The sequence below is a fragment of the Hydrotalea flava genome, assembly GCF_001623405.1.
GTDB classification, from domain to species: domain Bacteria; phylum Bacteroidota; class Bacteroidia; order Chitinophagales; family Chitinophagaceae; genus Hydrotalea; species Hydrotalea flava.
On record NZ_LUHG01000072.1, the window covers coordinates 1 to 57,671 of the forward strand.

Below are 57,671 nucleotides of genomic sequence, written 5' to 3' on the forward strand. Positions count from 1 at the left end.
GTGTATATGGTGCGTGCAGGGTTATTCAATGGGGTAGATGTGGTATTGCACTGGCATCCCGGCGCAGAAAATGGTGTAACCATGACCAGTGCATTAGCCAATATCTCTGCTAAATTCAGGTTTCATGGTATTGCTGCACACGCTGCAGCATCGCCCGAAAAAGGCCGCTCTGCTTTAGATGCCGTTGAGGCTATGGATTATATGGCCAATATGATGCGGGAACACGTGCCTCAGGAAACCCGTATTCACTACATTATTACCAATGGCGGCAAGGCGCCCAATGTGGTACCCGATTTTGCTGAGGTGTATTATTATGTGCGCCACCCCAATAAAGAGCAGGTAAAATCTATTTTCGACAGGTTGGTAAAGGCCGGGCAGGGTGCAGCATTGGGCACCGGCACAACCATGGATTATGAAATTATTGGCGGCACACACGATTTGTTGTTGAATAAAACCCTGGCTACAGTTATGCAAGCCGATTTAGAACAAGTGGGCGGTGTTACTTATACGCCTGATGAAGTAGCATTCGGTAAAAAATTACAGGCCACTTTTAATTTTACCGTACCACCCATTGAGTCGGCTGCTACCATTAAACCATTGAAAGAACAGGAAGATGCTGGCGGCGGCTCAACTGATGTAGGCGATGTAAGCTATGCAGTGCCCACCGTTGGCCTAAGGGCTGCTACCTGGATTCCAGGCACTCCTGCGCATAGCTGGCAGGCCACTGCCTGTGGCGGAACTGAAATTGGCACCAAAGGCATGATGGTAGCCGCTAAAACATTGGCATTAACAGCCATTGATTTATACCAAAGCCCGGCTTTGATTGATGCAGCTAAAAAAGAATTTGTGCAAGCCAAAGGCAACTACCAGTACAAAGCATTATTGGGCAATAGAAAGCCTGCTTTACATTACCGCGATTAATTGTGTAATATTTTGATATTAAATCAACCGCTTTCTGGTAAAGGAAGCGGTTTTTTATTGCTTTGATGCTATGTTTGCAAATATTTTAGCGGTTCATGATAAGCCGGCAAGTCAAAAAGCTTATCCTGCCAATGCGCTAAAAGATTCGTGATTTTTAATAGCAACGCTACCATACACCTAAACAAATGAAAGTAACTGAACACATTCAACAGGCCAAAAGCACCTTACTATCTTTTGAAGTATTACCACCCTTGAAAGGAAAAACCATTACTTCGTTATATGATCATTTAGATCCGCTCATGGAGTTTAAGCCTTCTTGGATCAATGTTACCTACCACCGTAGCGAAAGTATGTTTAAGAAAAAAGCCGATGGCTCGTTTGAAAAAGTAGAAGTACGCAAAAGACCCGGTACCGTGGGCATTTGCGCTGCCATTATGAACCATTATAAAATAGATACAGTGCCACATTTAATTTGTGGCGGCTTTACCAAACGCGAAAGTGAAGATGCTTTAATTGATTTGAATTTTCTGGGTATTGATAATGTGTTGGTATTACGGGGCGATGCAGCTAAAAATGAAACCAGTTTTGAGCCGGAGCCAGATGGACATGCACATGCCATTGATTTACAAAAGCAGGTGGTGAACTTAAACCACGGTATATACATTGATGAAGATATTCGCGATGGTGGTAAAACTAATTTTTGCATTGGCACCGCAGGCTATCCTGAAAAACATTTTGAAGCACCCAACTTAGATACCGATTTGCAGTTTTTAAAAGAAAAAGTTGAAGCTGGCGCCGATTATATTATGACCCAAATGTTCTTCGATAACCAAAAGTTTTTTGCTTTTGTAAAAGCCTGCAGGGCAATGGGTATTCAGGTGCCCATTATTCCGGGATTAAAACCCATTACTTCTAAAAAACAATTAACCGTATTGCCCAGAATTTTTCATGTAGATATTCCCACTGATTTATCAAATACTATTTTAAATTGTAAAACAGATGCCGAGGTAGAAACAATTGGCACTACCTGGTTAATTCAACAATCAAAAGAACTGAAAGCTGCCGGTGTGCCGGTATTGCATTACTATACTTTGGGTAAACCTAAAGTAATACGCAATGTGGTGAAAGAGGTGTTTTAGGTATCCAAATGCAAAATATCAATGCAGATATCTTCTTGCAATTCAAAACAATAAACTATGATAATCAAATAACTTCATTTCGTTTACGAAACAAAATAGCAATTATGCTATAATAATTCCTCAATTTCTGAAAGTTTATTTTTTAAAATCTGACTAATAATCCTCCTCCCCATTGATACCTTGAATCATACCCACCCGATAGTGAAATATACTTACTTAAAAGATACTGTAGGTCAAGGTGATATTCCTTATCTGTATTGATACGCCAATTAAAAAAAACATGTGGCAGCAGCCATTCATCACTTTCTAATTGAAGTCGAACCCTGCCTGCAGAATTTATTCGAAGGTCAGATTCGATAAAGAAAGGGAGGGTATATCTTATGCCTACTACGGGCAAATCAAATTCTTGTTGAAAAATTTCTTTCCCACTAAAAACATTATAATATTTTTGTCTTACAGTGGCAACGCCTATATAAGGTCTAAACCAATTTGTAATATATCTTTCATAACTTAGGTTTATTTCGTATTGGCCATTATAGTTGGTATTGGCTTCTGTTCTAATTGCATTTGACATATTAATATAATTGGCATTAAATTCTGTCATCATGCTTTTTGCTGCTAAACTGCCATAAAAAAACCATTGTTTATCTTCATTTAATATTTTTTTCAGCGGATAGTTAGCCAGGGCAGTATCTCTTTCACTACCTTCATAATGTATGTAACGTGCCATTCCACTTGCCAAATGATACAAGATATGGCAATGAAAAAACCAGTCTTTATCTTCATTTGCGGCAAATTCTATTACCACCGTTGTCATTGGGGGCACATCTACGGTGTGTTTTAATGGAGAGTAATCGCCATTTTTGTTAAGAACACGGAAATAGTGACCATGAAGGTGCATAGGATGGTTCATCATGGTTTTATTAACAAGTATCAGCCTTACATTTTCTCCTTTCTTTACCGCAATTGAGTCTTGTTGTGAAATTGTTTTGTTATTTATTGACCATACATACCTGTACATATTTCCGGTTAGGTTCAGTGTAATTTCCCTGGTTGGTTTTCCCTGTGGTAAGTTTGTTGGTGTAAAAGATTTGAGCATATCATAATTAAACATTATGAATTTACCAGTTGTATCTGACTTAACTGCACTCATTGCCGGCATATCCATGTTTTGATTCACCTTTTTTTCCACGGAAGTTTTTTGCATAGGGTTATCCTGTTGAACCATTTCTTTTTTACTGCTTCCCATCATCTGTTTGTCCATTGGCATATTACCCATATGTCCTCGTTTTTTCAAGCGCATATTCATATTGCCCATATTCATTCTGCCTGGCATATTTACAGTTAAATGATGAATGGTTTCACTCATTTTCCATACATTAGGTTTTGGAATATCAGGAGCCATTATTTTATTACCCTGCCCTATAAATACAGAAGCATGGCCAGTAACATCAATAGCTGTTGAACGAAATTCGTAAGCACCATTTGTAGGAACCGTTATAATGAAATCATAGGTTTCAGCAACCCCCATCAACAAGCGGTCAATGAAAACGGGTTGAACATCTACCCCATCGGCAGCAATCAATTCCATTTTACCGCCTGCATACTGCAAATAAAAATAGGAGGATGCTGATCCATTAATAACCCTTAATCTTATTTTTTGTCCGGGTTTATATTTTGAGAAGTCTGATTCAGTATTTCCATTAATGAAAAATCTGTTATAATAAACATCAGAAATATCCATCGGAGGCATTCTGTTATAAGCTGCTTTTAGCCTTTCGCCCCACGCATGGTGTTTTAATAATTTATCAAGGCTCTGGGGATAGCCTTTTTCTAATGCATAATATTCATTAGCAGCATCTCTTCTTTTCAAGGTTGTTAAAACAGAAGCAGGCTTTTCATTTGTCCAGTCAGATAGTACCAGAACCAATTCCCCATCTACCTGATATCTTTTTTTTATAGGTTGAATAACTATCGATCCATATAAGCCACTTTGTTCCTGCAGCATTGTATGCGAGTGATACCAATAAGTTCCAGATTGTATAAGCGGAAAACGGAAGGTGAAAGTTTTTCCCGGTTCAATAGGTGGTGTGGTTAAATAAGGAACACCATCCATGAGGTTAGGTAACAATATTCCATGCCAGTGTACTGAAGTTGATACATTCATTTCATTATGCACATGTATTACTGCGGTATCACCTTCAGTGAAATACAGTGTAGGAGCTGGAATAGAGCCATTTACAGCAATTGCTTTTACCCTCTTGCCAGTATAATTAACTGTAGTATCAGCAATATTAAGTGTGTATTCAACAGTTTTAGGTTTATTTACTTGAGCATGCAGCATGCAAGAAGTAAACAAAAAAAGAATTATAAGTAGTTTTTTCATAAGCTTATTGTATATTTTGTTGGAATATCGTTTTGTGTTTTGTTGTGAAGATAAACAAAAAGATAAAACAAAATATAGCAGTCCGTTTTGATAAGGCTTCATTATCAGTAAATGCTAAAACAGCCAAAATATTTATGGAAAGTATATTAGCATATATTTATTACCAATGCAATTGTTTAGTTTATTTTTTTAATTTAATAAAATTATGAAAAAATAGTATAAATTATTGATTAATTATAATAGTATAAATGATTGATTTATATGCGATATAATTAAATTATAAATTTTTGTATATAAATATACATTTGGAGCGCTTAAACTTTTTCAAATAGCAGGCCTAAGATAGCTCCAAATGCCCAGTTGGCTATAAAAAAATATACAATACCGGCTGTTGAAATACTGTTTATACCAGCAATGCCCTGTCCTAAAAGTGGCAGTACAATAAAAGCATTTATAGACCATGGGATTAGAGAAAAAATACTCCCCTTTACAAGACCTTTGCCGGGTAGAAACTTTTTATTTATGAGGACATAAAATAATACCATAGCCATGCCGGTAGCATAATGAAATATAATGAAAAAAATAAAACTTTTTAAATATAATAATAAACCCGGATTTAAAAATGTCCGGGTTTTCAAAATAAATAATTTCAGCAATCCGCCACTTTCAGCTTCTATATGTAGCAGGGGAGCAGCTTTTAATATTATAGTATTAATTGTTATTGCAATAAATCCAATAACGAATATTTTGGCTATTTGAAATTTTTTTTTAAACATGTCATTATTTTTTAATTAAAATAAGCATTTATATTACTCCCATCCCCATTTTTTAAAAACGTTATGGCCTTCTTCTGATAAAAGAAATTGTATAAAATGTGCTGCATTTTGCTTTTGTTTAGTGATAGAAGTGATAGCAATGGGAGTACCCCGGTAAACAGTTTGTGAGGGTGGTATTGTAACAAGCGATGCTACATCTTTTAATCTGTAGTACCAGGACGAGAAAATTATTATGGCATCAAATCTATCATCTTTCTTCCACATATCAATGGCTAATGCTGTATTTGCTGCAGCGCCTTTAATATTTTTTTGAATGTCTCCAATAATATTTTGTTTCCCGGCTAAATCTTCCCACATACCCAATTGTCCGGCGCCAATTACTTCAAGTATCTTTACTCCAGGCAAAGTCAGGTCTTTAAGGGAATGTATTTTTTGGGGATTGCCAGGACGAACCAATATACCGGCAGCCCGTTTATATAGTTCGGTTCGTGTAGCATTGTTGATTAACCCGGGATGATTCTTATCAAATTGAGTCAGCATGTATTCTGCACCACCAAATATTATATCCGCGTTTTTATAAGCATCATTTATCCATTTTCCTTCAGGGCCAGCTATAATTTTTATTGGTGTTGAATATTTCTGTGTGTATAAGCCGGCACATTCTTTCATGGCAGCGGCCGGCCCACCCGGACCATAAATCATTAAGGTATCATTAGTTTGTGCCCATATAAGCATTGGTGCAAACAAACAATAAACTGATATTATTATAAATTTTGCTTTCATTTGCTTACTTATTTTGTAGTAAATCCATATTTTCTATAAATTGTTTTTGCAGTTGGGCTGGTTAAAAAAGTCATGAAATCTTTTGCGGCCTGTTTATGGGGTGCATTTTTCATTAGCCCTGCCATATAAGTTGCAGTAATGTTTTCATTATCAGGAATTGTTACCATTTCAATTGGATGATTTATCATTTGTTGATAATAAGCTTCAGAATACCAAACAGGACCGGCATCGCTCTGAGCGTATAATATGCGCATAGGTGTTTGGCGGTGATGAATTTGTGTTAAATAGGTGGTTTGGTTCTTTACTTTTACATCCATAATTTCATTTTTTAAAGCAACTCCGCCTGCTTTAACATATGCCTCCTCAATGCGTCTACCTATACCTTCCCATTCAGGATTAGGCATACTTACTTTTATGTCTTTTCTTCCCAAATCTTTCAGTCCATGGATATTTTTAGGATTCCCCTTTGGTATCATTATTGCTAATTTGTTATATGCGTAGGCGGTTGTATCAACAAAATAGTTTACCATTTTATCTATTCGGGTTTTACCTGCAGTGTAAACATCCGGTTGCAGGGTAATGCGCATATTACCAATTGTAATCGAACCCCCTTCAATTTGTTTTGCTAAAATACCAGGAGGCAAAGTTTCTGCAAATATCCGTTGGTATTGTGGATATTGTTTTTTGAATGCGGCAATCAAATCGTCGAGACACATAAACTGATTTCCTGCAAAAAAAACTACGAGTTGTGGATTGTTGATATCTCCAAATAAATCGGGTACATTGTCTACACCCGGAATAGTAAACATTACTTTACTTTTAGGTGGTGTATTCCAAGGAGGATCAAAACGATGATCTTGGGTAAATCCTTCATTCATTATAAAAGCGAAAACTGCGATAAATATTAATATTTTTTTCATTGTAAGTTGTTTAATTTTTAGAATATTTGTTTTACTAAAAGAAAAATTATGTTTTATGGTTTTACAATTGACCAACCTTCCGCCTGTCGGATAATTAGTTCACCATTACCACTGGGTACAATCCCTATAAAATCATACAACTGATCGCGGCTTATTTTTCTTTCTTTTAACGTATTATTACACTGGGCTACAATAACCCCTTTCTCAACCATATTTTTTAAATCGTTTTCATATGGGCTCCCTTTCAGATAGGCATCTGTACCGCCGCCAAAAGCAATCAATTCAATTTGTATTTTTCCCAAAAGCCTTGGGTCATTTAATGCATTATTAATATTTCTGAATGCCTTTTGAATAATTTTAGGATCATTATTATCCAGCTGATAAATAGCATTGTAATGTTTCAGGGTAGCTTTAGCGCCGGTAAAAGCTCTGTTTTTTTCCAGAGCATTATTCTTCTCGTTTGTCTGCGCAAAGGCGGTTGTAATGAGTAATACAAAGCCCAGTAAAAATGTTGATAATTGTTTCATGATAGGTGTTTTTATGATGAATAAATAAAAAATAATGAAATAGTACTTGTCTTTTAAAAATTTTTAAAATAAACTTGATAAAATATATATAATAATTTTAATGCAAAAACTATAAATTAGTAATGCTATAACTTTTTATTCAGTTATTGTGTTGCTGCAGTTAATCTTGCTGCTTTAATTGGTTGGAATGGACCAAATTTGTGTTGTTTTTCACTAAATGTATCAGAATAAGGACCAAAGGGAAAGTCAATGGGTTTTTTATTAATATTTTTCCAATCCATACTTTGATCTTTATGAGGCCTTGATTGGCTATTAACAAAAGCAGCTACATCCCATGCTTCCTCATTGGTTAATTTTGGATGATGATAGTCAGTTCCAAATGGCATATTGTTTTTAACAAATGAGGCAAAGCTGCTGATTCTGTATAAACCAGCACCATCATTGTAGCTATGTTTACCCCAAAGTGGAGGATAAGTATAACCAGTGCCTTCAATATTTGGTTGACCTTCTCCATTGTGCCCATGGCAGCTTTGGCAATTAGCCATATATACTTTCATCCCCTGTTCGGGACTGGCGGCCCTGTCAAGATATTTTAATTTCATTAAACTGGTTCCTCCTCTTTTTACACCTTTAGGTATACCTTTACCCAGCCATTTCATATAAGCATAGATAGCATGCATTTCGAGAGTACTTGAATCCATTGACTTACCATTTAAACTTCTTTCAAAACAATCGTTTACTCTATCATAAATGGTTTGCATACCGTTGTTGCGTGCCCTAAATTGTGGATAAGTAGCATAAACTTTACCAAAGTTATTTCCATAAGGCACTGTTCCCCCTGCTAAATGACAATTCTGACAATTCATCCCGTTGGTAGTTTGTGCTATAATACCTTTCGGACCCAAATAATAAGCAGTATTGGAAATGAGTTCGTATCCATACCAAATTAATTTTCCGCTATCACTATCTATAGGAATCTGGTATTTATTCCAACCTCTCCAAACTGTATCTATAGGTTCTGAATTTAGAAGTGCTGCTATTTTATTTTCTTCCTCCTTTTTCGCCTCTAATCCATTAATTACTTTATTGATAAGCACAAATGCTATAATAATCACTAATACCAGAGGAAACCAATTTTTTTTCATAACAAAGAATTTACTAACTTATATTGATGTTTTATATTGTTTCTACTGGTATATGTAACTCTAAAGCAAAGTCACATATAACAGGTTCAATATCTTTTTTTATCCAACGCTTCCAGGTATACTTGACTATACAAAAATGTAATAAGCCACTTATAAAAAAATAAAACATAAGAGGTGTAATATATAATAATAGAGTATGATTAATAAACATAAATGGCCAAGGCATAAAAATTGCAATGAAAACTCTAAGAATACTCTCGCCAAATCCTACATTCAATGTTATGTCGTTTGATTGCTTCTTTTTATTAAAATCAAACTCATCATTCACTTGGATATCAGTTATTTTATTTTCGTTGGCAGAAAGAAAAATTTTCTTTGGTACTGCCGTTGTGATTTTTTTCATTTTCATAAATTTTATAATACAAATTTCGGTAGAAAAAAAACACAAATGAAATCACTAATTCAGATAGTCAATAACTTTTAGTAATAAGGATGATGCGGTTCTTTTTGAATAGAAATTTAAATTTAACAGGTAAGTCAATTTAACAATATTATGTATTGCATTTATGCTTTAAAACAAAATCCCGGTTTGTAGTAAACCGGGGTTTCGAGTTGATTAATAATATTGAAGACAACTATTTTTTTATATACCCAAATAATCCATCTTTTTCATAATTTGGCCCTGCCTCAAAATAAAGACGAGTAGGGTCAATTGTAGTTGCTGTTACGGGTGGGAATGAAAGTGCCCACAAACCATCAATTACCAATGGTTGTCCTTTTGACTGTAATTGCCCTAAATACGTACCATCATTTTTATACGCATTAATATGTCCATCGCCAAAATTTCCTACTAAAATAGTATTGGCATAACTAGTAGAGTCTGCACCAAAGAAACTGCCGGGTGCTTTTGCAATCCCCCAAGGCGAATTCAATTGTCCTCCATTTGAAACCAAGCGTTTTACAAATGTTCCATCGGGGTTGAATATATCAACAATGCCTAAACCACTGGCGTGCACTTCGTTTCCATCAGGACCAACTTTTGCATATAAGACATACAATTGATTGTCGATTGTTTGAACATTAAATGGCGAATACTGCGCAGGCAAATTAGGATCTGTAAAATTTATATTAACACTATTCCAATTATTATCAAAAACATCGATAGTACCTTTTTTAAAATTTGCAGCATACAAATAGTTACTACCCATATTAGTGGCTAACGCAAGGCCAAAGTAGGAGGCGGTTACAGAATTGTTTATTTTGGTAATAGCATGTGTCAGGTTGCCTTTGTTCCAACCGGAAATAATTCCATCCTGGCTTGCAAAAATAAATATGGCAGGAGAGCCATTGGGCAGCATAAAGTTAGAACTACCGGCAAAAACCTGTCCTGTTATATGCCCGCCAGTAGCACTATTGGGTGAAGGAATAGCTACAGGTGATAATAATTGATTGCCCTCCTTGTCGTACACAGGGGCATATCCGGTAACATTGGCACTTAACCAGATATTACCTGCAGGACTAAATGAAATACCCCATGCATCCTGCAGAATGGTGTCTACTCGCAATGCATTATAGGCAGTGGTATTGGCCACAAGGTTAACCTGATTAAAATTCTGTAACCCTGTTACAGGAAGTTGTGGCGTACCATAACCTTGTGAACTTTTTTTGCAGCCGGTAATAATTAATCCAATAGCAAGAAGCGTAATACCTCCTTTTAAAATTAAAGTGAAGGATTTTGATTTGATTGTTTTCATTTTCATTTGAGTTTGATTGTTTAAAAAAATTTCTAAATAATAATTTATTAATTTAAGCTAACATTGTAACAGCCCAGAGTGCAGCTACAGAAATAATTGCCCATAGCACAATTCCCTGGATAAGCGGCTTAAAACCTACTGACACCAATACTTTTCTCGATAAGCCACATCCAATTAAAAATAAAGTGAGAGTTAAGCCTGATTTAGCAATATATACAATGTATCTACTAAAATAGGTGCCCAAGGGCAGGTATGTATTTGCAATCATTGCAAGAACAAACAGGCCAATAAACCATGGGATTTTGATGCTTCCTGATTTTGAGTTAAATGCAAATGCAGATAAAAATGCAACTGGTATAATCCAAAGCGCTCTTGCTAATTTTACGGTTGTAGCTACTTCTAATGCATTCGATCCATATTTATTTGCCGCTCCAACAACAGAGCTTGTATCATGTATTGCAATAGCACACCACATACCAAATTGAGTTTGAGACAAATTCAGGGCATGGCCAATAATAGGGAAGAGAAATAATGCAATAGAATTTAAAATAAAAATAGTGCCAAGTGCAACAGATATTTGTTTCTCTTGTGCTTTAATAACGGGGGAAATAGCAGCGATTGCACTGCCTCCACAAACAGCAGTACCAGTAGAAATGAGATAAGAGGTTTTCTTCTCTATTTTTAAAAATTTACCCATTAAAAAACCAATGATTAAAGTTCCTGTTATTGATACAATAGTAAATAAAACACCCTCTTTTCCAGCCTTTAAGGCACTACTTACATTCATTCCAAAACCTAAACCCACTACTGAAATTTGTAATAATATATGTGTTGCTTTATGATTGAGGTGTAAATATGGATGCCCAATAAACTGAGCAATTACTAAACCCATTAATAATGCAATTGGTGGAGAAATAAAAGGTGATAAACAAAATACAACCGCTAATAAAAAAATAACTTCTCTTGTAGTGATACTTCGGTCTAATATACCCTTAACCTTTTTTGGTGTTGTGGCTGCTTGTGCTGTTTCTTTCATATTGATTTCTTTGTTTTTAAGAATACAAAGCTTATCTTTAAATGAATTGTAATTAAATTGAAAAAAATGATGGTCAATAACTTCAGGTAATGTATAAATTTGTATCATAAAAAATTCATATCATTAAACAAATTGCTTTTTCTTAATGTAAAATTGTTTATACTTATTGAATATATTTTGCATAAAAAAATATATTATTATTTAAATACATAAAATTGATATATTGAAACTATATGATTGAGATTAACTTCTCCTGCTTTTTTGTCAGATATTTTTTACTCATTCAGTTTGAATATATTTTTTTGTATTTTTTGCATTATTGCTGTTGAAGAACCGCAAAATGTTTAGCAGAAATAATTATATAAACATTTTCAACATGTTTTTTTAAAAAGTATTTTTTAACTTTTACATTTAATACAATCAACTGTTTGCTAAACATCGAAAAAACATTAGATAAGGTTGCCTCTCTAAAAAATTTTAGTAATGCCTATATTTTAATTTTTCTTTAATACAGGCAGGGAGTTCAATTATTTTATTTTAAGTTCATTAGGAAAAGTATATCATCCTTTCAAAAAAAATTTAGCTTTAATGGTTTGAAATGTGTTAGATGCTTTTAGAAAGATAGTTTGCTCCTTTTATTGTGGAAATTAAAATGCAAGAATGGGGCAACTAAATGTTATATTTTTGCGATTATGTACATAAAGCATTAATACTTGCTTACAAAGGAAGATTTAATAGAATGCCTTGATGGATGTAAAAAGAACGATAGGAGAAGTCAGGAAAAATTATATGCTTCTTACTACGGTCTTGCCATGTCTATATGTTATAAATACGTAAATAATCATGAAGAGGCTGTAGAAGCAGTACATGATGGCTTTTTAAAAATTTTTAAAGAACTGTACCATTTCAGTACCGATTCTCAAATTGTGATTCCGACATTCACAGCCTGGCTTAAAAAGATTATGATTTTCACAGCCATTGACTATTACAGAAAACAAAAGAAAGAAGCAGTTTTTACTGAATTGGATGTACAATATGAAGAAGTTACTCATGTAATTGAAACTGGTCTGGATAAAATGTCTCATGATGAGATTGTGAAAGCAATAAAAACCCTTCCGCCAGGTTACAGGCTTGTATTCAATCTTTATGTGGTAGACGGATTGAGTCATAAAGAGGTGGCAGCATATCTGAATATTTCTGAAGGAACTTCTAAGTCTAATTTATCGAAGGCCAGAGCATTTCTTCAAAAGGTATTATTGCCTCATTTAACATAAAAAACAAGCTATGTGGATTGAAGACTTTGATGATAAAATTAAAAAGGCCATGCAAAACAATGTACCATTGTTTGAGGAAAACGAATGGAAAAAGATGGAGGCATTGCTAGATAAGGAATTACCGCAAAATAAACGGCGGATACTCCCTTTATTTTTTTGGATACCCCTTTTTCTGGTTGGACTATCTTCCATTTTTTTTATTTATAACCACTATCATGCTATTTTAATTCAAAGTAAATTTCAAAATAAAGAAGCATCTGTAATTGAACAACAGTATCAAAAGAACAAACCAAATTCGTTTCTTAAACCAACTACTGAACCTGGGCAAATGAATGGCAAATTAAAATTAAATGAAGCGCAATATGGTACAAGCAATACACCTGCAATACATAAAATTGTACCAGAAACAATGAAACGAATAAACCGGAAGGGCATCTATAATATCCCAATAACAAATTCTTCCCACAAACTAAACAATACTCAGGTATTCACCCAACAGAAAAATTTCATTAAAAGTGATGAGGTATTGAATAATACAGGCAACAGTTCAACTACTGCAATTGTAACAATCAATGCAGCACCAAAAATTAATAATCATCTTAAAGTAGTTGATGAGGAACGAAAATCTGGGTTTGTTTCAAAGAATAATAAGATTGGTACTGATACAATGAAACCAGAACCTATTGTTGAAATTTCAGAATTCAAGAAGCAAAATAAGAATGTAGAAAGTAAAGACAAACAAAATGCTAACAGTTTTACTGAAAACAAATTATCAAAATCAGTAAGTAAAATAAGTAAAAACAATGAACTTTCCCTAATGGCTATATCCGGAATGCAGACCAATGGTACCAGGCTTGCTGCACTTGGAACAATAGAACCAGTTTATGGTATTGGGCTGCAATATACTTTGGGGAAAAAATGGGCTGTGCGCGGAAGTATAATGCAGCAGCAAAAGAATTATGCAGCACGGAATGAAGATTATCATGCCCCTACAGGCAGCTGGGCATCAGGTGTTGTCTTTAAAAATATTAAGGCTGATTGCAGTGTCATCGAAATTCCATTAAGTGTTGCTTTCAAAGTTAAGACTTTTAAAACAGGGAGCTTATTTGTATCCGTTGGATCTTCCACATACTTTATGAAGCGGGAACAATATCAGTTTTATTTTAAAGGACCATCTGGTAACGATACCACCCGAACTGCTAGTTTTGTAAATAATAGCCAGCATTATTTTTCTTCCATAAATTTGTCGGCAATAGCAGAAAAAAATATTTCATCCCGTTTTTCAATTCAGGCCGAGCCATTCTTTCAATTGCCGATTAATGGTATTGGGGTAGGAAAAATAAAATTGTATAATATGGGAGTGTTGTTAACAGCCAGGTTAAAGATTAAATAGTAAGTCAGACTATTTAAATCTTCAAATAGAACTGACACTATCTGACCGAATGAAAATTAGCGAATTTCACAAACAGTTCGGCTAGTTTTTCAGCAGGACCCTGCTGTTGTATAAAATAAAAAAAACGTTCAATGCTTAATCCTTTTATATCTATAATACAGCAATCTTTGTTTTGCAATTCCTTTAAAACCGAATGAATAGAAAGAAATGCCATGCAGTTACTATGCATTAAATAAAGCTTCATGCTTTCTGTACTGCCTAATTGCATTTCACTTTTTAATTGTGAAATTTTAATACCTAATGGCTTTAGGGCATGTGCAATTACTTCGAGCGTACCTGAACCCGGTTCTCTTAATAGTAAAGGAATTTTTTTTAATTCCTCAGGTTGAATGGTTAGTTTTTTTGCCAATGGGTTGTTGATATGGGATACCAGTACAATTTCATCTTTAACAAACTCAGTATATTTTATATAAGATTTCTTTTTTTGACCTTCAATAATTCCTATATCAATCACCTTTTCTTGTAAAGCCAATTCAATTTGCTCGGTATTATTGGTCAGTAAGGTAATTGTGATCTCAGGAAATTTTTTATGAAATGCGGCTAATACTGGTGGTAAAACATATTGTGCAACGGTAGTACTAGCCCCTAAACGTAATTTCCCGGTATGGCTTTGCGATAGTGTGTTCATTTCAAATTCTAGAGTACGGTAAATGGCAAACAGTTGTTCAGTATGTTGTAATAAGGTTTCTCCTGCAGGCGTTAACTTTATTTTTGTTCCATTTCTGTCAAAAAGTTTTATTTTAAAGTAGTGTTCTATTTCGTGAATATGTTTGGTAACTGCCGGCTGTGTAATAAACAATTCATCTGCTGCCTTTGTAAAGTTGAGGCGCTTGGCAACAGCATGAAAAACCTGAAGTCTGAAATCAAACATAATAATTGATTTAAATTTTTATACTGTAAACTGTTAAATTAAAAATAGTATAATAATTGATGTAATTGATGTAATAAATTTGGAATTAATAATATTATTATACTAATCAAACTGCTAAACAAATTTAAGCAATATTTATAGTATTAGTAATAAAGTATCAAATATACAATTGGGTTTAAAATTTTTTTTAACTTAGTAAAAAAGTAATTATGAAACATTTATTTCAAAATAAATTGTTTAGGATAACACTATTTATAATTATATTTATTTTTTTAGCTATCCAGTTTATCAAACCAAAATTAGAAATTTCAAGCCAAAGCAATGATCTTTCATTGAACCCTGCCTTGAAGCAAATTTTTAAAAAGGCCTGTTACGATTGTCATTCAAATGAAACCAATCTTTCGTGGTTTGATAAAATTCAACCTGCTTACTGGTTGGTTGCTCAACATGTTAAAACAGGCAGGCAATATTTAAATTTTTCTCGGTGGGACAGTATTCCTAAGACAGTACAAAAAGGTGTGTTATTCGAATCTCTCAACCAAATTCAATTTGGTACAATGCCATTAGGTTCTTATGAAAAAATTCATCCGGGCTCAAAAGTAAGTTCAAGCGAAGTATCTGAAATTGAAAAATATCTTTCTACTCTTATAACAAACAATCCCTCCGATTCTTCAGTTATAAATAGTGCAAATAGGCAATATAATAACTGGTTGCAACATCAGGCTTTGAATTTTGCAACAGCACCTTCGCCAAATGGTATAGAATTTATCCCTGCATACAAAAACTGGAAAGCTATTAGTTCAACCGATAGGTTAGATAATGGAACGATGCGGATTATTTTTGGGAATGACATTGCTGTAAAAGCAATTTCAAATAAAAATATTAATCCATGGCCTGATGGAACTATTTTTGCTAAAGCTGCCTGGGCACAGGTTAGAGACTCTTTAGGTAATGTACATGCCGGACAATTTATACAAGTTGAATTTATGATTAAAGATGCTCGAAAGTATGCATCAACGCATGGTTGGGGTTTTGCAAGATGGAAGGGTGTTTCTTTGTTGCCTTATGGGAAGAACAAATTATTCACAACTGAATGTATGGGTTGTCACCAGCCTATGAAAAATAATGACTTTGTGTTTACCATGCCTTTAACTTTTAAATAAAAAATATGAAAAAAGCATATAGTGTATATTTAATTTTTTTATTGCTACTAAGTTGCGGTCGTACTGAAAATAAAGTGGATACTCTAATCAATATTTCTGCTTCCCGGATTGATTCAATTTCATTCAATCCACTTAAATGGAAAGTAGTAACCTCATCAACCAATCATGCTAAGAATACCCAATCAATATTGTACGGAAATGATATAGCCGTTGATTATGCAAGGTCAAATGCAGCAAAGCAATATCCGCCCGGTTCAAAATTGTGTTTTGTAACCTGGAGCCAACAAAACGATAAACACTGGTTTGGTGCAAAAATACCTTACGAAATCATCTCAATAGAATTGATAACATTTAAAAACATGAGCAATGGCAGCTTTTTAAGAAGTTATGAAAAATATATTGGGAAACCGTTGCAAAGGTTGAACGAACTCGATTCAACTTTTACGGCTCAACGCATCAATTATATAATTTCTCAAGATGCTTCTGTACTTCCATAATGTTGATATTTCTTATGTTTTGTTTGTTATATGAACTGATGATAATTTTTTGTAGAAATGATTGCTTTGAGGTACGTTGTAGTTGGTATTGTTCATGTGTATTACAAAATTATAATATACAAATTAATTTAATTATTTTAACTTGCAGAAGCATACACAATTTACGTTGAAGAAGTATCAAAGTAAAATTAAAGTTCTGTAGATTGTTTCAAGGAAAATCAATTTTCACCAGTTACCCTATAAAAGAAACAATCTTAAAAGTTAGAAGCAGTATCAAAATTTTGTTAACCAATTCATAGCGGTTGCAAAATTTTGTTAAAAAATCTTCACTTAAACAAATAAGGGGGTTCCCCCAATTTTTTAATCAACTCCTAATCTGTTATTCATACAACAACTTTGCTTTTATCGTTTCTTTATGTTGTTAATTTTAAATACAATAAGCATTTTATAATTTCATATTTAATTTAATTCATCTTTTATGAAACATATTTCAATAATGCTCTTTTTAATGGCAATAACAATTGCAGCCAACTGCCAGATAACCGATTCTTTAACCAACGAAAAATTACTCCGCGAAAAAATACTCAATGATATTCAGCAAAATTTAGAAAAGAAAAATCAGGTGTTTGATTCTACTATTCTGCACATTAATGAAAGAGTAGATAATTTAGATAGTGCTATTAAAGTAACCACCAGTGTAAAAGTAAAAGCCGATAAGCTGGTAGAGCGGGTTCAGGCATTGGAAGATAAACAAAAGGCGCAAGACCTGAATGAAATGAATATTTACCAGGCCAATTACCAAAGTGCTATTGTAAACTTAGTTTCCATGCAAAGAGAAATTAAGCCATTGATATTATTTAATACCACTCGTGAATTTTTTACGCAATTAACTGATGCCGGCAACCCCATGAATTATGCCGGTTATACCAAGTGGTTTAATCAATTTAAAGATTTTGTAAAAGCCAATAAGCAAAAAGAATCGATGCTTACGGTCAGTAATAACTTATTAAATTTTTCAGGGTTGGCTGCACAGGCCGTTCCGGTGGTGGGTCCAATTTCTTCCGTATTGTTTTCCGGCATGTCAACCTATGTTAATTCATTAGGTAAAAAAGAAAAAGAGCTTAGAACAGAAAGTGAAAAAATGATTACACTTACTGCCAAAGTTGGTCAGTTTGATTATGATAAAAGTGAAGTGGAACATGAATGGAAATTAATTACCGATGAGCTGAATAATCTGCAAAAACTATACAGTAAATCGCTCGAAAAAAACCTGAATATGTTACAGGTAGATGCCGACGATTTTAATCAAAATTTTTCTCAGGAAAGTGATGCAGAAAAAAGATACCAGTATTTAACCGCATTACGCCAAAAAGCCAGCGATTATGTGGCAGAACAAAAAAGCAAAACACCTAAAGATTGGAAGGAAAATGTGTACAATGAAATGATGGCGATTCAATCATTGAAAATGCGTTTCGGGCAACTTACTTTTCGCATCAATGAGAATATTGCTAAATATGCTGATGTATTCAACAAGTATAAGGACGATCCTGACATTGGCGGAAAAATGACAGCACTTCAAAACAAATTGAATGAATTAGAAGACACATTCGATAAAGCTTTCGATCCACTCGATTATATTAATTCGGCCTCTAAAATGTACAAAGTAATGTAACCCAAAAACAATGTGTTGATGCACAGGTATTCGTTTTGTGTTTACCCATCTTTTTTATCTATTCATCCTGCCTTGAGTTTAGTATATTTTGGCAGTAAAGCACAAATAAACCGCTTAATAATAATGCGGCTTTTCAGTGGCTTATCAGTAGTGGCTCATGAGCGGCTTATCTATGGCTTATCTGCCTGTTTAGTACTTGCAAAACACATTTCAAAGCCCAACCATCATTTGGTTGTTTTGACATTTTACCGCTAACTTTAAGCCAAAGCCGGTTCATTGTTTTATGGTCGGGTTTATTTAATTTGGCTTGTTGCTTACCACCACTTAAAATTTTAATATGTATAAAACCATCCTAATTGGGATAGCTTTTTTTTGTTGCTTGTCGGCTTCGGCACAATCGGCAGCAACCTATCAACCTTCTCCCCAAAACCTCAAAGCCCGGCAATGGTTTCAGGATGCCAAATTTGGTTTGTTTATTCATTGGGGGCCATTTAGTATTCCGGGCGCCGGAGAATGGGTGATGAATAACCGCAACATTACCGTAAAAAATTATACCCGTTTAATGGATTTCTTTAACCCTATTGATTTTGATGCCAATGCTTGGGTGAAGATGGCAAAAGAGGCAGGTATGCAATACATTACCCTTATTACCCGCCACCACGATGGGTTTAGCATGTGGAATACCCGGCAGTCGGATTTTAATATTATGAATACACCCTACCACAAGGATATTGTGAAAATGATAGCAGACGCCTGCCATGCACAGGGTATGCCCTTATTTTTTTATTACTCCTTATTAGACTGGAGAAGAGAAGATTATTCGTGGACTACCGGCCGAACCGGGAAGGGTACTGGAAGAACCAAACAAGGAGATTGGAACCATTATATTCAATTCATGAAAAACCAGTTAACCGAATTATTAACCCAATATGGCCCGGTGGCCGGTATTTGGTTTGACGGGTATTGGGATCAGTTAAAAAATGATACAGATAAAAACAAACGGCCTGCCATTGACTGGCATTTGAATGAAATTTACAGCTTGATACACAGCTTGCAACCCGCCTGTTTAATTGGTAATAACCACCACATGCAACCCCAGCCCGGCGAGGATTTTCAAATGTTTGAAAAAGATTTACCCGGCGGCAATACCAGTGGTTTTGGTGGTGCGTCTGTATCGCATTTGCCATTAGAAACCTGCGAAACCATTAATGATTCATGGGGCTTTAATTTGGCCGATACCAATTATAAATCAACCGCTCAGTTAGTGCATTATTTGGTACGGGCAGCAGGTTTGGGGGCTAATTTTTTATTGAATATTGGCCCTATGCCTAATGGAGCAGTACAACTTGAATTTCAGGAGCGGTTGGCCTATATGGGCCAATGGCTGCAAACATACGGCAGTAGTATTTATGGTACACAGGGAGGGTATTTGCGTCCGCAAAACTGGGGTGCCATTACCAAAACTAACGGTAAGGTGTTTGTGCATGTGCTATCAGATAGTGTGTCTGAAATACGCTTGCCGCAATTTCCGTTTACCCATATCAGCCGAATTTATTGGCTAAAAAATCAGCAACCGGTTACCGTGCAGTTGCAAAACAATGTGCTGTTATTGTCAGGTATTCAAAAAAAGGAGGACGAACCCGATGCCGTAATTGTTGTGGAAGGAGAGTAGGTGTGAACAATAATATGGGTTATTTAGAACCAATAAAAACAGTACAGAAAAGAATAAACTGCTTTGAAAGCAATACAGTTATATGCAAACATTACAACAAACGTGTAACGAAAAAGCGAACAAGCATTGACTCCTGTCTGTGTTTGAATATTTTTGCCACAGCAAAAATATTTTGGCACTTTTCTAACCAAGTACATTAAACAATGCTATAAACAAAATCCAATGAACTTTTGATTTGAGCGTAAGAAACCCAAACAAAAAAGAAGAAGCAGCCTTACGACAGCCACAAGTCATTTTAAGTGAAATGCGAATTGGACAGAGAGGCAGAAGAAGTATTAGAAAGCATTGCAAACCTCATTGTCTGAATCACGGATTAAACTGATTAAAGGATTTCACGGATTATGATTGGAGAATTAAAATACAAGGACATTACTGAAAAGATAATCGGGGCTTCGTTTGAAGTGCATAAGTTTTTAGGTAATGGTTTTCAGGAAGTGATTTACCAACGTGCTCTGGCTTATGAAATGAAAAAAGCGGGTTTGGAATTTGCTCGGGAAATAGAACAGGATATTTTTTACAAAGACCTTGAAAAACCTATTGGTACACGCAGGGCAGATTTTGTGGTGGAAGGAAAAGTCTTGGTAGAGTTGAAAGCCATTATTCAATTAGATGATGTACACATGGCACAGGCTCTCAACTACCTGAAGGCGTACAAATTAGAAGTTGGTTTGCTTATCAACTTTGGTAGCAAGAGTTTAACTTTTAAAAGATTAGTATTATGAAAAGAATAAATAATTCAAGTTTCCTATTTTAAACGATTGCTTTTACTTGAAAAGCAGGACTATCTCATAAACTGTGTAAGTAAAAAATAATTAGGGTTTGACTTTTATTTTAAAGGACACTATCCTATAAAGTGTGTAAGTAAAAAATAATTAGGGTTTGACTTTTATTTTAAAGTTGCACCCTTTTTCAACCAAACGCTTACTTCATTTCTATCCATACATTTCCCTTTACTTTTGCAAGGATGTTTGATGTTCTATTGGCGCATATTCAGGAAAAAGTAACTCTTTCGGCAACTGATGTTGCGGTATTAAAATCTTTTTTCATTCCTAAAAAACTGCGTAAACGGCAGTATGTATTACAGGAAGGGGATGTATGTAAATACCTGTTGTTTGTAGAGAAGGGATTATTGCGGATGTACCATGTAGATGAAAAAGGTACGGAACACATGATACAATTTGCATGGGAAGGCTGGTGGATGGCAGATACATACAGCTTTTTATCGGGAGATGTTTCTGAATACAATATTGATGCCATTGAAGATGCTGAATTATTGATGATTACGCTCGATAATTTTGAAGCATTGTTATTGCAAGTACCGGTAATGGAACGCTATTTCCGCATACTTTTTCAAAACAACATTATCTCTAAAGAAAAAAGATTGGTCAATACCATCAGCTATTCTGCCGAAGAAAAATATACCAGGCTGGCAGCCACGAACCCGCAGTTGCTGCAACGCATTCCACAAAACCTGATCGCATCTTATCTGGGTATTACACCCGAAACGCTGAGCCGTATCCGTAAAAAATTAATGAAATCTAAATAAACGGCTTGATCTACATCAAGTGTTTTTCTTGTTCTGGCGCAAGTGCCTCCATAAAACAATGCTGTAGCTTTGCAGCATGAAAACGAAGGGCTATAACAATACCGTAGCCGTTATTGGTGCAAATAGCAAAGCGGGTACAATGATTGCAAAATCAATTTGCAAACAATACAGGTTATTATTAATGGATAATGACCAACTGCAAACAGCAACATTATTCCATGAAATTCAGGAAATCAATCAACAGTTGCATACTGCAGAAATACTTACCTGTAGTAAGGAGGCATCTTGGGAGGCCGATGTAATAATTATTACCGTGCCTTTGGCCGAACAGGAATATGTTGCCCAAAAAATTGCCGAAGTATCTACCTGTAAAACCGTGCTGCAAATAAAAAACGGCGAGGGACAAAATGCGCCCATACAATCGTTGCTGCCACATTCAAAAGTAGTATCAGTAAGTATTGTTGCAGCAACAGCCATCATTGATGGGCAAGATGAGGCAGCTATACAATTGGCAAGCCATTTAATGGCATTAACCGGACTGCATGTTGTGGTACAATCTGCAGCAGATGAAGCATAGCAGTTAATACCCATACATTTTTATATAACACAATATCAATCATTCAACAAACAAAAAGTAAACCATTTAACAATGAAACAAGACATTTTATTTACACCGTACAATTTAGCAGGACTTACTTTAAACAACAGAATGGTAATGGCACCAATGACGCGGAGCAGAGCCGATAATGCCGAAAATGCACCCACCGCATTAATTGCCGAGTATTATGCACAAAGGGCAAGCGCCGGTTTACTGATTACTGAAGGGGCACCCGTTAATAAAAAGGGTGTGGGTTATATCAATGTACCCGGTATGTATAGTGCAGCGCAGGTGGAGGGTTGGAAACTGGTAACCAAAGCAGTACACGAAAAAGGCGGAAAAATATTTGTGCAGCTTTGGCATGTGGGCCGTATATCGCACCCGGATTTTCATAATGGCGAGTTGCCACATGCACCTTCTGCCATTAATCCCAATGAGAAATCATATACCGTTAACGGATTTGTAGATACTGTTGTTCCAAAAGAAATGACTTTGGCAGACATTCAGCAAACCATTCAGGATTTTAAACAAGCCGCTGCTAATGCAGTAGCAGCAGGTTTTGATGGAGTGGAAATTCATGGTGCCAATGGTTATTTGTTGCACCAGTTTTTTAATGGCACTGCTAACCATCGTACCGATGCTTATGGCGGCAGCATTGAAAACCATGCCCGTATTTTGTTTGATATACTGGAAGCTATGAAAGAGGTAATTGATATACAACGTGTAGGTATCAGACTAAGCCCTTCCTTAAACGGATTGTTTGGAATTACCATGGATGAAAATACCATCCCCACTTTTGAATACATTGTAAAAAAATTAAACAATTATGAACTGGCTTATCTGCATTTAACCGAGCCGTTTGTGCCGGTTGATCATTTGCCTTATGCCGTAACACAGGTAGCCAAACATTTCAGACCTTTGTATCAAGGCACATTGATGATTAATAAAGGATTTAATAAGGCAAGTGCGAATGCGGTATTGGATGCAGGCGATGCCGATTTAGTATCATTTGGTGTACCTTTCCTGGCTAATCCTGATTTGGTAGAAAGGTTTCAACAAGATGCACCTTTGAATGCACCCGATCAAAGCACTTTTTATACACCCGGCGCAAAAGGATATACCGATTATCCGTTTTTGCAAACATCTGAATTATTATCATAATATTGGTTTATAAGTATTATCATCATTTAAATTTATTTAGACTATGGAATCTTTAAAAGGGAAAACAGCACTGATAACCGGTGCAGGTAAAGGCATCGGCAAGGCACTAGCGTTAGCCTTGGCACAAGAGGGTGTGCATGTTGGCCTGATGGCCAGAACAGAAAAAGACATACAACAAGTAGCCGATGAATTAAAAGCATTGGGTGTAAATACCGCTATCGCCACTGCCGATGTAAGTAACCGCGTTGCGGTGGAAAATGCTGTAGCGCAAATACATACGGCATTAGGGCCTATTGATATTTTAATTAACAATGCAGGTACCGGAAAATTCAGCAAGTTTTTAGAACTGGTACCTGAGGAATGGGAGCAACAAATAAAAGTAAATTTATTTGGGGTATATTATGTAACCCGTGCCGTTTTGCCTGAAATGATAGAACGCCAAACAGGCGATATTGTAAATGTATCTTCCACCGCCGGTTTAAAAGGATCGGCGCTTACCAGTGCCTATAGCGCTTCTAAATTTGGGGTAATGGGGTTAACCGAATCGTTGATGCAGGAAGTTCGCAAACACAATATTCGCGTTACGGCAATGGCACCCAGTACGGTGGTTACAGAACTGGCTATAAAATCCAACCTCATTAATAACAATGAAGAAAAACTGATGCATCCGGAAGATTTTGCTGAATTGGTTATTGCACAATTAAAATTAAACAGAAGGGTGTTTGTAAAAGATGCTTCCATCTGGTCAACCAACCCATAAAGCTAAAACAGAAAGCCATGCAAGTAGAAATTTGGAGTGATGTGGTTTGCCCGTTTTGTTATATCGGCAAACGAAAATTTGAAAAAGCATTCGCATCATTTGATAGGAAAGATACAGTTGAAATCATCTGGCGCAGTTTTCAGTTAGATGCCGATTTTAAACCTACAGCAGGTACTTCGGTTCATGAATATTTGGCTAACAGAAAGGGTGTGCCGTTAGAAAAAGGCAAGGAGATGAATAATTATATGCAAAACCTGGCCAAAGCCGTTGGATTGGATTTTCAATTCGATAAAGCGATTGTAAATAATACATTCAATGCGCATCGCCTGTTGCATTTAGCAAAGGAGTATGGTGTGCAGAGCAAGGTAAAAGAATTATTGCTGGCTGCTTATTTTACGGAGGGAAAGGATATAGGCAATGCAATTGTTCTGGCCGATATTGGTGAAAAAGCAGGGATAACAAAAGCAACCGTACTGGCCATGTTACAATCAGATGCACTGGTAGATGCTGTTAGGGCCGATCAGTATGCAGCACAGCAAATCGGTGTGCAGGGTGTGCCCTTTTTTGTGTTCAATCAAAAGTATGCCGTATCTGGTGCGCAGGAACCGGCCACTTTTCTGGAAGTATTTAAAAAAGTTCAGGAAGAAGAGCAGCCTGTTGCAACAAATGAAACCACCGGCGGATTTTGTACTACCGATGGGGTTTGTTTATAAATGCATCACTACATACAACAACAATTTATTCACACATACAATGAAAAAATAATGGAAAAAGTTTGGTTGATTACCGGTTGTTCTACCGGCTTTGGTCGCTCATTGGCACAGGAAGTACTGGCAAAAGGTTACCGGGCAGTGATTACTGCACGTAAAACAGCCGATATTGAAGATTTGGTAAGTAAGTATCCGGAAACGGCCATTGCATTGCCATTGGATGTAACGAAACAGGAAGAGATTATGCGTGCAGTTACAACAGCCATCCATCAATTCGGACAAATAGATGTATTGGTGAACAATGCCGGCATTGGTTATTTTGCTGCGGTAGAAGAAAGCGAGGAAGCTGAAGTAAGAAAGATGTTTGAAATTAACGTATTTGGATTGGCGAAGGTAATGCAGGCTGTATTGCCGTATATGCGGAAACGCCGTAGTGGGCATATTTTAAATATTGCCTCTATTGGCGGTTTACGTTCTTTTCCTGGTGTTGGTTTTTATAATGCTACCAAATATGCCGTAGATGGTTTAAGTGAAGCATTGTATAAAGAAGTGGCGCCATTGGGCATACATGTTACCATTATTGCGCCGAGTGGTTTTAGAACCGATTGGGCAGGGCGGTCAGCCAAAAACACATCTATTCAAATAGAAGATTATGCAACCACTGCCTGGAAGAATATGGGCGATATCAGGGGTTATAGTGGCAGCCAGCCCGGCGATCCGGTACGTGCAGCCAAAGCCATGATACAGATTACAGAAACCGAACACCCACCTTTGCGGCTGTTATTAGGTGCTGCAGCGTTGCGAGGAGCCAGAGTCAAGTTAGCTGAGTTACAACATGATTTTGATACTTGGGCATCGGTAACCGAAGGAGCCGATTTCCCTAAAGAAGTATAGTGGCTGTTGAAAACGAAAACGGTGCAATGTGAAAATGTTGCACCGTTTTTTGGGCTAGTGTATGCATTTAATCTATTCCCACCTTACTACTTCTTCTTTCTAGCAGCAGGGTATCTTTCCATTGGTTGCCCAGCTTTCCAATTTTTTCCTGACTTGTCTGCCCATATTTTTGCTAATTTATAAGTTACTGAAAATGTGATATTTATTTTAATTTTTTTGATAATTTGCTGACCTAATGGGTCAAGATGTACAAAATCAGGCAAATAAAGTACGCTGCAAACTCAGTTTCGATTCAAGTTTATAAGATAGAAAACAGGAAAAGAATAATTGTAAGGCATATTGGAACTGCACATAACGAGCAGGAGCAATCCGATTTGCTGTTTATTGCCAAAGATTTTATTGAAAAAATGTCACAACAATTGACTTTGTTTGAAGCCAACCAATCGACTAGCATATTATACCTGAATCAAACCGAATGTATAGGTGTTCACTATAGCTTTTGTATGAGTTGATTTCAAAACTCATTATTACAATAGGGTTTGACAAAGTAAAGAAGAACCTGCTTTTGGACCTGGTTATTCTGCGAATGATAGAACCGGCATCCAAGCTACGTTCTATCGAAATGTTAGACGAATACTTTGGCATAAAACATCGTAGGCAAAGTTATTACGAGTCAGCACCACAATGGCTTACATTAAAAACAAAAGCAGAAAATATTGCCCTTGGTTTTGCCCGAAAACATTATGCTTTCAATTTTGATTTATTGTTTTATGATGTAACGACTTTATACTTTGAAACCTTTGACGAAGATGAGTTGCGTAAAAATGGATTTTCTAAAGACAACAAATTCCAGCAACCACAGATTTTAGTTGCACTGATGGTTACAAAAGAAGGCTTTCCGATAGCTTATGAAGTGTTTGCAGGCAACACTTTCGAGGGTCATACGATTATTCCGGTGGTGAAAAATTTTATCAGAAAAAACAACGTAAAAGCATTTACGGTAGTTACCGATGCAGCAATGATTAGCACGGAAAATGAAATCAATTACATTGTAGGTGCGAGATTGGGCAATTTGTCAAATGAACTGATGAAACAAATTGACAAATGCATCACTCGTGAAGATGGTAAAAGTATTAGAATAAAAACAGATAATGGATACCTGATTTGCAGCTACTCTTCGATTCGATACCGCAAGGATAAGTATGAAATGGAAAAGCAAATTGAAAAAGCAAAACATAGTATCGACAATCCCTCTAAAAACAAAAAACTAAAGTTTACAAAATCAAGTGGGCAAAATATTGAACTCAATCAAAAGCTAATAGACAGAACCCAAACGCTACTTGGTATTAAAGGTTATTATACCAATCTGGAAGAAAGCATAGTAGACAATCAAACAATCATAGAGCAATATCACGAACTCTACAAAATAGAACAAGCCTTCAGAATATCGAAAAGCGATTTACAAACACGACCAATATTCCACTATAAAGAAGAACCAATAAAACTACATGTGTTGATTTGCTTTATGGCACTAGTTGTATCAAAGCACATTGAGCTTCAAACGAAAACCTCAATCAGAAAACTTATTCACGAATGCAAAAAAATAACGGACGCCAGATTAAAAAATAAAATTACAGGTAAAGAAATTAAGATTAGAGCAAAACTGAACAGGGCAACTATCGAAATTTTACAAAAATTAAACCTGCTGACCTAATTTGGACAAGTCAGGAGCGGATCCTAAAGCCGTGCTGATAATCTCACTGTCACTTACTTTACCCTCCTTGTGTTCGACATGATGGATACCTTTGAGTATATCATCCACTAAACAGTAAATACCAATAACTTTGTCCTGAAGCATTTGAATAGAAATTTTGTTTTCGCAACTCAAAATTATTCTGTTTCAAATGCTTCTATTTTAGGAAACTTGGGTTAATTAGGATCCCCTCCTGCTTTGCCGGACTTTATTTGTTGTTGGCAACCTGCCTTACAACAGCGCAAATTAACCTTAGTAAACTTGCGGTTACCGCTATTTTTTGAAACAAATGGCACCGGTATTGCTTTCGATTCCCGAAAAAAACAGCAGGTAACAGGCATTCGGGTGCCCCTTTCGCTGCTATTTGATTAATTTTGGGGTTGAAGCAATAAATCATTCGTTATGATAAAAACAGGCAACACCATTGTAAGTATTTATACAGAAATGACGCCCAATCCGGAAACAATGAAGTTTGTGGCCAATAAGCTACTGTATCCCGGAAAAAGTATTGACTTTCAGGATGAACGCAGTGCAGGGCCTTCTCCATTGGCAAAAGAATTGTTTAGTTTTCCGTTCATTAAAAGTGTATTTATTGCCAGCAATTTTGTAACCTTAACCAAAACACCGGATACCGGCGACTGGCAGGATGTGATTCCTACCATCAAACAATTTCTGAAAGATTATTTAGAAAATGGCGGGCCGGTAATTAATGAAGAAGAAGTTGCCCAATTAAAACAGGAATCTGGTAATACTGTTGCTGCAGATGATGACGATGTGGTAAAACGCATTAAAGAATTATTGGAGAATTATGTAAAGCCTGCGGTAGAAATGGATGGCGGCGCTATTCAATTTCGCAGTTATAAAGAAGGAATTGTGAATTTAATGTTACAGGGAAGTTGCAGTGGTTGTCCATCTTCCATGATTACTTTAAAAGCAGGTATTGAAGGCATGATGAAGCGCATGATTCCCGAAGTGAAAGAAGTAGTTGCAGAAGCAGAATAGTTTTTCATTTTTTATAGTTTTCCCTTCTCTGAAAAAACAGAGAAGGGTTTTTTATGTTTAGAACTTTATATATACTGTCAACACTGCATAAAAACTGTTCGATAAGTTTTTTTCGGAAGCCGGTGTAGTATTGTTGGTGGTGGTATAAGTGGCTCTGTTTTTTAAAGTATATGTTGCGGTAGTAGTAGTTTCAATTTTATTCATAGGTATAGCATAAGTAGGCGTAAATGCAATACCCCATTTTTTTGCATCAAAAGTAAGGGGTAATGAGGCTTCATAATCTAACAAAGTAATGCCTGGGTTGGGCACAATTGTAGATGCTTTTATTGAAACCACATTGGGGTTTATTTTTTTAATGGCCTTTCCAACTCTTCTGTTGGTATAGCCTTCATAAAAGTATAAGCTGCTAAAATTAGCGGCCAATGTTGGCGTAATACTCCATTGTTGCTTGGCAGGTCCCCAGCTAAAAGCATGGGCAATATTGGTATTAAAAGCAATATCTGTTTTGTTATCAAAAATCACATCTGCACTTATACCTGCTTGCAAAAAATTAAAATCATAGCTTATATTGGCTCCTATTCCACCCTTTATATCACTTTTAATTGCGGTACTTTGTGCATTGTAAAAGGTTTTATTGGCCCTTACATCGCCACTGAAATTTTGGATGGAGAAATCATATCCCACATCCAACGAAAAATAATCAATTCTGTTTTCATTAACTGCTGCTGCATAAGCAACACTGGCACTAAAATAAAGCCCGCTTTTGTGGTAATAACCAATCATAGGGGTAATATAAGGCAACACAGCAGAGTCTTTCCTGCCATTATACACAGCATTACTTAAATAATCTACTGATGCCTCCCAGTATGAGTGCGTACTTGTACTATCTGAACTACTTTGCGCAAACATTCTGGAGAGGCATAAAAACGAAATAAAAAAGAAAAAAGTAAATATTTTAAGTTGTTGCATATGGAATGGTTACTCATCATGAAACCATAAGACCAAGTCAGCAGACATTCGTTTAAAAACCCAACACAATAAAATTTATGCATTATGATTTTTGCTGTTCTTTGAGCCGGTATTTTTTTTGAATAAATGCATTAAAGTATTTTTTATTTTTTTATAAACATGTTCTGAATTACCGCTATCATCACCCAATAAATAACCCCAGGACTGCAGCGGTTCTACCGAATCAAAAATAATTTTTAAAATAGCCAATATGGGTAAGGCCAAAAACATACCGGGTATGCCCCAAAGCAGGCTGCCAACAACAACACCTAAAATAGTAGCCAGTGCATTGATTTTAACTTTTGAACCTACCACTTTCGGCAATAAAATATTGCTGTCTATTAAATGCACTACAATCATCACAATGGCTACCCCCAATACTGCAGTGGTGGTGTTATTGGTATAGGTAATTAACATACTCAATAACGTGGCTGTATAGATGCCAAGATAAGGAATGAGGTTTAAAATGGCCGCTACCACTGCCAGTAAAATGGCATATTGTACGCCAATAATTAACAAGCCAATATAGTTGAGTATGGCCACAATCAACAATTCAATACACAATCCAAAAATATAATCTTTAATAATCAGTCTGATTTGGTGTAAAACGGATAAAACGGTTAACGCATGGGCATTGCCGAAGCTTTTTACAAAAAAACCTACCACAATATGCCGGTACAATAACAGTAAAAATGCATAAATGGGTATCAGTACCAGATACACCACCACATTAGAAAGGGTAGAAAAAGTACTACCCACAATGGCCGAAGTATTAGTCATGGATTGTGTAGTAACAGAGTCAATAAATTTTTTAAAATGCTGATCGCTGATGTGAAACCGTTGTTGTGCCCAGTTTTCCATATCAGCAACGGCAATATAGAGTTGTTGCCCTACTTTGGGCAAATCACTCTTAAAGCCGATGATTTGTGAAGAAATAAAATAGAAAACCACAACTACCAATACAATGGCTATTAAAACCGAGATCAAGGCACTGATTCCCCGGGAAATACCCAGTTTTTCCAAGGCATTTGCAGGTGTAATCAGCAACAAGGTAAACAAGGCAGCAAAAGCTACCGGAATAAAGAAAGATTGCGCTTCGTATAAAAGCAAAATAATCAAGCAAATGCTTATGAGTGTATAAGCCAGTTTTTGTAAAAATGTAAGCGGTGCTTTCAATGGTTTGTTTTTTAAGCTGCATAAAAATAGGCAAACTAAATGTAGAAAGCAGGATAAAGCATAAATACCGAAGGCAATGTAAGCTTTTAAAAAATTGTTGTGGTAAATATCAAATAGATGGTAAATTGAACAGAAAAAAATGAAACGTTTGATACCAGTTCTTTGGGTTTTGGCTTCCTATTCGTTGCAGGCACAGTCTGAAAAACCATTGTTTTATTTAAATGCCGATAGTAGTCGGTTTATATTAACCGGCGCAGGTGCTGCACATTTGGCTGCCTTACCCTTACGTTGCATACAACAGGAGTATCCCAACAAAATCAATCATGTAGCCATCAGTGATAGCGATCAATTGCAAACCCCCAAACAATTGCACCCTGCTTTTTACGGTTGTTTCGACTGGCACAGCACGGTACATGGCCATTGGATGCTGGTTGCATTACTCAATCAATTTCCAGAACTGCCGGAAGCTGCTTTGATACGAAAAACAGTTAATGAAAATATTACACCGGAACATATTGCAAAAGAAGCAGCCTATTTTAATGTGCCACTTTCCAAAAGTTTTGAGCGCACTTATGGATGGGCCTGGTTGTTACAATTACAAAAAGAATTGTTGCAATGGCAGGATGCAGATGCGGTAAAGTGGCGAACTACTCTACAACCCCTTTGCGATACGGTAGTGCATTTATGGATGCAGTTTTTACCCAAACAAACCTATGCCAACCGAACAGGCGTACATCCCAATACCGCATTTGGGATGACGCTGGCTTTAGATTATGCCAGGGCCACCCATAACCTTGCTTTTGAAAATGCATTAATACAATCGGCCAAACAATTGTTTTTAAATGATGCCAATGCTCCGGCCATCTGGGAGCCGGATGGAACCGATTTTTTATCGCCTTCATTAGAAGAGGCTGATTTAATGCGCCGGGTTTTAAACAAACCGCAATTTTTGCAATGGTTTAACCGATTTTTTAGCAAAAATGCTTTACAACATTTAACCATTTTACCGGTGGTATCAGATAGAACTGACTTAACCATTGTGCATTTAGATGGCCTCTCGTTGAGCCGAAGTTGGTGTATGCAGGGAATAGCTAAAGAGCTGCCGGCTGTAGATCCGAGAAAAAAAATGCTGCAACGGGCTGCCATTGCTCACTTGAATGCAAGTTTACCACATATTACATCCGGCAGTTATGGGGGCGAGCATTGGCTGGCCAGTTTTGCAGTTTATGCACTATTACAGTAGGGTTGCATCAGAACTGATGGCAGCATTCAATACTTTAGAAACGGGGCAATTGGCTTCTGCATCTTTTACTGCTGCATCGAATTGTTCTTTAGAAATGCCCGGAACTTTTGCCTTAACAATTAAATGCGAATGGGTAATACCGGCATCACCCAAAGTAATTTCGCATTTGGTTTCTAAATGTTCAGGCGTAAAACCTGCTGCACCTAACACAAAACTTAATTTCATGGTAAAACATCCGGCATGTGCGGCTGCTATTAACTCCTCGGGGTTAGTGCCTACACCTTCTGCAAAACGTGAATTATAAGAATATTGGGTTTGCTGCAGTGTAGTGCTTTGTGTGGTAAGATGGCCTTTGCCTTCTTTACCTGAGCCGGTCCATACGGCAGTTGCATTTCTAATCATAATGGTATTATTTGTTGAACAGGCAAGATACAAAATGTAGAAGCCTTTATCTTTGATGCCATCAATAATTCCCTATTTCGTGAATGTAACAGAAATCTGGCACCAACTGATAACAGGTATTCAACAAACTTCTTTCTTAGAATTTACGGGCACTATTTGCGGTATTGCCAGTGTGTTTTTCTCCCGAAGGGAAAATATATTGGTATATCCGGTTGGGATGGTAAGTACCATTATTTACATTTACTTGTATCTGGTACATGGTTTGTACGCCGATGCCTCCGTTAATTTTTATTACACGGTGATGAGCATTATTGGTTGGATAATGTGGTCTAAAAAAAAGAATCACCAAACCGTTTTGCACATTTCTTATAATTCAAAAAAAGAACAATGGATTAGTGTGGCATTCTTTGCGGTTTGCTGGGTAGTATTGTTTTTAGTATTGCATCGTTTTACTGATAGTACAGTACCGCAAGCCGATGCCTTTACCGCTGCTGCAGCTTTTACAGGTATGTATTTAATGAATAAAAAGAAAGTAGAAAACTGGTGGTGGTGGATTATTACCAATGTTGCCTCCATTCCCTTGAATTTTTATAAAGGATTGGTGTTTACCAGTTTTCAATACCTTGTTTTATTAATTTTGGCCATCATGGGTTTAACGAGTTGGATAGCCAAAGCAAAACAAACCCGTTTATAATAATATGTTGCCTTATTGCTCTTTTATTCATTCCGGCGATGAAAATGCCAATGGTTATGCTTTGCACAAATACTATCATGATCATTTGTATGGATTTCCGATTGATAGTGATGATGAATTATTTTGCCGTCTGGTTTTAGAAATTAATCAGGCGGGGTTAAGCTGGACTACTATATTGAAAAAAGAAGCTGCCTTTCGGGCGGCATATCATCAGTTTACTATTGCAAAAGTAGCAGCCTATGGGCAAAAAGATAGGGAGCGATTGTTGCAGGATGTAGGCATTATTAGAAATCGACTAAAAATTGATGCGGCCATTTATAATGCACAAGTGATTGTTGGGTTACAACAACAGTTTGGTTCTTTTAAACAATGGTTAGACCATCATCATCCTAAAACAAAACAAGAATGGGTGTTGTTGTTTAAAAAAACGTTTCGGTTTACCGGCGGTGAAATTGTGCATGAGTTTTTAATGAGTACCGGCTATTTACCCGGTGCTCACGATGAAGATTGTAGTATTTATAAAAAATTAATGAAAAGCAAACCGGCTTGGAGCAGCAAAACATTAAAAAAATAGTAGTAATTGGGCCGGAAAGTACCGGAAAAACCACGCTATGTCAAAATTTGGCAGCTCATTTTAATACACTATGGGTGCCCGAATTTGCCAGGGAATATTTAGAAGCACATGGGAAGGATTATACTTTTGATGATTTGGAAAAAATTGCAGCCGGACAATTAGCACTGGAAGATGAAATTACCTTGAAACTTCAAACACAGTTATCGAAAGCATCTTGCCTATTGATAGATACCGATATGTATGTTATGAAAGTGTGGAGCGAATATGTATTTGGGCAATGCAGCCCGTTTATTTTAGAAGCCATAGCGGAACGCAGCTACGATTTGTACTTATTGTGCGATGTAGATGTGCCCTGGGTGAAAGATGATTTGAGGGAATATCCCGATGAGGGACCGAGGATAGAATTATTTGCTATTTATAAAGATATTTTAATGCATCAACAAACCCCTTGGGAAATTATTTCGGGTAGTTATGCAGAGCGCACCGAAAAAGCCATTCAGGCAGTGAGATCAATATTATGAATTTGTGGTATGTATAAACAGAATGGGAATGCCGTTAGCGTATAATTTTTTGAATATCCTCATCATCTTCAATGTTCCTCATTTGTTGTAAAATTTGCGGATAACGCCAGGCAACCCTGCCACCCATGGGCACTACCGTAAATTTTTTTGGATTGGGCAGACAGGCAATAATCATGGCGGCTTCAATTCGGGTTAAATTTTTGGCAGGTTTATGAAAATATTGCTGTGCGGCGGCTTCAATACCAAAAATACCGGGGCCCATTTCAATGGTATTTAAATACACAGCTAAAATGCGTTGTTTACCCCAAATTTTTTCAATTAAAAAAGTAAAATAAAACTCTAACCCTTTGCGCAGGTATTTAAAAAAGCCACTGCCCTGCCATAAAAAAACGTTTTTTGCCGTTTGTTGCGAAATAGTACTGGCAGCACCACCGAGCGGTATGCGGGTTTTCTTTTTCTTTTTTGGGTGCAGGCTTTTTTGAATGGCATCCCAGTCAAAACCATTGTGGTCGGCAAACGACTGATCTTCGCTGGCAATTGCCGCCAGCTTTACATTGTAAGAAATATTGTTCCAGGAAATATAATCTCTTTTCAATCCATAACTAAACACATTGCCCAACTGCGTAAGGGTAATGGGGGGCATGATCCATTTGCACGCAATTACATACAGCAGGGAAGAAAGAAATAAAAACAATACTACCCTTGTGGTCCATTTCCAACATTTGGATATCAACTTGTTTGCCGCCATGCCGGCAAGATACTATTTTGCCGGTGGCAGATGAATATATTCCAGCGTAAATTTTTTTCCGATTTTGTAACCCGGGGGATGTTTGTTTTTAAAGGGTTTGATGTATTGTGTGGCAAAATTGATAGCTAATGCCGAGCCGAACTGCGCCAGATAAATGGCAGGAACAGGAATGTTAAACTGATTTACTATGGCAATTCCGCCAATAATAAAACCGGCTTTAAAAATAAGGTTGCCAATATCGGCACCCGTCATTCTTTTGGCAGGAATAATAGCAATGTCTTTCACTGCAATGGTAACAAACCCCATAAAAATACTATCAATTGTACTGCCAAATATAGTAGGTTTTAAACCCATGTAACCGAGGTGGATAATGATACTATCATCCCGGCAAAAAAACACAAAACCGGAGTAGGTATTATGATCTTTTGTATAAACGGTAATGGCTTTACCATTGTAAAACCGATCGATGGTATATCCTTTCTTTTTCAACAAAACAAAATCGTTTTGGCTATACGTTTTTATGGAGTGGAGGAAAATGAATAAGAGGAGTAAAAAATATTTCATTGCGGGTAAATTAAGCTGCAAATTTTCATTAAGCAACTAAATTTTGGTTAAAACCGGTTGCTGAATTCTAAAGTGCCCCAAATTAATGCCAGGCCAAAGCCTATTAAAATTAAACCAGATATTTTATTAATGAGGTGAATGTTGTGTGGGGTTAATTTTTGCCGCAATTTGCCGGCCAGTAATACTTTGGCAATATCGGTACTCAATACAAATAACAAACAAGTGCTAAACATAATAACACGGTAACTGCGGGAAAGGTCAACCACCGAAGTAGCAATAACTAACCAAAAACCAATTACACCGGGATTCAGGGTATTCATAAAATATCCTGAGAAAAAAGTTTTAACATAGTCGCGTTTACTCATGGCAATCATCTGGCTGCCATCTTCATTTATTTTTACTTTTTTGAAGAAAAGAACGAAAATGCCAATGGCAATTAAAAGCATGCTGCCACCAATGCCAATTTCTTTTTTAAAATCGAGCAGGTACCGAAACAATTCTGTAAACAACTGGCTAATCAGCACAAGGGTAATATCGCTGGCACTTACGCCGGCAACGAAAGTAAAACCGCCTTTATGACCATTGTTAATGCTTTGTTTAATGATGGAAAAAATAACCGGGCCAACCGATATAGCCAGCATAATTCCCAAAACCAGTCCTTTTAAAAACGGTGCAATCATATCATAAAACTGGCTACTAAGATAATTCTTATTTACTGTGGGCCATTTGCTGTTGCAGATATTCCTGCCATTCTTTTAACATATTGCCCTTTAAAACCCTTGGAAATTTGTGTTGTCCGCCCATTTTGCCTTTTTGTTGCATAAAATCAAGAAACTGTTGTTCACTCAACACATCCACAAAAACTTCTTTTAAAGCACTTCTTCGCTCAACAGCATAATCATCGTTTAATGTTTTCAGGTTCTGATCTATACAGCGTTTCAGTTCATTTGCATCTACAGGTTCGTTACACGCTATGTACCAATGATGCGCAAAAAAACTTTGGTAAGGAATGCCGGCTACGGTAAATTCAGGAATGCAAATATTTAATTGTTCGCCTGCCAGTTGAATGGCTTTATTCATATTATCTACACTCAGGTGTTCGCCAACTAAGCTTAAAAAATGTTTGGTGCGGCCGGTAATAATAATTTCGCAGCGTTTTTTATCAACAAATTTCACGGTATCACCAATCAGGTAACGCCATGTGCCGGCACTGGTGCTAATGAGCAGCGCATATTCTTTCCCTTCCTCTACTTCATAAATCATGAGGGTTTCCGGGTTTTGAATCATGTCGCCATTGCTATCAAAATTTTGTTCGTTAAAAGGCACAAACTCCAGAAAAATATGTTCATTGGTAACCAAACGCATGCCTTTAGCATATTGCCGATCCTGATAGGCAATAAATCCCTCACTGGCCAAATAGGTTTCAATGTAAGTAATGGGTTTGCCCAACAATTTTTCGAAGCCTTTTTTGTAAGGTTCAAAACTTACACCGCCATGTACAAAAAATGCAAGATTGGGCCACATTTCGTGAATGTTGTTGAGTTGATATTTTTTAATAATCATCTCCATGCACATTTGTATCCATGCAGGTACGCCTACAATAAAACCAATATCCCATTCCGGGGCTTTTTCTACTATTTCTTCTAATTTTTTATTCCAGTCGCGTTCTTTAGCAATTTTTTTACCCGGTTTATAAAAAGGTTGAAACCATAGGGGTAATTTTTTTGTGGTAATTCCACTTAAATCGCCGGCATAATAACCCAGGTTTTTTTGCAGATCGGTACTGCCACCTAAGGTTAACCAGCCTTTTCCAATAGAACTAAAAGGAATGTTTTCGTAATTACGCAGGGTTAGTAATTGTTTTACCATCACCATTTTATTACCGGCCAACAAATCGTTGGTAATGGGAATATATTTACTGGCTGCTTCTGAGGTGCCGGAAGACAGCGCATAATATTTAATTTTTCCCGGCCAGCAAACATCGGGTATGCCATCTAATGTTTTGTGCCACCAATCACGATAAATGCTGCTATAATTAAAGGTGGGTACCTGCTGTCGGAATTTTTTGGCAGGGTTTTTACAAAGCAATATTTCATCGAACCGGTAAAACTGGCCAAACTCGGTAAAACGAGCCCTTCGCAATAATTTTTTTAAAACGCGAATTTGTTGGCGCTCCGGACTATTGCTGGGAAGGTGTAAAGCTTTTGCAACAGATTTAGGCAAGTGTATATCAATGATAGCCATTAACGGGGATATAATTTATTGATTCATAAATACATATATACAACCCTTTTCAATTGGGTTCGTATGCTGTAAGTTAAGGATTTTTGAACAGTGCATTCAGGTGCTGAAACATAAAGATAATATCATTTGGCCATTCATATTGCTGGGCATAGACTTCATCTGTTTTTTGTATCAGGGTTAATGGCAAAGTTAGGGATTGACTGTTATTTCTGCCAAGTGTATTTATTACACCGGGTTTAAGCGGCGGCAGGCTGTTTGGTGTAGAGGCATATCCAATCCAGGTTTTTTTACCGATGAATACCAGCCATGCATTATGCAGTAAACTCAGACCCTGAGCACCTTTTAGTAAAATTAATATGCTGATACAAAAACAAGAAAAGGCAAACATAATATCCATACCTCGCTTCATTCTTTTTTGAGCGGGTAGGGCAATGTTGTATTTTTTTTCAGATGAAAAAACAGCGCCTTTTTCTTCCCTGGTATCGCTGCCAATCATGGCATTGGCGCTTTTGTTGAAAAAACGAAAGTAAAACCGCCCTGGCATGCTTTGCATCTGTTGCAGAATCAATTGAATGGGCAACCCATGGCCCCAGCCAAAAATGAGGGTAGCTGCAGGCAGATGGGCCCAGGCAGCTGCATCAGAACTTGCTATTTCCTGTGGTGTAAAAATTGCCAAAACGGAAGGGTGCTGGGTAGATGAATTTAAAAATTGCTGTAAAGCGGGTTTTGTATCCGGCGAACAGAGGGCAATAGCCGAATTGCTGATTGAACCGGTCACCGAAATCCATTTGAGTTGTTGCAACAGCCTTCGGGACAAAAGAATAAATAATAAACCAATAAAACCTGACAGCACCACTACGCCTCTTGAAAAACGAATCTGCTCGGGCAATAAGGCATACAATGCTAAAAGTATCAGTATTGCCAATACCCCCGAACTTAAAGTTTGTGCAGGTTTATAAACGCCATCATACAACCCACCCATCCATAAAATACCTGCAAAAACAAATGCATACGATACGATAGAATAGGGCACAAAAAAGGTGTGAAAGGGGATACCGTTATGAAATACATATTTCCAAAAAAATAACGCAATAATATTGGCGGTTATTAACAAGGCAGTATCAAAAAACACCATTGTATATTCATATAATTGTTTGGTAATGAAAGAAAAAAAAGCGCTGCTTATAATGGCTATTTGCAGCAATACCGCCATCAATACCGCACGACTACCCTTATAATGCTTTTTTACAAATACTTGCATGGCTCCATAAAATTGCTGCACATGCTGCAGATAATCAGTTGGTTTGCTTTCGCCTTTAAAATGCAGGATGGTAACTTTTCCAAAATAATAATTATGAAATCCTGCCTGTTCAATTCTATAACTTAAATCAATATCCTCCCCATACATAAAAAATTGTTCATCAAAACCAAGGGTTGTGTCTAATACTTTTTTTGGAATGAACATGCAGGCACCCGATAAAACTGGTACGCGATGCAGTTCATTTTCCGGAAGATGGCCGAGTGCATAATAGTTAAAAAAAGACGATTTTGGGAAAATGGCTGCCAGACCACACAATTTAAACAGGGCATAGAGGGGCGATGGAAATGAACGTTTGCTTTCGGGTAAAAAATAACCGGCGCCATCAATCATTTTTACGCCTACAGCCCCGCAATTCGTTTGGCGTGATACAAAAGCCACGATTTCGTTAAAAAAATTTTCCGGCAACAAAGTATCGGGATTCAAAAAAAGAATAAATTCTCCGGAAGCTGCTGCCAGGCCTTTGTTATTGGCCTTGGCAAATCCTTCATTTTCGGTATTCGCCATCCAGTGTACATGCGGAATCTGTGGTTGTAGATCGGCAACCGTATCATCGGTTGAAGCATTGTCCACCACAATAATTTCTCCTTCAATACCCTGCAAAGCATTGTGAACAGAAAGCAGGCATTGCGCTAAAAAATAACGAACATTATAACTAACTATAATAACAGAGATGGTCATATATCAGCTAAACAGGATACACCCGTTATGTAAAAATAGGGTTTCGGTGCATCCCCACCTGAATATGCCACAAAAATGAATGCAGGGAAGGTTATCTTTGTTGCATGTTAAAAGAAACACTTCTTCAGGCAGCACAGGCTGGTGCACGAGTTATGAAAATGTATTTTGAGCAACATTTTTCAGTTGCTTTTAAAAGTGAAGGGATGAATAATCTGGTAACGGAAGTAGATACCAAAAGTGAAGCGGCCATTATTGAAGTAATAAAAACTGCACATCCCTCACATGCCATATTGAGTGAGGAGATGGGTGCTTTGGTTCAGGACTCGGCCTACAAATGGATTATCGACCCCATTGATGGTACCATTAATTATGCCAATGGCATCCCTATTTGCTGTGTTAGCATTGCCATTGAAAAAGACGGCAGAATGATTTTGGGTGCAGTACTCAACCCATTTATGAATGAATTGTTTGTTGCAGAAAAAGGAGAAGGCTCCACCTTAAATGGGAAAAAAATTCAGGTAAGCACCAAGGCAGCTCTGTTAAACAGTTGTCTGGTTACCGGATTCCCCTACAGTTATATTGATACACCCAATGGTCCGATTCAGGTGTTCGAAAAACTAATACGCAAGGGCGTACCCGTTAGAAGGCTGGGTAGTGCGGCAATCGATTTATGTTGGGTGGCCGCCGGCCGATTTGATGGATTTTATGAACACAAACTCAATGCCTGGGACAGTGCTGCCGGATTTTTAATGGTAGAAGAAGCGGGTGGCACTGTTACCGACTTTGCCGGTAATCGTTACAGTCCGTATCAACCGCATATTATTGCAACCAATGGTGTAATACATGAAGCCCTTACACAGGTTGTAAATGGCGGTACATTATAAAAAATTACTAAAAAATTATATGGAAAACAGAACAGAAATTTCGGAAATTGGAGAATTTGGATTGATTGAACACCTCACCAAAAATTTTGAAATACAAAATATATCTACCATCGTTGGCGTAGGTGATGATGCTGCCGTGATTGATCATTTCGGAAAACAAACGGTTATTACAACCGATTTGTTGTTAGATGGCGTACATTTTGATTTAATGTATACCCCATTAAAACATTTGGGGTATAAAAGTATTGTAGTAAACCTGAGTGATATTTATGCCATGAATGCGCAACCTACACAGGTTACCGTTAGTATTGGTATCAGCAACCGTTTTAGTGTTGAAGCATTGAACGAATTGTATGAAGGCATTTATGCAGCATGCGAAAAATATGGGGTTGATTTAGTAGGTGGCGATACCTCTACTTCAAAAAAAGGAATGGTGATTTCTGTTACAGCCATTGGTGAAGTAGCTCCCGATAAATTTGTAAAAAGAAGTACAGCTCAAAAAGGTGATTTAATTTGTGTGAGTGGCGATTTGGGTGGTGCCTTTCTTGGCCTTACCCTTATGGAACGGGAAAAGAAAATATTTTTAGAAAACCCACAAATACAACCCAACCTGGAAGGGGAAGATTATATTGTAGGGCGTTTGCTGAAACCGGAAGCCCGCAGAGATATCATTGCTTTTTTTGAAAAAAATAATATTACGCCTACTGCCATGATGGATATTAGCGACGGATTGAGCAGTGAGGTATTGCATTTATGCAAACAAAGTAACTTAGGTTGCCGGTTGTATGAAGACAAATTGCCGATTGATGACCGCTCTCGTGCTGCAGCTTTTAAATTTGGCTTAGACCCCACTGTTTGTGCACTCAATGGCGGCGAAGATTATGAACTGGTATTTACCCTTAAGCAGGAAGATTATGAGGCCATTACTATCAATGAAGAAATTGCCGTGGTTGGGTACATGACCGACCCTAAAGAGGGAAAAAAAATGATTAGCCGCGGAGGAAATTTATTTGATATTACAGCGCAGGGATGGAATGCCTTTCATGCATAAGCAAGGCTACATAAAAAAAGGAATGATTGCTTTACGGAAAATACCGTTGCAATACTTGTTGGTTATTTTATTACTGCATGGTTGTGCTGTGGGTAAATATACCCCACAACAAAAAATACCGCCCAAACAGTTACAGCAAGATGTGGCACTATTGCAAAAAACCTTGCAACAAAATCACCCCGGATTGCATTGGTATGCCGGAAAAGCAACCATTGATTCTGCTTTTACTGCATTGCAACTTGCCGTAAAAGATTCACTAACGGAGCTGGCTTTTCACAATAAAGTTGCGCAGATGGTGGCCACCATTGAATGTGGCCACACAGCCGTTCGGTTTTCTAAGCAATACATCAATTATTTGATGCACAATCGGTACCCAATGTTTCCGCTTTATTTGTTGAACTGGGAAAACCATTTGTATGTATTTAAAAACATGCATCCAAAAGATACCATACTCACCAAAGGAATGGAAGTGGTGTCCATTAATCAGTATACTGCCCGCCAAATTATCGATTCCTTGTATCAGTTTATCAGTGCCGATGCTAATAACCTCTATTTTAAAGCGCAAGTAATCAGTAATAATTTTCCCGCATGGTATCGGTTGGTATTTGGTTTAGATAGCACTTACCAAATTCAATTTATTGATACTACCGGAGCTAAAAATAGGATAAGCCTCAAAAATTATGTGCCGGAAAAAGACACAACTACAATTCATTCTACAACAATTAGAAGCAACAAGGCATATCCGTTACCGACTAAAAAAATATCTTCTTTACAATTAAAGCGTTCATTGCAATTAGATATCTTGCATCGGGTTGCTTATATGCATGTAAGCAGTTTTAGTGGCGGCAGGTTAAGGGGTTTTTTTCGCCGTTCTTTCAGCATGTTGCAAGAACAAAATATTTCTAACTTAATTATAGATGTAAGAGGTAATGGTGGCGGAAATGTAAGCAAGTCCGTTCTACTTACTAAGTATTTAATACAGCAACCTTTTAAGGTGGCCGATACAGCAGTATCCTTACATAAAACCATGTGGGATAAGCGTTACATTGTTCCCTGGTGGTTGTACTGGTTTCCCATGCAATGGGGTTCTGTGAAAGGAGCGGATGGTTTATTTCATGCTAAAAGAATTGAAAACCATTGGTACCAACCTAAAGCAGAAAAACATTTTAATGGACAGATTTATTTGCTGCAAGATGGTTATACTTTTTCAGCAGCAGCTATGTTTACCGGCACTTTAAAGGGGCAGCCAAATGTACAGATTGCCGGAACACCTTCAGGCGGTGCCTATTATGGCAATAATGCCTTGTTTTTGCCCCACATTAAATTACCTAATTCAAGATTGCGAATTACATTGCCTATGTACCGGGTTGTATTAGATAGCGCAAGGCCCAAAAATGGAAAAGGTGTTTTGCCGGATATTTGGGTGGACCCACAGCAACACAACCATTTAACCTTACCACCTAATGCATTACAGCAAGTAATATTAAAAATTATTCAACAGAATAAAAAAAGTTGAACGTTTCTTTTATTTTAGACATACGTTTTTGGAATGCTGCTTGCTATATTTTAGCTTTTTATTGATAAACTACGCATAAAAACCCATCATTTTTTATTATATTGTAAGCATATCCCTAAGCCCTGCGGTACAATAATTTTATGGCTGCTTTGCCGCACCAATTAGTATTTGTTGAATTATATAAATGTGGAAGCATGTTTTTGAATAAAGAAGTTTTAATAAAGAAAAGGATTGAATTAAGAATAGAGCGGGTTATCAATTATTTACAAGAACCACGGCGATGGGTAGTGCAATGGTATTATGGTTATGCGTTGGTTGGAATTATAGCTGCGGGATTAATGCCCATTTTATTGCCATTAATGGTGGCAGAATTATCGCATCAGCTAAGTTGGGTAGGTATTGTGTTGGGTGCTTATAATTTGGGGTTATTGTGTTCGTTTATTTGGGGCCGACTGGCCGATAAATATCAAATGCACCGATTGCTGTTTTTTTCGGGAATAGCGGTGTTAATGCTGGTAGGCTTTTGTATTACTTATTTTAATGCATTGTGGATATGGATGCTGTTGGCATTTTTGGCAGGCGCCTCTATTGCTGCCACCACTACGGTTGCTACTCTTTTTGTGGTCGAGTTTAATCCACAGAAAGAATGGGAGCCCCGTATTGCCTGGTTACAAACATTTTATGGGATAGGTCAGGTAACCGGCCTGTTAATGGCCAGTGCGTTTGTAGTGAATATACAGGTTGGGTTTATTGCTGCTGCCGTCATATTAATACCGGCATTGCTGATTGTTAGAAAAAGTATTCCAAAACAACAAATGCCGCATATTGCATTAACTGGATTGAAAGAGAAACTACTGAAAATAACGGATATACATTTTCTCGGATCTTTTGCAAGAATTGAAATGTATAGCAATACACTACATTTTTCTTTTATAAAAATATATGAAACCATTGGCTCCATAAAAAGCAAAACTACATCGCCCTTTGGCCGCTTTATGGTTTCCTGGTTTTTATTGTGTTTCGGTATTTCTTCCTTCTTTGCTTATTTGCCGGTAACCTTAAAAAATGCGTATGCAGTATCTCCTTCATTAACCTCTTTTATTTATGGCTTGTTTTCTGCAGCCGCCATTATTTTATATACTTATGGCGGAAAGCTTTCTGCAAAATGGGGCAGCAATAAAGTTTACCGGGCAGCTTTGTTATTGCGTTTTGCAGGTTTTATGATGTTGTTTGGCGCTTTTTTCCTTCCTTTTGGAAAAGAATGTGTGGCAATTCCCGGGTTTATTTTGTTGGTAATTACCTGGCCATTAATCAGTATTTCGGGTACTGATTTGGTAGTAAAACTTTCTCCCTATAATAAAGGCGCTACCATGGGCTTATTCAATGCAATTTTGGCCATTGCTTCTGTTTTGGGAAGCTTTGTAAGTGCGCCTTTACAACACTATTTGGGATATGCATCACTTTCAGGTATTGGCATACTTAGTTTTGGTATTTCTTATTTAGTGGTAAGAAAGGTAAATGTTACACAGCAAAGCGAATGAAAGTAATATAATAAATTAGCGGAAAGAACCCGAACACATTTTCCCGGTTGCATTATTTTGTAATAGTTGTGTTTTGTTTTTCTAAAAAAGTTTTCCAAGCAATGGCCATTCTAATATCGGCATAACTAATGTCAGCAACAACATTCTGCTTTATGAGTGTTATGCCTTTTGCCATAGTATCATTTGTTAACAGAGGTAATATGGAATTGAGTTTTTTTTCGGGAAGAAAATCTGTAACCTTTAATTTTCCTTCTGCAACATAGCGCGATAAATGATTTTGGATGGTTTGTACCGTTAATTGCCGCTCTTCAGCAATGGCGGCTATACTTTTGCCGGATTGGTATAGTTGGAAACTGATGAGTTTTGTGTCAGGCGTTACTACTTTGTCTGATTTTTCTTTTCTTTCTTTTTTCACTTTTATTTGATCCATCAACGAAGGCAAATCATGTTCATTGCAATAGCGTTGAATAATATCTAAAAAAATCATGCCATACTGAGCGGTTTTAACGGTACCAAACCCGCTTATTTTTTTTAAATCGTTCAATGTTTGTGGAAGGTATTGCGCCATTTCATACAAACTATTGCTGCCTGCAACCATATAAATGGGCAGATTTTTGCTTTCGCAAAGGCTATCGCGTTGTGCTTTTAATAATTTAAACAATGCTGCATTCGGAACCGGTTTATTGGTGGTTTGTATTGCGGTTGCATATGCATTTACGGAAAAGAAGGGCATTGTAAACGCTTTTTTCTTCTGCAAAAAAACATCCACATAAAAACCATTGTTGCATAATTGCAATTGGTATTGTTGTTTTGCTAATTGTGTATACAATTCCTTGATTAAATCATTGTAATGTAAAGCTTGTAATTTACTGTCGGTACTTACCGGTGAGGTTTTTAAAAATTCTAACAGGGTTTGTATTTCTTTATCAAAATAAAGAGCGGCCTGCTGTATTCTTAGTTGTAAGGCTGATATTGCCTCCGGCAGTTCATCTTCCTGAAACAATTGAATTAATTGCGGATGAAATTTTTTTCCTACTTCAATTAGCGCATCAATTTTTTCTGAAATTTTTTGTACAAAGTCTGTTGCAGTATCATTAAAGGCAGTTTGTTGTTCTGTAATAAGTGTTTTTAAAGCAGCACCCAGGTTAGTAACAGTTTCAAAATTAAATAATGCAATAATTGTTTTTTGTTGAAATAACTTTTTTGATTGCTGTAAAGTGTAAGGCAAAGCTTCTGTTTTGCAACCTGCTGCAAAATTTACAATGCGTTGATCGGTATGTAAACTCTGTGCTGAAATCTTGCTATGAAGTAGTACTCCCTGCAAACCGGTACATCGGCTTAGTGCTACATATACTTGTCCGGGGGCAAAAGCTGCTCCCGCATCAATAATGGCCTTTTCAAAAGTAAGGCCCTGACTTTTATGAATAGTGATGGCCCAGGCCAAACGAAGTGGATACTGGGTAAACGAGCCCACTACCTCTTCCTCAATTTGTTGTTTTTGTGCATTGTGTGCATATCGAACATGCTCCCAGCGATACTTTTTAACTTCAATCAGATCCGGATCATCGGTACAGCGTACATAAATTTTATCATCTGTAATTTTTTCAATGATGCCAATTTTTCCGTTGAAGTAGCGTTTGGCTTTATCTGCATCATTTTTAATAAACATGACCTGCGCACCTGTTCTTAATTGAAGCGCAACATCTGCAGGATAATTTTTTTCCGGAAAATCCTGTTCTATACTGGCATGAAAGGTATGTGTGGGTGAGGTTAGCTTTTTTAATTGTTGCGCATTAATATGATCTGCTTTCTCGTTGTGGGTAGTTAGCATAATATACCCATCTGTATCAGCACCTTGAAAATCGGGACGATAATTTTGGTGCAACAAGGCATATCCGTTATTGTTTAAGCAATTATTGCGAATTTGATTCAATACTTCAATAAAATCTGCATCTTTTTGCCGGTATATTTTATCTAATTCAATATAAGCGGGCGGGGCTGATTGGATAACCCGGCTGCTGAAAAAATAAGGACTTTCATAGTATTTCGATAAAATTTGCCACTCTTCCTGCCTGGCAACAGGCGGCAGTTGATACATATCACCAATCAATAAAACCTGAACACCGCCAAAAGGCTCGTAATGACGTTTTCTAAAATGGCGCAACACAGTATCTATAGCATCCAGCACATCAGCCCGAACCATACTAATCTCATCAATAATTAGTAGTTCCAGCTCATTAAAAATTCTTCTTCTTTCTGTATTTATTTTTATTCGGCCCAATAAATAATGCCGGTCCATCATTTCGGGCGATGCGTTTTTGACATTTGATTGAAAATAATTTTTTGTATTGGTTTCCGGGATAAAGGGACTGAATGGCAATTGAAAAAAAGAATGGATGGTAACGCCGCCGGCATTTATGGCAGCAACACCCGTGGGTGCAACAATGGCTAATTGTTTAAACGATTGTTCTTTTATATATTTTAAAAAAGTGGTTTTACCCGTACCTGCCTTTCCGGTTAAAAAAACAGAACGTTGGGTATATTGAATAAAATCAGCGGCTAATTGAAAAGTTTTATTGGAAGTATCTGTTACCATAAGGGAATAAAGATAATTGGATGCAATTTGTTTTCAAAAACAGATGGTTGCAAAACCTTTTCTGGCATTTTTATAAATGAGCGGATAAAGGGATGATTATTTTTCTTTTTATTTCAAATGAACGATTGTTTCAGGTGTATTTACAGAAAATTTGTAATTTTTAAAAGCCTACCCGGCACTATTGCAGCAAGCCTTTATTCGGGTAACATTTTTTTAAAAAAACTGCAATTTAATGTACAGTTAAACAAGGGTTAACGTTTAAAATTACAAACAAATTAGCAGTTGCTTTTCTCTTACATCATTCCATTTATTGGTAACCGATTTTTGGCAACCAAATATCTGCTGTAATCATACAATTGCTGAATTCTGTTATTTTTCCAGCCCAAGCTTTATAAAAATAATACCACACAATACTACAGCGCAACAATCAATCTCAATTATCCTCCTTTACAATCCGCTTTAGTTTAATTGCATAAAAATCCGAATTATGTTATAATAACCATGGCAAACCATCGGCATAAAAAAATAAACAAAACAATGGTTGTAAGGATTTGCTGAACATATACTCTGTTCTTTAATTAGGTAAGTGCAGGGAAGAGTATAGAATATACCTTCCCTGCTTGTATTGCCTACCTGATGAATCATTAGGCGTTAGCCCTTTGCTTATCCCCCAACATTAATATTTCGTTTACCTGCACTTCGGTAATGTATTTTTTATTACCGGCTTTGTCGTTATATGACCGGGAAACCAATTTGCCCTCCAAAGCCACTTCACTTCCTTTTTGTAAATATTTCTCAGCAATTTCGGCAACCTTACCCCAGGCTACAATATTATGCCATTGCGTGTCGGTTACTTTTTCACCTTTGATATTCCGATAGGTTTCGCTGGTAGCAATACTAAAGCGGGCCATTTTTTTACCGCCATCTAAATTTTTAATTTCGGGAGCATTACCTAAGTTTCCGATTAACTGAACTTTGTTTTTTAAAGCGTACATAGTTTTACAATTTGTGCTGTGTTTATTTTTACAGCGATGATGAATTTTGTTTATTTCAATTAAAGCCGGCGACGTCATTCCCGCTTTAACAACACAAAATTGTCAACGCTTCAAAAAAGGAGTCGGTTTTTAATTATTTCTAATCGTATATAAATGTGTTTAAACGTTTGCACACAGATAAAAATTGACTATATTGTAGCCTAAAAGCCTTTGCTGATGTCATTATCCACCCCTGTAAAAACCTGTTTGTGTTGTGGTAAGCCGGTAAAAGGCCGGGCCGATAAAAAATTTTGCGATGATGCCTGCCGCAATACCTACAACAACGAAATCAAGGCCAAAAGCTATTACAGTAGTTATGTGCGTAACATTAATAATAACCTGATGAAAAATCGGAAAATATTAGAAGAACTGCTGCCAGATGATTTAGGTATGATAAAGCTGCCACAAGAAAAATTGTTGCAAAAAGGTTTTTCATTTACCTACCACACCCATACCTATACCAACAAAAAAGGCGATACCTATTTTTTTTGTTACGATTATGGCTATTTGCCATTAGAAAACAACTGGTATTTATTGGTAAAAAGAAAAGAGGCGTAGTGGGGGGCTACTCCTTTAATGGAGGTGTGTGGTTGTCGCCTCGATACAAGAAAGAAAAGTGGGCGCTACCTCTTTTTATACAATACACATTTGATCCGGTGTGCGGTTGGGCTAATGCCGAGCATTGTTGGGTAAAGATACACTAAGCATACTTGTGTTTAGAAAAGGCTATGTAAATGAAAAGGGGCTTTTTGTAATTGTACAAGGAGCAGGAAGCCTCTGGTAGTAGGCGTTTACAAAACTATGCTATTGTTAACCAAGCAAAATGGCATTAGTTGTTTTTTATAGAACTATCTAATACAATTTGGGTGTAGTTCAAAAAAGTAATTTTTAGAATAAGCTACTATAATTTATATGTAGTAAAAATTAATTTGCGATTTTTTAATCTGCAATTTAAAATTTTAATTCTTTTTTATTGTTAGAATACACTACTTTTGAAATGCTTTAGGGGTGCCGAAATACGGCTGAGATGATACCCTTTACCTGATCAGGATAATGCCTGCGTAGGGAAAAGTAAATACTTCTTTTTTTGCTGCTTTTTTGTATTTCCTAAAGTTTATTGGTTATTTTTTATTTCACCATTATTAATGGTATATGACTATTCATTTAAATGAGGCTCAGATAGAATTATCTGAAGGCCAAACTATTACAGCGCTACTAGATAAACTTGCAATTACTTCATACAATGGAATTGCAGTGGCAGTTAACAATACTGTTATTCAAAAAAAAGACTGGGACGAGTATCAATTACAACCAAATGATAAGCTTGTTTTGATTCGGGCTTCGCAGGGAGGATAATTTAATTATTTAATACTTTTTATTCACCACAATTATAAATATGAAGAAAGATAAAGAAATGAAAGCTGATAGTGATCTGATTATAACAACTCCAATAAGTGGTTCAAAAAAAATTTATGTACCGGGTAAGTTGTTTAATATTCAAGTAGCTATGCGGGAAATTCAATTGGGCGATACAATTCATTCCTCATTGGGAAAGGAAGAAGTATTATCTAATGCACCTGTAACAGTTTATGATACCAGTGGCCCTTATACCGATTCTGCAATAGAAATTGATATAAGGAAGGGATTACCCCGTATAAGAGAGTCATGGATTACTGAACGCGGTGATGTAGAATTATTAAATGATTTCTCATCGGAATATAGTAAACAGCGATTAAATAATCCAGATCTGAAAAGTCTGCAATTTCAACATATTCGAAAACCATATAAAGCAAAGGCAGGCAGGAATGTAACCCAGTTACATTATGCACGAAAAGGTATCATTACGCCTGAAATGGAATATATTGCTATCCGTGAAAACCAACGGATAGAGGAAAGGATAACACACGAAATACTGGATCAGCAACACAGCGGTAATAGCTTTGGTGCCAAAACACCGCAGGGTAAAATAACACCTGAATTTGTTCGCAACGAAGTAGCAGCAGGCAGGGCCATTATTCCGGCCAATATTAACCATCCTGAAAGTGAACCGATGATAATAGGCCGTAATTTTTTAGTTAAAATAAATACCAATATTGGTAATTCTGCTGTTACTTCTTCTATTGAAGAGGAGGTAGATAAAGCAGTATGGAGTTGCCGTTGGGGAGGCGATACTTTAATGGATTTATCAACCGGAAAGAATATTCATGAAACCAGAGAATGGATTATAAGAAACAGTCCGGTACCTGTAGGAACAGTACCAATTTATCAGGCATTAGAGAAAGTAAATGGTAAAGCAGAAGATTTAACCTGGGAAATTTTTAAAGATACATTGATTGAACAGGCAGAACAAGGGGTAGATTATTTTACAATTCATGCCGGGGTATTACTGCGTTATATTCCACTCACATCCAAAAGGTTAACCGGAATTGTTTCAAGAGGTGGTAGTATTATGGCAAAATGGTGTTTAGCACACCATAAAGAAAGTTTTCTTTACACACATTTTGAAGAAATCTGTGCAATTATGAAAGCTTATGATGTAAGTTTTTCATTAGGAGATGGTTTGCGCCCCGGTTCTATTGCCGATGCAAATGATGCTGCACAATTTGCAGAATTAGAAACACTTGGCGAATTAACAAAAATTGCATGGAAACATGATGTACAAGTGATGATTGAAGGCCCCGGCCATGTACCAATGCACCTGATTAAAGAAAACATGGAAAAACAACTTAAAGCATGTAATGAAGCACCATTTTATACATTGGGTCCGTTAACAACTGATATTGCGCCTGGATATGATCATATTACTTCTGCAATTGGTGCTGCAATGATTGGATGGTATGGAACGGCCATGCTTTGCTATGTAACTCCAAAAGAACACCTTGGTTTACCAAACAAAAAAGATGTAAAAGATGGTGTAATTACATACAAAATTGCTGCACATGCGGCAGACCTGGCAAAGGGGCACCCCGGTGCACAATATCGTGACAATGCTTTAAGTAAAGCCAGATTTGAGTTTCGCTGGGAAGACCAATTTAATTTATCATTAGATCCCGATACTGCCCGTTCCTTTCATGACGAAACGCTGCCTGCTGATGGAGCTAAAATTGCACATTTCTGTTCTATGTGCGGTCCTCATTTCTGTTCCATGAAAATTACACAGGATATTAGAAATTTTAGCGAGGAACAAGAAAAATTACTAATAAAAGGTATGGAAGAAAAATCAAAAGAATTTAAAGAAACAGGAGCAGAGATTTATAGATAAACATGGCAGCTATACGACCTTATATACTAACAATTGCAGGATTTGATCCGAGTGGCGGAGCTGGTATCCTCTCTGATATAAAAACCATTGAAGCAAATGGTGGTTATGGATTGGGCGTTCTTTCTGCCAATACCTGGCAAAATGATATTGCTTTTGAAAAAGTTGAATGGGTTTCTTTAAAAGACATGCAAGCGCAAATAAATATTTTAACAAGTAGGTTTCATTTTAAATATATTAAAATTGGCATAGTTCAAAATCTGGCTGTATTGTATGAGCTTCTGCTGTTTTTAAGAAAAAAAATTCCAGATGCTATTATTGTTTGGGATCCTATCCTGAAAGCCAGTGCAGGATTTTTATTTCATCACTGCATTGAAAAAAAATTATTAGAAAATATTTTAAATTCAGTAAATGTTATAACCCCCAATCTTCCTGAAGCAGAAATTTTATTTGGCGCTCAATATCTCCAATTGCTTAATGAAATCAGTAAATCTTGTGCAGTTTATTTAAAGGGCGGTCATACAACCCATCAAGAAGCAGTTATAGATATGCTTTACTACAATAAAAACAGTTATCATTATAAACACGAACGATTACCTAAGGGAAGCAAACACGGCAGCGGTTGTGTTCTATCATCAGCACTCATAACTGCATTGGCAAATGGTTTGAAAATAGAACAAGCTGCCGAAACAGCTGCAAAATATACACATCATTTCCTTTCTAGTAGCAATTCACTTATCGGATATCACTATTTAAGCAAAATAAAAAATATATGATTCAGCCCGTACAATTTATTGCCACTTCTGCCGAACAGGCTGCTGCTGCATGTAGTGGTGGTGTAAAATGGATACAACTTCGTTTAAAGCAGGTAGATTATGCTCATTACAAAACAATTGCTTTAGCTGTTCAAAAGGTATGTAAACAATATGAGGCTGTATTTATTATAGATGATAATGTGGAGCTGGCATTTGATATTAAAGCCGACGGTGTTCATATAGGAAAAGAAGATATGCCAATAACAGATGCTCGAAAATTATTAGGAAATGATTACATTATTGGTTGTACAGCAAACACACTGGGCGATATAATTAATTTAGCTGATAGTACTGCTAATTATATTGGATTAGGCCCTTTTCGGTTTACCACTACAAAACAAAAACTCAGCCCAATACTTGGTATAGAAGGCTATAGAACTATTTTCAAAGAATTGAAAACATTGGGCATTAAAGCACCACCAGTAATTGGTATAGGCGGTATAGAGGTTGAGGATATAGTTTCACTATTACAAACCGGATTGTATGGTATTGCGGTTGCAGGCGCTATTGTTAAAGAAAAGAATATGTTGAATGCAGCGCAAAGAATCATGCAGGAATGTCAGAAAACAATATCCGCAAATACATTTTGAACTATTAATATATAATTAAAATGAATGATTCATTAATAATAGCAGGAATGCCTTTTAATAGCAGGCTTTTAACGGGTACCGGAAAATTTGGAAATCATTTGCTAATGCAGGAGGCTTTATTGGCCTCGGGCTCCGAATTGGTAACGGTAGCGCTGAAAAGAATTGAAATTTTATCTGCCGACGAAGCAATTATACCCTATTTACAAAACAATCAGTTTCATTTAATTCCCAACACATCCGGTGTTCGAAATGCAAAAGAGGCTGTATTTGCTGCTCAGTTGGCACGTGAAGCGCTGGGAACAAACTGGCTTAAATTAGAAATTCATCCTGATCCAAAATATTTATTACCCGATCCCATAGAAACATTATTAGCAGCAGAAGAACTAGTGAAGTTGGGATTTATTGTTTTGCCTTATATACATGCCGATCCGGTATTGTGTAAGCGATTGGAAGACGTGGGTGTTGCTGCGGTAATGCCATTAGGGGCACCTATTGGCAGTAATAAAGGACTTTTAACCAAAGATTTTTTATCAATTATCATTGAACAAAGCAAAGTGCCTGTTATTGTTGATGCCGGAATTGGTTCGCCCAGTCATGCTGCTGCAGCCATGGAAATGGGGGCCGCAGCTGTACTAGTGAACACTGCAATTGCAGTAGCAGAAAATCCGGTAGCAATGGGCGCTGCATTTAAAAAAGCTGTAGAAGCTGGCAGAATGGCTTATTTGGCCGGACTGGCAGCAGAAAGCAGCATAGCAGAAGCAAGTAGTCCGTTTACACAATTTTTAGCTGCTTTATAAAAAATAAAATGATGTTTCAGGAACAATATAATTTACTAAACTGGGATGCATTAAAAGAAAGCATTTATAGTAAAACAGCTGTTGATGTTGAAGTTGCTTTACATAAAGCTAAACGCAATTTAGAAGATTTTAAAGCATTGATTTCTCCGGCAGCACTCCCATATCTTCAACAGATGGCAGTACTAAGCCACAAATTAACGCAAAAACGTTTTGGTAAAACACTACAGTTATATATACCATTGTATTTATCAAATGAATGCCAAAATATTTGCACCTATTGTGGGTTTAGTTATAATAATAAGCTGGCAAGAAAAACGTTAACCCCAATTGAGTTGATGCAGGAAGCGATGTATTTAAAAGAACAGGGTTTTGAGCATATCTTGTTGGTTACCGGCGAAGCCAATAAAACAGTGGGAGTTCCTTATATTCAACAGGCAATTACTTTACTAAAACCGCATTTTGCCAATATTTCTATTGAAGTGCAACCTATGGATGAAAATGACTATGCCACTTTAATTGCAGCAGGCCTTCATACAGTACTCGTATATCAGGAAACCTATCATAAAGCAGATTATCACCTACATCATACAAAAGGGAAAAAGTCAAATTTCGATTACAGGCTGGGAACACCCGATAGACTGGGTAAAGCCGGTATTCATAAAATTGGTTTAGGCGTATTAATTGGATTGGAAGACTGGCGAACAGATAATTTGTTTACTGCTATACATTTAAGCTATCTCGAAAAAACTTACTGGAAAACGAAATATAGTATTTCTTTTCCCCGATTAAGGCCGGCAGAAGGTTTAATAGAACCGAAGGTTATGATGAGTGATAAAGAATTGGTACAGCTAATTTGTGCCTGGCGTATTTTTAATGAAGAAGTAGAGTTGTCTATCTCAACCCGTGAAAATGAATATTTTAGAGATAATATCATTCAGCTTGGTATTACCAGTATTAGTGCAGGCTCTAAAACAAATCCAGGTGGGTATGTTACTTCAATAGAATCATTAGAGCAATTTGAAATAGATGACAGCCGCACACCGGCAGAAATTGTAGCAATGATAAAAAGAAAAGGGTATCAACCGGTATGGAAAGACTGGGAGCCCTTTGTGTAGAAAATAATTTGTATGCTAACTACGCAAGAGCAAATACGTTATCAACGTCAATTAATTTTACCCGAAATTGGTGTGGATGGGCAATTAAAACTGAAGGCAGCTAAAGTGTTAATTATTGGTGCCGGAGGATTGGGGTGCCCCTTGGTTCAATATCTTGCTGCTGCAGGTATTGGATACATTACAATAATGGATGGCGATAAAGTAGAAGAAAGTAATTTGCAAAGGCAAATTTTATACACATCATCAGATGTTGGATTATTTAAAGCAACAGTTGCATCTCAAAAAGTAAAAGCAATTAACCCATTTGTGAATGTAACTCCCATCAATGAATTTATTACCCCAGAGAATGCGCTTTCTATTATTGAACAATATGATATTGTGGTGGATGGTTCAGATAATTTTACTACCCGATATTTAGTCAATGATGCTTGTGTCATAAAAAATAAACCACTTGTTTTTGGTTCTATTTATAAATTTGAAGGCCAGGTATCGGTATTTAATTTTCACGATGGTCCTACCTACCGATGTATATTTCCGGAACCCTTGGAGGATGATGATATGCCAAACTGTGCAGAAATTGGCGTGGTTGCAACCTTGCCTGGAATTATCGGAACTATCCAGGCAAATGAAGTAATAAAAATGATCACTGGGCAAAAAGAAATACTTTCCGGTAAGTTACTGGTAATAGATATAACTTCCATGCAATTTCAACTATATCACTTTAAAGCTAATCCCCTTAATAAAACCATTACTGCATTGCATTCTGAACTGAAGCACTGTACTAAAAAGAATTATTTTATTGATTTAAATACATTGCTGGAATTAATCGAGCATAAAGAATTGCAACTGATCGATGTTCGTGATACCGATGAACACAATAAAGAAAACTTAGGAGGATTAAATATTCCTATAAAAAAATTAAAAGATCATTATAGAGAATTAAATCCAGAAATAATAACAGTACTGTATTGTGCAGTAGGCAACAGAAGTAAAATAGCAATGGAATTCTTGCTGCAAAAGGGTTTTAAAGAGGTATACAGCTTAGAAAAAGGTATTAGAGGATATAGAAAATAAAACATATACCCATCTATTACAAAAAATTATAAAGCAACGAAAATAATCTTTTTTTTATCAAATATTTTTGCTAATCCTATCACCTGTTAATTAAAAAAATGAAAAAGCTATTGTTGTTATTTTCTTTTGTTAATTTTTTCTCTATAGGCTATTCACAAAGCAATGCTAGTGATAGCAGCGGCAGTAAGTGGCATCCTTCGGTAGGAATTAATTTAGAGCCAGTACCTGTTTATAATATATTAGGAACAGACACAAGTTTTGTAAATAGCTTTTCTATAGCTCCTTATTTTTCTTATAGAAATGATAATGGTATTGGTATTATGTATTCGCCAAAATTTGTAATGGGAGGGGCAACTCCAGGCATTTATGTGCATGTGATTACTGCCGGAATTGAACAATATAATAAAAAAATTTGGGATTATGTTTTAGATTATAGCCACTATTTTTTTACAGGCAATACAAGCATTCCTTATACGCCATTAAATAATGAGATATATTCCTCATTAACTTATAAGAAAAGCTGGATCCGTCCATTCATTCAGGCTGGTGTAGGATTTGGAAAAGATACCGAGAATGTATCGTCAACCTCAGCTTATGATATTGGCGCCACAATTGGTATAAGTCATGCATTCAGCTGGGATAAAAATAATGCCAGCTATTTAATTAGCCCTTCAGTTACTTTAAATGCCGGTACTAATCAGTATTTTTCACTATTAAATATTACAAAATACATAGGTAGAAGTACAAAGTTTACGCAAATAGTAAAAAACAGTGTAGCAGCCGCAGCAGCCACACGCTCTGCCACTGCTAACAGAAGGGGTAGAAATACCGGCGGAACCACTACCACCACAACATCTTCTTCTATACCTGCTGAATCTTTTAACCTTAATAATATTGGCCTAGGCATTGAATCTGAAATTGATCTTGGCTCATTTAGTATTCGTCCTACTGCTAATGTTTATCTTCCGGTTAGTTCTTTTGCCGGTATTGGCGTAATTAGCTATTGGCAGTTGTCATTTGAGTATAATTTTTAATGAATATATTTTATGGTTTCTTTTCTTTTAATATTGATAAACAATTTTTTAATAAAATAAATTGTTTTACGGGGCTTGGCATAAGCCAAATACTTCCTATTGCAGCAACACCATCAAAACCGGCATTGAATAACAAATGAAGATTCGTTTCTGAAATTCCTCCCAAACCAATAATTTTTGGACAAACCTTCTTTTGCGTAGTTATTTTTAAACGGGTAGCCTGTATGTCAGAAATATTAATGTTTCCTGTATATCCAGATTTAGAAATACTGTTAAAAACGGGGCTGATAAAAATATATTCAAATGGATGATTGTTGTTTTCTAATTCCTTCCATGAATGAAATGAAGCTGAGATTATTTTTGGTAAACTAGAAAAAACATTAGCCATTTTTGTAAGATCATGAACTGTTTCCCCTGTGCAATGATATCCGATTGATGTGAAATTTTTTATTAGCTCCGGATGTGCATGAATAGAAATGCAGGGGTAAAAAGAGGGGTCTATCTTTTCAAGGAATTTATGATAATCTTCTATACTTGCTTTCGGTTTTCTAATATGAAGCCTCTGTAAGCCTAATTGAAACATCTGATGAATCATTTCTGTTTCATTGGATGTATTTTCAGGAGGAGTAATAACAATTAAGTCCATTTTATTCGATTCTTATAAATATAAGTAAAAATTCAGGTTCTCTTCAGTGGCATATTTTGGGGTTCAGCTTATT

The 57,671-nt window shown here is 36.6% G+C and carries 54 protein-coding genes, 2 pseudogenes and 1 riboswitch; of the genes and pseudogenes, 34 read left to right on the forward strand and 22 right to left on the reverse strand.

The genetic code is table 11. From position 1 onward, the window contains the following. The coding region (locus A0F92_RS07720) for a peptidase dimerization domain-containing protein (RefSeq protein ID WP_167516916.1) at nt 1-921 on the forward strand (921 nt) is incomplete at its 5' end. Between the two features lie 185 nt (nt 922-1,106). Then, entirely contained in the window at nt 1,107-2,060 is a 954-nt protein-coding gene (locus A0F92_RS07725; protein ID WP_068243859.1) for a methylenetetrahydrofolate reductase, read from the forward strand. A 142-nt stretch (nt 2,061-2,202) separates the two neighbouring features. Here A0F92_RS07725 and A0F92_RS07730 read toward each other — a convergent pair whose 3' ends face one another. The 9 genes from A0F92_RS07730 to A0F92_RS07770 form a co-directional block, all read right to left on the reverse strand. Beyond that, on the reverse strand, nt 2,203-4,446 hold the full coding sequence (locus tag A0F92_RS07730; protein WP_068243995.1) for a multicopper oxidase domain-containing protein: 2,244 nt from the start codon (nt 4,444-4,446) through the stop codon (nt 2,203-2,205). Nucleotides 4,447-4,760: 314 nt separating this feature from the next. Then, nucleotides 4,761-5,222 (reverse strand): hypothetical protein, encoded by a 462-nt coding sequence (locus A0F92_RS07735; protein WP_068243863.1) that lies wholly within the window; start codon nt 5,220-5,222, stop codon nt 4,761-4,763. A 33-nt stretch (nt 5,223-5,255) separates the two neighbouring features. Then, the gene (locus A0F92_RS07740; protein ID WP_068243866.1) at nt 5,256-6,005 is read right to left on the reverse strand and encodes a substrate-binding domain-containing protein; all 750 of its coding nucleotides are present in this window, start codon (nt 6,003-6,005) and stop codon (nt 5,256-5,258) included. An 8-nt stretch (nt 6,006-6,013) separates the two neighbouring features. Next, on the reverse strand, nt 6,014-6,925 hold the full coding sequence (locus tag A0F92_RS07745) for a molybdate ABC transporter substrate-binding protein (RefSeq protein WP_068243867.1): 912 nt from the start codon (nt 6,923-6,925) through the stop codon (nt 6,014-6,016). A 53-nt stretch (nt 6,926-6,978) separates the two neighbouring features. Further along, a complete protein-coding gene (locus tag A0F92_RS07750) occupies nt 6,979-7,452 on the reverse strand; it encodes a DsrE family protein (protein ID WP_068243868.1) in 474 nt (157 codons plus the stop codon). A 143-nt stretch (nt 7,453-7,595) separates the two neighbouring features. After that, nucleotides 7,596-8,597 (reverse strand): c-type cytochrome, encoded by a 1,002-nt coding sequence (locus A0F92_RS07755; protein ID WP_167516917.1) that lies wholly within the window; start codon nt 8,595-8,597, stop codon nt 7,596-7,598. Between the two features lie 31 nt (nt 8,598-8,628). Continuing rightward, nucleotides 8,629-9,000: a hypothetical protein gene (locus A0F92_RS07760; RefSeq protein WP_167516918.1), complete on the reverse strand. Its 372-nt coding sequence runs from the start codon at nt 8,998-9,000 to the stop codon at nt 8,629-8,631. Between the two features lie 232 nt (nt 9,001-9,232). Next, complete coding sequence (locus tag A0F92_RS07765) at nt 9,233-10,351, reverse strand: TIGR03118 family protein (RefSeq protein ID WP_068244007.1); 1,119 nt, start codon at nt 10,349-10,351, stop codon at nt 9,233-9,235. Nucleotides 10,352-10,403: 52 nt separating this feature from the next. Then, entirely contained in the window at nt 10,404-11,495 is a 1,092-nt protein-coding gene (locus A0F92_RS07770) for a YeiH family protein (protein ID WP_253810265.1), read from the reverse strand. 605 nt (nt 11,496-12,100) lie between these two features. Between A0F92_RS07770 and A0F92_RS07775 the strand changes: the two genes are divergently transcribed. Both A0F92_RS07775 and A0F92_RS07780 read left to right on the forward strand, forming a co-directional pair. Further along, the gene (locus tag A0F92_RS07775; protein WP_068243873.1) at nt 12,101-12,661 is read left to right on the forward strand and encodes an RNA polymerase sigma factor; all 561 of its coding nucleotides are present in this window, start codon (nt 12,101-12,103) and stop codon (nt 12,659-12,661) included. 49 nt (nt 12,662-12,710) lie between these two features. Continuing rightward, on the forward strand, nt 12,711-14,054 hold the full coding sequence (locus A0F92_RS07780) for a hypothetical protein (protein WP_167516919.1): 1,344 nt from the start codon (nt 12,711-12,713) through the stop codon (nt 14,052-14,054). Nucleotides 14,055-14,091: 37 nt separating this feature from the next. On the opposite strand, the gene A0F92_RS07785 is transcribed toward A0F92_RS07780, so the two are convergent. Next, nucleotides 14,092-14,985: a LysR family transcriptional regulator gene (locus A0F92_RS07785; protein ID WP_068243879.1), complete on the reverse strand. Its 894-nt coding sequence runs from the start codon at nt 14,983-14,985 to the stop codon at nt 14,092-14,094. Nucleotides 14,986-15,194: 209 nt separating this feature from the next. Here A0F92_RS07785 and A0F92_RS07790 point away from each other — a divergent pair, with 209 nt between their 5' ends. From A0F92_RS07790 to A0F92_RS07850, 12 genes and pseudogenes are all read left to right on the forward strand, one after another. Beyond that, a complete protein-coding gene (locus A0F92_RS07790) occupies nt 15,195-16,148 on the forward strand; it encodes a heme-binding domain-containing protein (protein WP_068243883.1) in 954 nt (317 codons plus the stop codon). Nucleotides 16,149-16,153: 5 nt separating this feature from the next. After that, entirely contained in the window at nt 16,154-16,645 is a 492-nt protein-coding gene (locus A0F92_RS07795) for a hypothetical protein (protein WP_068243885.1), read from the forward strand. Nucleotides 16,646-17,123: 478 nt separating this feature from the next. Then, nucleotides 17,124-18,317 carry a hypothetical protein gene (locus A0F92_RS07800; RefSeq protein WP_068243888.1) on the forward strand — a complete coding sequence of 398 codons (1,194 nt, stop codon included), beginning with the start codon at nt 17,124-17,126 and terminating at the stop codon, nt 18,315-18,317. Nucleotides 18,318-18,654: 337 nt separating this feature from the next. Beyond that, a complete protein-coding gene (locus A0F92_RS07805) occupies nt 18,655-19,989 on the forward strand; it encodes an alpha-L-fucosidase (RefSeq protein WP_167516920.1) in 1,335 nt (444 codons plus the stop codon). A gap of 401 nt (nt 19,990-20,390) precedes the next feature. Continuing rightward, complete coding sequence (locus A0F92_RS07810) at nt 20,391-20,771, forward strand: GxxExxY protein (protein ID WP_068243894.1); 381 nt, start codon at nt 20,391-20,393, stop codon at nt 20,769-20,771. A gap of 242 nt (nt 20,772-21,013) precedes the next feature. Continuing rightward, a complete protein-coding gene (locus A0F92_RS07815) occupies nt 21,014-21,595 on the forward strand; it encodes a Crp/Fnr family transcriptional regulator (protein ID WP_068243897.1) in 582 nt (193 codons plus the stop codon). A 76-nt stretch (nt 21,596-21,671) separates the two neighbouring features. Then, nucleotides 21,672-22,172 carry a 2-dehydropantoate 2-reductase N-terminal domain-containing protein gene (locus A0F92_RS07820; protein WP_068243899.1) on the forward strand — a complete coding sequence of 167 codons (501 nt, stop codon included), beginning with the start codon at nt 21,672-21,674 and terminating at the stop codon, nt 22,170-22,172. A gap of 72 nt (nt 22,173-22,244) precedes the next feature. After that, nucleotides 22,245-23,354, forward strand: coding sequence for an alkene reductase (locus A0F92_RS07825; RefSeq protein ID WP_068243902.1), 1,110 nt, complete (start codon nt 22,245-22,247; stop codon nt 23,352-23,354). Between the two features lie 43 nt (nt 23,355-23,397). Beyond that, nucleotides 23,398-24,114, forward strand: coding sequence for a 3-ketoacyl-ACP reductase (locus A0F92_RS07830; protein WP_068243905.1), 717 nt, complete (start codon nt 23,398-23,400; stop codon nt 24,112-24,114). 17 nt (nt 24,115-24,131) lie between these two features. Further along, complete coding sequence (locus A0F92_RS07835; protein ID WP_068243909.1) at nt 24,132-24,827, forward strand: DsbA family oxidoreductase; 696 nt, start codon at nt 24,132-24,134, stop codon at nt 24,825-24,827. Between the two features lie 51 nt (nt 24,828-24,878). Next, on the forward strand, nt 24,879-25,718 hold the full coding sequence (locus tag A0F92_RS07840; protein WP_068244010.1) for an oxidoreductase: 840 nt from the start codon (nt 24,879-24,881) through the stop codon (nt 25,716-25,718). Nucleotides 25,719-25,963: 245 nt separating this feature from the next. Continuing rightward, a pseudogene (locus tag A0F92_RS07850) lies at nt 25,964-27,432 on the forward strand (IS1634 family transposase). Nucleotides 27,433-27,447: 15 nt separating this feature from the next. On the opposite strand, the pseudogene A0F92_RS16120 reads toward A0F92_RS07850, so the two are convergent. After that, nucleotides 27,448-27,576: pseudogene (locus A0F92_RS16120) on the reverse strand (IS982 family transposase); the annotation flags it as partial. A 297-nt stretch (nt 27,577-27,873) separates the two neighbouring features. Between A0F92_RS16120 and A0F92_RS07855 the strand changes: the two are divergent. Continuing rightward, a complete protein-coding gene (locus A0F92_RS07855; RefSeq protein ID WP_068243912.1) occupies nt 27,874-28,473 on the forward strand; it encodes a NifU family protein in 600 nt (199 codons plus the stop codon). Between the two features lie 57 nt (nt 28,474-28,530). On the opposite strand, the gene A0F92_RS07860 is transcribed toward A0F92_RS07855, so the two are convergent. Both A0F92_RS07860 and A0F92_RS07865 read right to left on the reverse strand, forming a co-directional pair. Further along, complete coding sequence (locus A0F92_RS07860) at nt 28,531-29,442, reverse strand: hypothetical protein (protein WP_167516922.1); 912 nt, start codon at nt 29,440-29,442, stop codon at nt 28,531-28,533. Nucleotides 29,443-29,517: 75 nt separating this feature from the next. Further along, nucleotides 29,518-30,657, reverse strand: coding sequence for an AI-2E family transporter (locus A0F92_RS07865; protein WP_068243919.1), 1,140 nt, complete (start codon nt 30,655-30,657; stop codon nt 29,518-29,520). A gap of 148 nt (nt 30,658-30,805) precedes the next feature. Here A0F92_RS07865 and A0F92_RS07870 point away from each other — a divergent pair, with 148 nt between their 5' ends. Then, nucleotides 30,806-31,900 carry a DUF2891 domain-containing protein gene (locus A0F92_RS07870; protein WP_253810267.1) on the forward strand — a complete coding sequence of 365 codons (1,095 nt, stop codon included), beginning with the start codon at nt 30,806-30,808 and terminating at the stop codon, nt 31,898-31,900. Here A0F92_RS07870 and A0F92_RS07875 read toward each other — a convergent pair. Beyond that, a complete protein-coding gene (locus tag A0F92_RS07875) occupies nt 31,892-32,302 on the reverse strand; it encodes an OsmC family peroxiredoxin (protein ID WP_068243922.1) in 411 nt (136 codons plus the stop codon). The genes A0F92_RS07870 and A0F92_RS07875 overlap by 9 nt on opposite strands. A gap of 55 nt (nt 32,303-32,357) precedes the next feature. Between A0F92_RS07875 and pnuC the strand changes: the two genes are divergently transcribed. From pnuC to A0F92_RS07890, 3 genes are read left to right on the forward strand one after another with little or no spacing between them, the layout of a single operon-like run. After that, nucleotides 32,358-32,996 carry a nicotinamide riboside transporter PnuC gene (gene pnuC / locus A0F92_RS07880; protein WP_167516928.1) on the forward strand — a complete coding sequence of 213 codons (639 nt, stop codon included), beginning with the start codon at nt 32,358-32,360 and terminating at the stop codon, nt 32,994-32,996. A gap of 4 nt (nt 32,997-33,000) precedes the next feature. Then, nucleotides 33,001-33,570: a DNA-3-methyladenine glycosylase I gene (locus A0F92_RS07885; protein ID WP_167516924.1), complete on the forward strand. Its 570-nt coding sequence runs from the start codon at nt 33,001-33,003 to the stop codon at nt 33,568-33,570. Beyond that, entirely contained in the window at nt 33,543-34,091 is a 549-nt protein-coding gene (locus A0F92_RS07890) for an AAA family ATPase (protein WP_253810270.1), read from the forward strand. Before A0F92_RS07885 ends, A0F92_RS07890 begins: the two co-directional genes overlap by 28 nt. Nucleotides 34,092-34,125: 34 nt before the next feature. Here A0F92_RS07890 and mtgA read toward each other — a convergent pair whose 3' ends face one another. The 5 genes from mtgA to A0F92_RS07915 form a co-directional block, all read right to left on the reverse strand. Beyond that, entirely contained in the window at nt 34,126-34,839 is a 714-nt protein-coding gene (gene mtgA, locus A0F92_RS07895) for a monofunctional biosynthetic peptidoglycan transglycosylase (protein WP_068243928.1), read from the reverse strand. A gap of 12 nt (nt 34,840-34,851) precedes the next feature. Beyond that, entirely contained in the window at nt 34,852-35,403 is a 552-nt protein-coding gene (locus A0F92_RS07900; protein WP_068243930.1) for a hypothetical protein, read from the reverse strand. A gap of 47 nt (nt 35,404-35,450) precedes the next feature. Then, on the reverse strand, nt 35,451-36,083 hold the full coding sequence (locus A0F92_RS07905) for a LysE family translocator (protein WP_068243935.1): 633 nt from the start codon (nt 36,081-36,083) through the stop codon (nt 35,451-35,453). 28 nt (nt 36,084-36,111) lie between these two features. Next, nucleotides 36,112-37,647, reverse strand: coding sequence for a GH3 family domain-containing protein (locus A0F92_RS07910; protein WP_068243936.1), 1,536 nt, complete (start codon nt 37,645-37,647; stop codon nt 36,112-36,114). Nucleotides 37,648-37,720: 73 nt separating this feature from the next. Continuing rightward, complete coding sequence (locus tag A0F92_RS07915; RefSeq protein ID WP_068243939.1) at nt 37,721-39,646, reverse strand: glycosyltransferase family 2 protein; 1,926 nt, start codon at nt 39,644-39,646, stop codon at nt 37,721-37,723. Nucleotides 39,647-39,750: 104 nt separating this feature from the next. Between A0F92_RS07915 and A0F92_RS07920 the strand changes: the two genes are divergently transcribed. The 4 genes from A0F92_RS07920 (at nt 39,751) to A0F92_RS07935 (ending at nt 44,638) form a co-directional block, all read left to right on the forward strand. Continuing rightward, the gene (locus A0F92_RS07920) at nt 39,751-40,530 is read left to right on the forward strand and encodes an inositol monophosphatase family protein (RefSeq protein WP_068243943.1); all 780 of its coding nucleotides are present in this window, start codon (nt 39,751-39,753) and stop codon (nt 40,528-40,530) included. A 19-nt stretch (nt 40,531-40,549) separates the two neighbouring features. Further along, nucleotides 40,550-41,581 carry a thiamine-phosphate kinase gene (gene thiL, locus A0F92_RS07925; protein WP_068244021.1) on the forward strand — a complete coding sequence of 344 codons (1,032 nt, stop codon included), beginning with the start codon at nt 40,550-40,552 and terminating at the stop codon, nt 41,579-41,581. A gap of 22 nt (nt 41,582-41,603) precedes the next feature. Continuing rightward, nucleotides 41,604-43,097 carry a S41 family peptidase gene (locus A0F92_RS07930; RefSeq protein ID WP_167516925.1) on the forward strand — a complete coding sequence of 498 codons (1,494 nt, stop codon included), beginning with the start codon at nt 41,604-41,606 and terminating at the stop codon, nt 43,095-43,097. 194 nt (nt 43,098-43,291) lie between these two features. Then, complete coding sequence (locus tag A0F92_RS07935; RefSeq protein WP_167516926.1) at nt 43,292-44,638, forward strand: MFS transporter; 1,347 nt, start codon at nt 43,292-43,294, stop codon at nt 44,636-44,638. 52 nt (nt 44,639-44,690) lie between these two features. On the opposite strand, the gene A0F92_RS07940 is transcribed toward A0F92_RS07935, so the two are convergent. Together A0F92_RS07940 and A0F92_RS07945 are read right to left on the reverse strand one after the other, a co-directional pair. Continuing rightward, nucleotides 44,691-47,234, reverse strand: coding sequence for a helix-turn-helix domain-containing protein (locus tag A0F92_RS07940; protein WP_068243951.1), 2,544 nt, complete (start codon nt 47,232-47,234; stop codon nt 44,691-44,693). Between the two features lie 644 nt (nt 47,235-47,878). After that, nucleotides 47,879-48,229, reverse strand: coding sequence for a single-stranded DNA-binding protein (locus A0F92_RS07945; protein ID WP_068244024.1), 351 nt, complete (start codon nt 48,227-48,229; stop codon nt 47,879-47,881). Nucleotides 48,230-48,445: 216 nt separating this feature from the next. Between A0F92_RS07945 and A0F92_RS07950 the strand changes: the two genes are divergently transcribed. The 9 genes from A0F92_RS07950 to A0F92_RS07990 all read left to right on the forward strand — a co-directional run bounded on the left by A0F92_RS07950 (nt 48,446) and on the right by A0F92_RS07990 (nt 56,952). Continuing rightward, nucleotides 48,446-48,826: a hypothetical protein gene (locus tag A0F92_RS07950; protein ID WP_068243953.1), complete on the forward strand. Its 381-nt coding sequence runs from the start codon at nt 48,446-48,448 to the stop codon at nt 48,824-48,826. A gap of 436 nt (nt 48,827-49,262) precedes the next feature. Continuing rightward, nucleotides 49,263-49,353, forward strand: a riboswitch (TPP riboswitch). 67 nt (nt 49,354-49,420) lie between these two features. Further along, entirely contained in the window at nt 49,421-49,624 is a 204-nt protein-coding gene (gene thiS, locus A0F92_RS07955; RefSeq protein WP_068243955.1) for a sulfur carrier protein ThiS, read from the forward strand. 40 nt (nt 49,625-49,664) lie between these two features. Then, nucleotides 49,665-51,530 carry a phosphomethylpyrimidine synthase ThiC gene (gene thiC, locus A0F92_RS07960; protein WP_068243958.1) on the forward strand — a complete coding sequence of 622 codons (1,866 nt, stop codon included), beginning with the start codon at nt 49,665-49,667 and terminating at the stop codon, nt 51,528-51,530. Nucleotides 51,531-51,532: 2 nt separating this feature from the next. After that, on the forward strand, nt 51,533-52,303 hold the full coding sequence (locus A0F92_RS07965; RefSeq protein WP_068243962.1) for a hydroxymethylpyrimidine/phosphomethylpyrimidine kinase: 771 nt from the start codon (nt 51,533-51,535) through the stop codon (nt 52,301-52,303). Beyond that, nucleotides 52,300-52,932, forward strand: a complete 633-nt coding sequence (locus A0F92_RS07970) for a thiamine phosphate synthase (RefSeq protein ID WP_167516927.1) — start codon at nt 52,300-52,302, stop codon at nt 52,930-52,932. Before A0F92_RS07965 ends, A0F92_RS07970 begins: the two co-directional genes overlap by 4 nt. A gap of 20 nt (nt 52,933-52,952) precedes the next feature. Next, nucleotides 52,953-53,729, forward strand: a complete 777-nt coding sequence (locus A0F92_RS07975) for a thiazole synthase (protein WP_068243963.1) — start codon at nt 52,953-52,955, stop codon at nt 53,727-53,729. Nucleotides 53,730-53,737: 8 nt separating this feature from the next. Continuing rightward, nucleotides 53,738-54,844 carry a 2-iminoacetate synthase ThiH gene (thiH, locus tag A0F92_RS07980; RefSeq protein WP_068243964.1) on the forward strand — a complete coding sequence of 369 codons (1,107 nt, stop codon included), beginning with the start codon at nt 53,738-53,740 and terminating at the stop codon, nt 54,842-54,844. A gap of 12 nt (nt 54,845-54,856) precedes the next feature. Then, nucleotides 54,857-55,918 (forward strand): HesA/MoeB/ThiF family protein, encoded by a 1,062-nt coding sequence (gene moeB, locus A0F92_RS07985; RefSeq protein ID WP_068243966.1) that lies wholly within the window; start codon nt 54,857-54,859, stop codon nt 55,916-55,918. 98 nt (nt 55,919-56,016) lie between these two features. Beyond that, nucleotides 56,017-56,952 (forward strand): hypothetical protein, encoded by a 936-nt coding sequence (locus A0F92_RS07990; RefSeq protein WP_068243969.1) that lies wholly within the window; start codon nt 56,017-56,019, stop codon nt 56,950-56,952. Nucleotides 56,953-56,962: 10 nt separating this feature from the next. Here the strand turns inward: A0F92_RS07990 and A0F92_RS07995 are convergent, their stop codons facing one another. After that, entirely contained in the window at nt 56,963-57,598 is a 636-nt protein-coding gene (locus tag A0F92_RS07995; protein ID WP_068243974.1) for a thiamine phosphate synthase, read from the reverse strand. Between the last annotated feature and the right edge of the window lie 73 nt (nt 57,599-57,671).

What these genes read in the sequence shown, in the direction of transcription:
- A0F92_RS07725 (WP_068243859.1), top strand. Translation starts at nt 1,107, where the DNA reads ATGAAAGTAACTGAACACATTCAACAGGCCAAAAGCACCTTACTATCT.
- A0F92_RS07730 (WP_068243995.1), bottom strand. Translation starts at nt 4,446, where the DNA reads ATGAAAAAACTACTTATAATTCTTTTTTTGTTTACTTCTTGCATGCTG.
- A0F92_RS07735 (WP_068243863.1), bottom strand. Translation starts at nt 5,222, where the DNA reads ATGTTTAAAAAAAAATTTCAAATAGCCAAAATATTCGTTATTGGATTT.
- A0F92_RS07740 (WP_068243866.1), bottom strand. Translation starts at nt 6,005, where the DNA reads ATGAAAGCAAAATTTATAATAATATCAGTTTATTGTTTGTTTGCACCA.
- A0F92_RS07745 (WP_068243867.1), bottom strand. Translation starts at nt 6,925, where the DNA reads ATGAAAAAAATATTAATATTTATCGCAGTTTTCGCTTTTATAATGAAT.
- A0F92_RS07750 (WP_068243868.1), bottom strand. Translation starts at nt 7,452, where the DNA reads ATGAAACAATTATCAACATTTTTACTGGGCTTTGTATTACTCATTACA.
- A0F92_RS07755 (WP_167516917.1), bottom strand. Translation starts at nt 8,597, where the DNA reads ATGAAAAAAAATTGGTTTCCTCTGGTATTAGTGATTATTATAGCATTT.
- A0F92_RS07760 (WP_167516918.1), bottom strand. Translation starts at nt 9,000, where the DNA reads ATGAAAAAAATCACAACGGCAGTACCAAAGAAAATTTTTCTTTCTGCC.
- A0F92_RS07765 (WP_068244007.1), bottom strand. Translation starts at nt 10,351, where the DNA reads ATGAAAACAATCAAATCAAAATCCTTCACTTTAATTTTAAAAGGAGGT.
- A0F92_RS07770 (WP_253810265.1), bottom strand. Translation starts at nt 11,495, where the DNA reads ATGATACAAATTTATACATTACCTGAAGTTATTGACCATCATTTTTTT.
- A0F92_RS07780 (WP_167516919.1), top strand. Translation starts at nt 12,711, where the DNA reads ATGCAAAACAATGTACCATTGTTTGAGGAAAACGAATGGAAAAAGATG.
- A0F92_RS07785 (WP_068243879.1), bottom strand. Translation starts at nt 14,985, where the DNA reads ATGTTTGATTTCAGACTTCAGGTTTTTCATGCTGTTGCCAAGCGCCTC.
- A0F92_RS07790 (WP_068243883.1), top strand. Translation starts at nt 15,195, where the DNA reads ATGAAACATTTATTTCAAAATAAATTGTTTAGGATAACACTATTTATA.
- A0F92_RS07795 (WP_068243885.1), top strand. Translation starts at nt 16,154, where the DNA reads ATGAAAAAAGCATATAGTGTATATTTAATTTTTTTATTGCTACTAAGT.
- A0F92_RS07800 (WP_068243888.1), top strand. Translation starts at nt 17,124, where the DNA reads ATGAAACATATTTCAATAATGCTCTTTTTAATGGCAATAACAATTGCA.
- A0F92_RS07805 (WP_167516920.1), top strand. Translation starts at nt 18,655, where the DNA reads ATGTATAAAACCATCCTAATTGGGATAGCTTTTTTTTGTTGCTTGTCG.
- A0F92_RS07810 (WP_068243894.1), top strand. Translation starts at nt 20,391, where the DNA reads ATGATTGGAGAATTAAAATACAAGGACATTACTGAAAAGATAATCGGG.
- A0F92_RS07815 (WP_068243897.1), top strand. Translation starts at nt 21,014, where the DNA reads ATGTTTGATGTTCTATTGGCGCATATTCAGGAAAAAGTAACTCTTTCG.
- A0F92_RS07820 (WP_068243899.1), top strand. Translation starts at nt 21,672, where the DNA reads ATGAAAACGAAGGGCTATAACAATACCGTAGCCGTTATTGGTGCAAAT.
- A0F92_RS07825 (WP_068243902.1), top strand. Translation starts at nt 22,245, where the DNA reads ATGAAACAAGACATTTTATTTACACCGTACAATTTAGCAGGACTTACT.
- A0F92_RS07830 (WP_068243905.1), top strand. Translation starts at nt 23,398, where the DNA reads ATGGAATCTTTAAAAGGGAAAACAGCACTGATAACCGGTGCAGGTAAA.
- A0F92_RS07835 (WP_068243909.1), top strand. Translation starts at nt 24,132, where the DNA reads ATGCAAGTAGAAATTTGGAGTGATGTGGTTTGCCCGTTTTGTTATATC.
- A0F92_RS07840 (WP_068244010.1), top strand. Translation starts at nt 24,879, where the DNA reads ATGGAAAAAGTTTGGTTGATTACCGGTTGTTCTACCGGCTTTGGTCGC.
- A0F92_RS07855 (WP_068243912.1), top strand. Translation starts at nt 27,874, where the DNA reads ATGATAAAAACAGGCAACACCATTGTAAGTATTTATACAGAAATGACG.
- A0F92_RS07860 (WP_167516922.1), bottom strand. Translation starts at nt 29,442, where the DNA reads ATGCAACAACTTAAAATATTTACTTTTTTCTTTTTTATTTCGTTTTTA.
- A0F92_RS07875 (WP_068243922.1), bottom strand. Translation starts at nt 32,302, where the DNA reads ATGATTAGAAATGCAACTGCCGTATGGACCGGCTCAGGTAAAGAAGGC.
- pnuC (WP_167516928.1), top strand. Translation starts at nt 32,358, where the DNA reads ATGCCATCAATAATTCCCTATTTCGTGAATGTAACAGAAATCTGGCAC.
- A0F92_RS07885 (WP_167516924.1), top strand. Translation starts at nt 33,001, where the DNA reads ATGTTGCCTTATTGCTCTTTTATTCATTCCGGCGATGAAAATGCCAAT.
- mtgA (WP_068243928.1), bottom strand. Translation starts at nt 34,839, where the DNA reads ATGGCGGCAAACAAGTTGATATCCAAATGTTGGAAATGGACCACAAGG.
- A0F92_RS07900 (WP_068243930.1), bottom strand. Translation starts at nt 35,403, where the DNA reads ATGAAATATTTTTTACTCCTCTTATTCATTTTCCTCCACTCCATAAAA.
- A0F92_RS07905 (WP_068243935.1), bottom strand. Translation starts at nt 36,083, where the DNA reads ATGATTGCACCGTTTTTAAAAGGACTGGTTTTGGGAATTATGCTGGCT.
- A0F92_RS07910 (WP_068243936.1), bottom strand. Translation starts at nt 37,647, where the DNA reads ATGGCTATCATTGATATACACTTGCCTAAATCTGTTGCAAAAGCTTTA.
- A0F92_RS07915 (WP_068243939.1), bottom strand. Translation starts at nt 39,646, where the DNA reads ATGACCATCTCTGTTATTATAGTTAGTTATAATGTTCGTTATTTTTTA.
- A0F92_RS07920 (WP_068243943.1), top strand. Translation starts at nt 39,751, where the DNA reads ATGTTAAAAGAAACACTTCTTCAGGCAGCACAGGCTGGTGCACGAGTT.
- thiL (WP_068244021.1), top strand. Translation starts at nt 40,550, where the DNA reads ATGGAAAACAGAACAGAAATTTCGGAAATTGGAGAATTTGGATTGATT.
- A0F92_RS07930 (WP_167516925.1), top strand. Translation starts at nt 41,604, where the DNA reads ATGATTGCTTTACGGAAAATACCGTTGCAATACTTGTTGGTTATTTTA.
- A0F92_RS07935 (WP_167516926.1), top strand. Translation starts at nt 43,292, where the DNA reads ATGTTTTTGAATAAAGAAGTTTTAATAAAGAAAAGGATTGAATTAAGA.
- A0F92_RS07940 (WP_068243951.1), bottom strand. Translation starts at nt 47,234, where the DNA reads ATGGTAACAGATACTTCCAATAAAACTTTTCAATTAGCCGCTGATTTT.
- A0F92_RS07945 (WP_068244024.1), bottom strand. Translation starts at nt 48,229, where the DNA reads ATGTACGCTTTAAAAAACAAAGTTCAGTTAATCGGAAACTTAGGTAAT.
- A0F92_RS07950 (WP_068243953.1), top strand. Translation starts at nt 48,446, where the DNA reads ATGTCATTATCCACCCCTGTAAAAACCTGTTTGTGTTGTGGTAAGCCG.
- thiS (WP_068243955.1), top strand. Translation starts at nt 49,421, where the DNA reads ATGACTATTCATTTAAATGAGGCTCAGATAGAATTATCTGAAGGCCAA.
- thiC (WP_068243958.1), top strand. Translation starts at nt 49,665, where the DNA reads ATGAAGAAAGATAAAGAAATGAAAGCTGATAGTGATCTGATTATAACA.
- A0F92_RS07965 (WP_068243962.1), top strand. Translation starts at nt 51,533, where the DNA reads ATGGCAGCTATACGACCTTATATACTAACAATTGCAGGATTTGATCCG.
- A0F92_RS07970 (WP_167516927.1), top strand. Translation starts at nt 52,300, where the DNA reads ATGATTCAGCCCGTACAATTTATTGCCACTTCTGCCGAACAGGCTGCT.
- A0F92_RS07975 (WP_068243963.1), top strand. Translation starts at nt 52,953, where the DNA reads ATGAATGATTCATTAATAATAGCAGGAATGCCTTTTAATAGCAGGCTT.
- thiH (WP_068243964.1), top strand. Translation starts at nt 53,738, where the DNA reads ATGATGTTTCAGGAACAATATAATTTACTAAACTGGGATGCATTAAAA.
- moeB (WP_068243966.1), top strand. Translation starts at nt 54,857, where the DNA reads ATGCTAACTACGCAAGAGCAAATACGTTATCAACGTCAATTAATTTTA.
- A0F92_RS07990 (WP_068243969.1), top strand. Translation starts at nt 56,017, where the DNA reads ATGAAAAAGCTATTGTTGTTATTTTCTTTTGTTAATTTTTTCTCTATA.
- A0F92_RS07995 (WP_068243974.1), bottom strand. Translation starts at nt 57,598, where the DNA reads ATGGACTTAATTGTTATTACTCCTCCTGAAAATACATCCAATGAAACA.